The 57,671-nt window shown below is 32.4% G+C and carries 44 protein-coding genes (2 of these 44 cut by a window edge); 9 read left to right on the top strand and 35 right to left on the bottom strand.

The features are described from left to right. Positions 1 to 476: the final stretch of a DDE-type integrase/transposase/recombinase gene (locus RBH29_RS03635; protein WP_306695212.1), read on the top strand. Its footprint begins 592 nt before the window's first position; only the last 476 of its 1,068 coding nucleotides appear in the window; its start codon lies beyond the left edge, outside the window; its stop codon occupies positions 474 to 476. 391 nt (positions 477 to 867) lie between these two features. Here the strand turns inward: RBH29_RS03635 and RBH29_RS03630 are convergent, their stop codons facing one another. The 8 genes from RBH29_RS03630 to RBH29_RS03595 form a co-directional block, all read right to left on the bottom strand. Further along, positions 868 to 2,502, bottom strand: coding sequence for a response regulator (locus RBH29_RS03630; protein ID WP_306695210.1), 1,635 nt, complete (start codon positions 2,500 to 2,502; stop codon positions 868 to 870). A gap of 346 nt (positions 2,503 to 2,848) precedes the next feature. Beyond that, complete coding sequence (locus RBH29_RS03625; RefSeq protein ID WP_306695208.1) at positions 2,849 to 3,307, bottom strand: carbohydrate-binding protein; 459 nt, start codon at positions 3,305 to 3,307, stop codon at positions 2,849 to 2,851. A 588-nt stretch (positions 3,308 to 3,895) separates the two neighbouring features. After that, complete coding sequence (locus RBH29_RS03620; protein ID WP_306695206.1) at positions 3,896 to 5,062, bottom strand: class I SAM-dependent methyltransferase; 1,167 nt, start codon at positions 5,060 to 5,062, stop codon at positions 3,896 to 3,898. 26 nt (positions 5,063 to 5,088) lie between these two features. Further along, complete coding sequence (locus tag RBH29_RS03615; RefSeq protein WP_306695204.1) at positions 5,089 to 5,829, bottom strand: pseudouridine synthase; 741 nt, start codon at positions 5,827 to 5,829, stop codon at positions 5,089 to 5,091. 86 nt (positions 5,830 to 5,915) lie between these two features. Next, positions 5,916 to 7,280, bottom strand: coding sequence for an RsmF rRNA methyltransferase first C-terminal domain-containing protein (locus RBH29_RS03610; RefSeq protein WP_306695202.1), 1,365 nt, complete (start codon positions 7,278 to 7,280; stop codon positions 5,916 to 5,918). A 29-nt stretch (positions 7,281 to 7,309) separates the two neighbouring features. Next, a complete protein-coding gene (locus tag RBH29_RS03605) occupies positions 7,310 to 7,969 on the bottom strand; it encodes a GntR family transcriptional regulator (protein ID WP_306695200.1) in 660 nt (219 codons plus the stop codon). Positions 7,970 to 8,054: 85 nt separating this feature from the next. Continuing rightward, positions 8,055 to 9,983 carry an aconitate hydratase gene (locus tag RBH29_RS03600; RefSeq protein ID WP_306695198.1) on the bottom strand — a complete coding sequence of 643 codons (1,929 nt, stop codon included), beginning with the start codon at positions 9,981 to 9,983 and terminating at the stop codon, positions 8,055 to 8,057. A gap of 77 nt (positions 9,984 to 10,060) precedes the next feature. Next, positions 10,061 to 11,440, bottom strand: coding sequence for a 2-isopropylmalate synthase (locus RBH29_RS03595; RefSeq protein WP_306695196.1), 1,380 nt, complete (start codon positions 11,438 to 11,440; stop codon positions 10,061 to 10,063). A gap of 451 nt (positions 11,441 to 11,891) precedes the next feature. Between RBH29_RS03595 and RBH29_RS03590 the strand changes: the two genes are divergently transcribed. Continuing rightward, positions 11,892 to 13,160, top strand: a complete 1,269-nt coding sequence (locus RBH29_RS03590; RefSeq protein ID WP_306695194.1) for a methyl-accepting chemotaxis protein — start codon at positions 11,892 to 11,894, stop codon at positions 13,158 to 13,160. 94 nt (positions 13,161 to 13,254) lie between these two features. On the opposite strand, the gene cobC is transcribed toward RBH29_RS03590, so the two are convergent. The 10 genes from cobC to RBH29_RS03540 form a co-directional block, all read right to left on the bottom strand. Beyond that, a complete protein-coding gene (gene cobC, locus RBH29_RS03585) occupies positions 13,255 to 13,842 on the bottom strand; it encodes an alpha-ribazole phosphatase (RefSeq protein ID WP_306695193.1) in 588 nt (195 codons plus the stop codon). Between the two features lie 57 nt (positions 13,843 to 13,899). Continuing rightward, on the bottom strand, positions 13,900 to 14,661 hold the full coding sequence (gene cobS, locus RBH29_RS03580; RefSeq protein WP_306695191.1) for an adenosylcobinamide-GDP ribazoletransferase: 762 nt from the start codon (positions 14,659 to 14,661) through the stop codon (positions 13,900 to 13,902). 36 nt (positions 14,662 to 14,697) lie between these two features. Beyond that, positions 14,698 to 15,258 (bottom strand): bifunctional adenosylcobinamide kinase/adenosylcobinamide-phosphate guanylyltransferase, encoded by a 561-nt coding sequence (gene cobU / locus RBH29_RS03575; protein ID WP_306695189.1) that lies wholly within the window; start codon positions 15,256 to 15,258, stop codon positions 14,698 to 14,700. A 7-nt stretch (positions 15,259 to 15,265) separates the two neighbouring features. Beyond that, complete coding sequence (locus RBH29_RS03570; protein ID WP_306695188.1) at positions 15,266 to 16,357, bottom strand: pyridoxal phosphate-dependent aminotransferase; 1,092 nt, start codon at positions 16,355 to 16,357, stop codon at positions 15,266 to 15,268. 11 nt (positions 16,358 to 16,368) lie between these two features. Then, entirely contained in the window at positions 16,369 to 17,424 is a 1,056-nt protein-coding gene (gene cbiB / locus RBH29_RS03565; protein ID WP_306695186.1) for an adenosylcobinamide-phosphate synthase CbiB, read from the bottom strand. Between the two features lie 92 nt (positions 17,425 to 17,516). Then, positions 17,517 to 19,028, bottom strand: coding sequence for a cobyric acid synthase (locus RBH29_RS03560; RefSeq protein WP_306695184.1), 1,512 nt, complete (start codon positions 19,026 to 19,028; stop codon positions 17,517 to 17,519). Between the two features lie 17 nt (positions 19,029 to 19,045). Then, positions 19,046 to 20,392 (bottom strand): aspartate kinase, encoded by a 1,347-nt coding sequence (locus tag RBH29_RS03555; RefSeq protein WP_306695182.1) that lies wholly within the window; start codon positions 20,390 to 20,392, stop codon positions 19,046 to 19,048. A gap of 52 nt (positions 20,393 to 20,444) precedes the next feature. Then, positions 20,445 to 21,692 (bottom strand): homoserine dehydrogenase, encoded by a 1,248-nt coding sequence (locus tag RBH29_RS03550; protein WP_306695181.1) that lies wholly within the window; start codon positions 21,690 to 21,692, stop codon positions 20,445 to 20,447. A gap of 29 nt (positions 21,693 to 21,721) precedes the next feature. After that, entirely contained in the window at positions 21,722 to 22,165 is a 444-nt protein-coding gene (locus tag RBH29_RS03545) for an ACT domain-containing protein (protein ID WP_306695179.1), read from the bottom strand. A 284-nt stretch (positions 22,166 to 22,449) separates the two neighbouring features. Continuing rightward, positions 22,450 to 22,830, bottom strand: a complete 381-nt coding sequence (locus tag RBH29_RS03540; protein WP_306695178.1) for a zinc-ribbon domain-containing protein — start codon at positions 22,828 to 22,830, stop codon at positions 22,450 to 22,452. Positions 22,831 to 23,120: 290 nt separating this feature from the next. Between RBH29_RS03540 and RBH29_RS03535 the strand changes: the two genes are divergently transcribed. From RBH29_RS03535 to RBH29_RS03525, 3 genes are all read left to right on the top strand, one after another. Beyond that, positions 23,121 to 25,319: a glycoside hydrolase family 3 N-terminal domain-containing protein gene (locus RBH29_RS03535; RefSeq protein WP_306695177.1), complete on the top strand. Its 2,199-nt coding sequence runs from the start codon at positions 23,121 to 23,123 to the stop codon at positions 25,317 to 25,319. A 565-nt stretch (positions 25,320 to 25,884) separates the two neighbouring features. Next, positions 25,885 to 27,672 carry a cellulase family glycosylhydrolase gene (locus RBH29_RS03530; RefSeq protein WP_306695176.1) on the top strand — a complete coding sequence of 596 codons (1,788 nt, stop codon included), beginning with the start codon at positions 25,885 to 25,887 and terminating at the stop codon, positions 27,670 to 27,672. 235 nt (positions 27,673 to 27,907) lie between these two features. Continuing rightward, positions 27,908 to 29,803 (top strand): galactose-binding domain-containing protein, encoded by a 1,896-nt coding sequence (locus tag RBH29_RS03525; RefSeq protein WP_306695175.1) that lies wholly within the window; start codon positions 27,908 to 27,910, stop codon positions 29,801 to 29,803. Between the two features lie 191 nt (positions 29,804 to 29,994). Here the strand turns inward: RBH29_RS03525 and RBH29_RS03520 are convergent, their stop codons facing one another. The 9 genes from RBH29_RS03520 to RBH29_RS03480 all read right to left on the bottom strand — a co-directional run bounded on the left by RBH29_RS03520 (position 29,995) and on the right by RBH29_RS03480 (position 41,858). Continuing rightward, the gene (locus RBH29_RS03520; RefSeq protein WP_306695174.1) at positions 29,995 to 31,278 is read right to left on the bottom strand and encodes an amidohydrolase; all 1,284 of its coding nucleotides are present in this window, start codon (positions 31,276 to 31,278) and stop codon (positions 29,995 to 29,997) included. 17 nt (positions 31,279 to 31,295) lie between these two features. Next, positions 31,296 to 32,108, bottom strand: a complete 813-nt coding sequence (locus RBH29_RS03515; protein WP_306695173.1) for a methyltransferase domain-containing protein — start codon at positions 32,106 to 32,108, stop codon at positions 31,296 to 31,298. A 71-nt stretch (positions 32,109 to 32,179) separates the two neighbouring features. Then, the gene (locus RBH29_RS03510) at positions 32,180 to 33,421 is read right to left on the bottom strand and encodes an adenosylhomocysteinase (RefSeq protein ID WP_306695171.1); all 1,242 of its coding nucleotides are present in this window, start codon (positions 33,419 to 33,421) and stop codon (positions 32,180 to 32,182) included. Next, positions 33,421 to 34,251: a purine-nucleoside phosphorylase gene (locus tag RBH29_RS03505; RefSeq protein WP_306695170.1), complete on the bottom strand. Its 831-nt coding sequence runs from the start codon at positions 34,249 to 34,251 to the stop codon at positions 33,421 to 33,423. Before RBH29_RS03505 ends, RBH29_RS03510 begins: the two co-directional genes overlap by 1 nt. Before the next feature lie 211 nt (positions 34,252 to 34,462). Then, positions 34,463 to 35,626, bottom strand: coding sequence for an MFS transporter (locus RBH29_RS03500; protein WP_306695169.1), 1,164 nt, complete (start codon positions 35,624 to 35,626; stop codon positions 34,463 to 34,465). A 170-nt stretch (positions 35,627 to 35,796) separates the two neighbouring features. Further along, positions 35,797 to 37,143 carry a type I glutamate--ammonia ligase gene (gene glnA, locus RBH29_RS03495; protein WP_306695168.1) on the bottom strand — a complete coding sequence of 449 codons (1,347 nt, stop codon included), beginning with the start codon at positions 37,141 to 37,143 and terminating at the stop codon, positions 35,797 to 35,799. A gap of 85 nt (positions 37,144 to 37,228) precedes the next feature. Continuing rightward, on the bottom strand, positions 37,229 to 38,617 hold the full coding sequence (locus RBH29_RS03490) for a SpoVR family protein (RefSeq protein WP_306695166.1): 1,389 nt from the start codon (positions 38,615 to 38,617) through the stop codon (positions 37,229 to 37,231). Positions 38,618 to 38,629: 12 nt separating this feature from the next. Continuing rightward, on the bottom strand, positions 38,630 to 39,829 hold the full coding sequence (yhbH, locus tag RBH29_RS03485) for a sporulation protein YhbH (RefSeq protein ID WP_306695165.1): 1,200 nt from the start codon (positions 39,827 to 39,829) through the stop codon (positions 38,630 to 38,632). A gap of 100 nt (positions 39,830 to 39,929) precedes the next feature. Further along, complete coding sequence (locus tag RBH29_RS03480) at positions 39,930 to 41,858, bottom strand: PrkA family serine protein kinase (RefSeq protein WP_306695164.1); 1,929 nt, start codon at positions 41,856 to 41,858, stop codon at positions 39,930 to 39,932. Positions 41,859 to 42,277: 419 nt separating this feature from the next. Between RBH29_RS03480 and RBH29_RS03475 the strand changes: the two genes are divergently transcribed. Then, complete coding sequence (locus RBH29_RS03475) at positions 42,278 to 43,981, top strand: Ig-like domain-containing protein (protein WP_306695163.1); 1,704 nt, start codon at positions 42,278 to 42,280, stop codon at positions 43,979 to 43,981. A 77-nt stretch (positions 43,982 to 44,058) separates the two neighbouring features. On the opposite strand, the gene RBH29_RS03470 is transcribed toward RBH29_RS03475, so the two are convergent. Continuing rightward, entirely contained in the window at positions 44,059 to 45,423 is a 1,365-nt protein-coding gene (locus RBH29_RS03470) for a TrpB-like pyridoxal phosphate-dependent enzyme (RefSeq protein ID WP_306695161.1), read from the bottom strand. Positions 45,424 to 45,615: 192 nt separating this feature from the next. After that, the gene (locus tag RBH29_RS03465; RefSeq protein ID WP_306695159.1) at positions 45,616 to 46,560 is read right to left on the bottom strand and encodes a hypothetical protein; all 945 of its coding nucleotides are present in this window, start codon (positions 46,558 to 46,560) and stop codon (positions 45,616 to 45,618) included. Between the two features lie 281 nt (positions 46,561 to 46,841). Between RBH29_RS03465 and RBH29_RS03460 the strand changes: the two genes are divergently transcribed. Continuing rightward, positions 46,842 to 47,588, top strand: coding sequence for a hypothetical protein (locus RBH29_RS03460; protein ID WP_306695157.1), 747 nt, complete (start codon positions 46,842 to 46,844; stop codon positions 47,586 to 47,588). Positions 47,589 to 47,676: 88 nt separating this feature from the next. Here the strand turns inward: RBH29_RS03460 and RBH29_RS03455 are convergent, their stop codons facing one another. Further along, positions 47,677 to 48,078, bottom strand: coding sequence for a putative ABC transporter permease (locus RBH29_RS03455; RefSeq protein WP_306695156.1), 402 nt, complete (start codon positions 48,076 to 48,078; stop codon positions 47,677 to 47,679). Positions 48,079 to 48,347: 269 nt separating this feature from the next. Here RBH29_RS03455 and RBH29_RS03450 point away from each other — a divergent pair, with 269 nt between their 5' ends. Then, entirely contained in the window at positions 48,348 to 48,887 is a 540-nt protein-coding gene (locus RBH29_RS03450; protein ID WP_306695155.1) for a DUF3267 domain-containing protein, read from the top strand. Positions 48,888 to 49,241: 354 nt separating this feature from the next. Next, positions 49,242 to 51,809, top strand: coding sequence for an alpha-glucan family phosphorylase (glgP, locus tag RBH29_RS03445; protein WP_306695154.1), 2,568 nt, complete (start codon positions 49,242 to 49,244; stop codon positions 51,807 to 51,809). Positions 51,810 to 51,946: 137 nt separating this feature from the next. On the opposite strand, the gene RBH29_RS03440 is transcribed toward glgP, so the two are convergent. The 5 genes from RBH29_RS03440 to RBH29_RS03420 form a co-directional block, all read right to left on the bottom strand. Continuing rightward, on the bottom strand, positions 51,947 to 52,825 hold the full coding sequence (locus tag RBH29_RS03440) for a carbohydrate ABC transporter permease (protein WP_306695153.1): 879 nt from the start codon (positions 52,823 to 52,825) through the stop codon (positions 51,947 to 51,949). Positions 52,826 to 52,843: 18 nt separating this feature from the next. Continuing rightward, a complete protein-coding gene (locus RBH29_RS03435; protein ID WP_306695152.1) occupies positions 52,844 to 53,758 on the bottom strand; it encodes a carbohydrate ABC transporter permease in 915 nt (304 codons plus the stop codon). A gap of 109 nt (positions 53,759 to 53,867) precedes the next feature. After that, positions 53,868 to 55,250 (bottom strand): ABC transporter substrate-binding protein, encoded by a 1,383-nt coding sequence (locus RBH29_RS03430; RefSeq protein WP_306695151.1) that lies wholly within the window; start codon positions 55,248 to 55,250, stop codon positions 53,868 to 53,870. A gap of 434 nt (positions 55,251 to 55,684) precedes the next feature. Beyond that, positions 55,685 to 56,674: an acyl-CoA dehydratase activase gene (locus RBH29_RS03425; protein ID WP_306695150.1), complete on the bottom strand. Its 990-nt coding sequence runs from the start codon at positions 56,672 to 56,674 to the stop codon at positions 55,685 to 55,687. Beyond that, a protein-coding gene (locus tag RBH29_RS03420; protein WP_306695149.1) for a CoA protein activase crosses the window boundary here: on the bottom strand, positions 56,643 to 57,671 show its 3' portion. The gene runs 87 nt beyond the window's last position; 1,029 of the gene's 1,116 nt are visible here — the last part of the coding sequence; its start codon lies beyond the right edge, outside the window; the stop codon is at positions 56,643 to 56,645. Before RBH29_RS03420 ends, RBH29_RS03425 begins: the two co-directional genes overlap by 32 nt.

The following is a 57,671-nucleotide window of genomic DNA, read 5'->3' as shown; positions in this document are numbered from 1 at the left end:
GCCATGACCGAAGGAAGATTGAACATTTTGCAGTTACAACTAATCCTTCATCGGCATGGGTAGCACAACAAATAAGAGAAGCAACTCCTTTTGGTGAAACACCAAAGTATTTAATTCATGATAATGATCCTACTTTTACATCAAAGTTATTTCGAGATTTTTTATCTAATGCAAATATCAAAGCTAAAAGGACAGGGATAAAATCACCCAGACAAAATGGAATCTGCGAGAGAGCAGTAGGCATATTGAGAGCTGAGTTATTAAATCATATTATTCCATTTAATCAAAAACATTTGGAGTATTTACTCAAAAATTATTTAAAAGAGTATTACCATCCTGTCAGAACACATCAAGGACTTAATTGCCAAACTCCAATTTTATCGGAAAAACCTCCAGAAACTAAGGTGGAAGATACTAAATTAGTTTCAAAGCCAATTCTTGGAGGACTTTATCACAGCTACAAAAAAGTTGCCTAACAGTTACAGCTTTTTCAATAGCTTATTTTGTTATGCAAAAAAACAAGCACCTTGGTTTTAATTACCAAAGTGCTTGTTTTTTGATTAAGTTATTATTGTTTTAAAAGTATAAAATTGTATGTTACACTCGCTTTGCTTGTTAAATATTGGTGCGTAATTTAGCCAGATTGAATTTTTGCAACCGACAACAAAAAAATTGCCTAATTAATTGATAGCTTATTTTGTTATGCAAAAAAACAAGCATCTTAGTTTAAATCACCAGAATACTTGTTTTTTGATTAAGTTATTATTGTTTTAAAAGTATAAATTTATATGTAACGCTTGCTTTGCTTGTTAAATATTAATTCATGCTTTAACCCAGTTGAATTATTAAAGTACACCACGCTGTTACTTACTTTTGATTTTGAAAACTTTTTTTATATTCCGCTGGACTTTGATCTGTATATTTTCTAAAAAGTCTGCTAAAATAACTTGCTTCCCTATAACCTAACATTTCACTTACCTCATAAGTCTTATAGCTTCCCTCTTTTAGAAGCATTTTAGCCCACTCCATTTTAATTTTCGTCACATACTCCAAAAAATTGTATCCTGTTTCCTGTTTAAATAAGGAGCAAAAATAATTTTTGCTTATATTTAAATATTCAGCGATAGATAACAATGTTATATCTTGTTCTATATGACCTAAAACATATTCACAGGCTTTTTTTATTAGTGCATTACTTTGAGCAGGTTTGTATTCTTTAACAACTTCTAGAACACTTGTAACAAATTTGATAAAATAAACCTTTATCTCATCTTTAGTATCGAAATCAGACATATTGATATTAACAAATACACTAAAATCATATAGCTTATTTATAAATCCATAATGTATATCAATGAAGTGTGATATGTTAAATATTAATTGACCTGCAGTAAAAGCTATTCTCTTAAGGTTATCCTGATTTCCTGTTTCTATATCATCAAATATATTCTCTGCAAGCTTCAAAGCCTTATCATTTCCTGCCATTATATACTCTGCTAATAATTTTTCTCTTTCAACAGGGTAGAGAAGACTTTTGTTACCATTTTGATCAAATTGACTTATATTTATAACCCTGTTTCCACCTAAAATATACTTATGTCGCAACGCTGACTTTGCAGCCATATAACTTAAACTAATCTCATCTAGACTAGAAACTACACTTCCAATTCCTACAGTTACCCTTACATTATGATTTCTTTTGATTTCCTCAGCCACAGTCTCATAAAAATCATTTGACAAATCTTCAAATTCTTTGTCTTTAATTTCATTACAGGGTTGCAAAACCACACCAATAATACCTATGTCCATATCAATAGTATTGCATACTAAATTATCAAATCCTTTTACAACAATATGTATTATTTCTCTTATTTTCTTAATTAGCTCTCCAAACTCCCCACTTTTAATAAGTTCTTTAGAGCTAGCATCAAAACTTCCTATTTCAATAATGCCTATTAAAACTATTTTATCTGAAATATTAATATTATATTCTTCAACCAAACCATTTAATTTATAAAATGACTCCTTGCCCCTTAATAAATCATATAGTATTTTTTCTCTTGATATAGATAGATTCATTTCTAACTTTTCTTTTAATATTTGGTTTTTGTCTCTTTCTAAATGCCTTTTTTTTAAAATTTCATAAGCTTTTTTAAGTACATTAATTAATTTATCACTTTCTAAAGGCTTTAAAATATAATCATATGCACCTAATAGCAGACCTTGTTTTGCATAAGAAAAATCTTCATTTTCACTTAAATATATCAGCATAGAACTTTTATCATATTCTTTGATTGTATTTAACAACTCTATTCCATCCATTTTAGGCATACTAATTTCTGAAATCACAAGATCTATATCATGTTGATTTAATTTTTGTAAAGCGTCTATCCCATTATTTGCAACACAAACAAGTTTAAAGCCATATTCCTCCCATTTAATTTGGCTTTTAAACCATTCACGTAATATCAGATCATCTTCGACCACCATAACACAAAACAAACTAATGTCCTCCTTTGTCAAAACCATAGAGACAAATAATAAATTATGATTAAAACTGCAATTTGTCATCTATTATACAAATATATCCTTAAATTAAAGACAATTACAGTCATTTTCCACAATTATTAGACTTGCATTTATAAATTAATATTAATACTATATTTATTTATTGTCAAATGCTTTGTTTTTAAGGCAATACATAAGATGAATACATTATACTTTTTAATGAAGATACTGTTTATTATTTCTAAACTTAAAAATCATTAGTATAAAAACAAAAAAGAGGATTAATCCTCCTTTTTGTTTTTATACTAATGATTTTTATATACTTTTTGTCTAAAAAACCTTAGCTTTCTTTCTTTTTTGAAGTAGACTTTTTTGCTGTAGTCTTTTTTGTAGTTTTTCCTGCAGTGCTTTTTCCCGCAGTGCTTTTCTTGGTGCTGGTTGCTTTTTTCTCTGTACTACTTGATTTTTGTGAAGTTCTTGATGCTTTTTGAGTCACTTTAAAGGAGTAGTTTGAAAAAGAATTGTTATCCCAATTATCACTACTATCTTTAAAAGCAACGTTAAGGCTGTCAGGATGAGTCACTTTAATTTTAGTTTCAAAAACATCCTCATTTTTTTCCATAGGTATAAATTTTTTGTCTTCCCAGCTTTCCCCGTAACCAATGTGTGCATAAACTGATTCAGCACCACTTTGAGCCAACAGTCCATTATAGGACAGGGTAACTTCATCACCGACACGTATTGATGATTTCGATACTTCAACGCCATTACCTGCATACAACTGCTTTGTTCTTGCCATGATAATCACCTCTTATTTTGATTTTAGTAATTAAGCAATAACCAAATAATAAATTCCACACTTAGAATCATGCTTTATTATTGGCTTGTTTCTAAACGTACTAATTTCACATCTCTTTTAATGTAGCTAAATTTAGTATTAATTGATAAATTTACAAGCTTAATCAAAACCATTCCATCATATTAATCGGAGCTTTCTTTAAAAAAATTAACCAAAAGGTAGATTTTATTTTTGTTTTTATTAAATGGTGAATTAATTAGTTAATTATACATACTTTTAAAAAACATTGAATTTACATCTAAAACTATTTTATATAAAAAAGTATTGATAGTCAACCAATTAAAAATAAAATCCAAATTTTTTTAACACAAAAATATACAATATGTTTTTTATTAATTTTTAAAGTACTTCTTAAAATAATACCTGTTGTGCAAAAATAACAATACACTATTTAAATTAATATGTGTACACGATATATTTTTAATTCCCTTTTATCAGTTTTGCCGTAAGACACCTTAATTAAGGTAGTTGATAAGGCAAGGTTTCGTTAACTGATTTAGCATTAGCTAAACATCCCTAGGTTGAATTTTAGAATAAAATTAATTTCTCAAGGGTAGGTTCAATATTTAACATTTTCTTTAGGTTTTTGTAATCTTCTAAAATTTTATTGTTTTTATTTTGAATTTTATAACCTCTTATCATAAGATTTTTCGGTGTATCAACAGGAGATACGTACTCTACCACCGACACCTTATACCCCATAGCCTCTAGCAGAACAGCTCTTATGCCGTCAGTGAGCACATCTGCCATACGCATCTTTAAAACCCCGTGCTTTATTATGCTGTTAAAAGATTTAAAAGAATACTGACTGAGTATTTCCTGTTGACAGCAAGGTACTGCTGCTATTGCTTCAACATTATTATTAACTGCAAGGCCAATAGCTTCATCAGTTGCAGTATTACATGCATGTAGACTGATAAGGAGATGTACATTTCTTTTGGCTTTATAGTTTTTTATGTCTATAGCTTTAAATTCCATATTTTTATATCCTAAATTAGATGCTGTCTTTTTAGAAGCTTCAATAACCGATTCTGAATAGTCTAATCCTATAAAATAGCAGGGTTTTTTTAAAACTTCTCTAATGTAATAATTTAAGACAAATAAAAGATATGACTTACCACATCCACAGTCTAACACTGTTATAGATTCATGTTTTTCTAATAGTGCTTTTATTGTATCATCAATAAGCTCAACAAAATGATCAATTTGATTATACTTTCTTATCATATCATTTTTTACTTTATTATTAGCTCCTAAAATGCCTATCTCTTTTAAAAGTTCATCTGCCTGACCAACTTTTATATAATAATCCCTGTTAGATACTTTAGGAGTATCATGATGTTTTTTGCCCATATCAATTTCTTTTTTTGCATCTTTAGTCTTCATTTTCACATTTTTATGGTCAGCTTCTATAATGATAGTGCTGCCTCTTTCTTCATATGTAAGCTCTAAATTGTCATAATCTTTGGCATATTGAGATATTTTTTGCGATAATTGTTCTATATTAATTTTTTGAGTATCGGTATTAAATTTTAAATTCAATGTATTTTTATCTGCCAAAATATTTCCCGTAAATTCCTTATTCCCAGATTTAAATTTAAAACTTATCTTTTTAAAAAAATCTATATTATCTCTGTATCTTTGTTCAAGACCTGTTAAAAATAATTTTAACTTATTTATTACCTGTTTATTCATAATTTGTACCCCATTATTGCAAAATTTCAATTTACATTAGAATTATCTTTCATTCTAAGTAAAGTTACTTCGGCTTTAGAAAGTTCTCTGCACTCTCCCTTTAAAAGAGTAGTGTCTAACTTTAACTTCCCCATCTCAATTCTTTTTAAGTATTTAACTTTTTTGTTTACCGCTTCAAACATTCTTTTAACCTGATGAAATTTACCCTCATAAATTATAACTTCAACATTGGATACATCACCTGATTTTAGTATGTTTAAATCTGCTGGAAGGGTATTATATCCATCATCTAATACAACACCTTTTTTAAAGCACTGAACATCTTCTTCAGTAACTGTTCCTATAATAGAAGCATAGTATTTTTTAGGCACATGTCTTTTAGGAGACAAAATCTCATGAGCAAGCTGCCCATCATCTGTCATAATAAGAAGTCCTTCAGTATCTATATCCAGCCTTCCTACAGGAAAAAGATTAAAGCACTTGAATTCATCAGGTAAAATATCAACAACAGTCATATGTTTTTTATCATAAGTTGCAGATATTACTCCCTGGGGCTTATTCATCATAACATATAAATTTTCACGATATTTTAGTATTTCCCCACTCACTTCAATCAGACTGTCCACTGGGTTAATGTGCATACCACTATCTGTTACAATTTCCCCATCAACTTTTACAAAACCGCTTTTAATTAATTTTTTAATTTCTTTTCTGGTTCCAAAACCAGAATTTGATAATACTTTATCCACTCTTTGAGTATCTCCCAAAAACTGCCTCCTTTTAAATGAAATCTACCTTTAATTAAATTATCAGGCAGCATATGTATTCATTATAACAGAATTTAAATTATTATTCACGTCATTTTTCTCCATCCCTTTGGATAAAGATTTTTTAGCATAGAACCCGTCTGCTTTGCCCAACCAAGAGTATGTCCGTCTACTAAAACACCTGTATATCCTTTTTTGCCTTCAACAATCAACGTTTCACCCTTTAAATATTTAGATGCCTCTAAAGAATCCCAATTAAAGTTAATAGTATTTTTAATACTCTCTTTTTTAAGAGGCATAATAAATGAGTGATTAGGTTCAAATCTACCTCTTTTAAATTCTCCAAGATACCAACCAAATTTGGCTATTTTTAAACCTGAAAGGTCAGGTGATTTTACAGGCAAAAGATATAAGTGATTTTTCTTTATAGTAAAGAAGCCTTCTATTTGTTCATTTAAGTTTTCATTTGTAAACTTAAAAAAAGGCTCTAAATCTTCTTTTTTAATATGAGTTGTTTTTCCCTCATTTATACTTTTCTTGTCATCGGATTTTTTAATAAGTGCAGCAAAATGACCTTCTCCCTTTAGTTTATGAGGCCAAAGCCTTGCAGTTTTTGAAAGCTGATTATTTTTGTTCGCCCACTCAGGTCTGCCTCCCTCAATACCTTCCTCTTTAAAAATTTCAACAAGCTTACAGTCACTAAACCTGTCTAAAAATAAACTTATCATCATTTCATTTTCTTCTGGTGAAAAAGTACAAGTTGAATAAACTAAACTTCCTCCAGGCTTTAACATTTTGTAGGCATCTTCTAAAATATTTCTTTGCATGTCAGCACATATTTTAGAATTGAATTTTTCAATACTTTTTACTGCCTTTTCATCTTTTCTAATCATTCCTTCTCCTGAACAAGGTGCATCAACAAGTATTTTGTCAAAAAAGCCAGGGAATTTAGATGAAAGGTTTTCAGGCTTTTCATTTGTAACTATCGAATTTGTGACACCAAACAGTTCTATGTTTTTAATAAGTGTCTTTGTTCTCTCATAATTAATGTCATTTACTACCAATAGTCCTTTGCCTTTCATTCCTGCTGCCATCTGAACAGTTTTTCCCCCAGGAGCAGCACAAAGATCCAATATGTACTCTCCAGGTTTGGCATCAATTACAGCTCCTGGAAACATGGCACTGGGCTCTTGAATATAATAAAGACCTGCATGATAAAAAGGATGTTTGCCAGGTCTTTCCTCCTCTGAATAGTAAAACCCATCCTTTGTCCAGGGGATGGGTTTTAACTCAAACGGAGAAATCTTCAAAAAATCCTCAACACTTATTTTAAGAGTATTTATTCTAAGTCCATAATACCCTGAACTATCATAAGACTTTAAAAAATCCTCAAACTCTTTTTCTCCAAGCAGTTTTTTCATCTTTTTAAAAAATTCTTCTAAGGTATTCATTTCTTTACTCCACTTTGATAAATATAGCATCAATTCCTATATTCTCTAGCTGCATTCTTTATATGCTGTACAGCAAACTTTTCTGCTAAATCAGCATCTTTATTAATTATTGCCGTTAATATCGCTTTATGCTCTTCTAAAGCTTTTTGTGCTCTCAAAGGAGTCTTGTATGATGTAACTCTGGCTTTTTGAACATAGTGGTTAAATGTTTTCTGCAGATGTATAAGAGGATTGCTTTTACCAGCTTTAAATATCAGTTCATGAAATTTTAAATCAAACTTAATAAGATGTTCCTTATCATTTTTTGTGGTATAAAACTCCTCAAAATCAACAGTTTCTTTTAGTTCGTCCAGTTCCTCTTTTGTTATGTTCTCTGCTGCAAGTTTAGCTGCAAAACCTTCTATCATCATTCTTATAGTATATATTTCTTCAATGTCCTTAGTTGATATTCCCTTTACAACCACACCTTTATTGGGAACAGACTGAACAAGCCCCTCAAGTTCAAGCTGCATTATAGCTTCACGTATAGGAGTTCTGCTGACACCAAGATCCTCACATAACTTCTTTTCAGTAAGAGTATCACCGGGCTTGTATACTCCGTTTAAAATATCATTTTGAATATGATAAAACACCTTAGCCCTAAGTGAGTACATATAGTTTTCACCTTCAACCATATCAATTTTCACCACTTCTGTTCCCCCCTTTTATAGAGCACATTTTTATATCCATTACTAAATCACTAACAGCATTTGTTAAACTTTAGGCTGATTCTGTTTACTGATTTTGCTTTTTTGTGTAATTTATAAGTCCACCTGCTAAAATCATTTCCACCTGTCTTTCAGATAGCGTAACATTAACTGGTATATCTTTGTTTTTTGTTTTGTTCTTTACAGTTAGTCTACTTCCATTTTTAATCTGATTCACAATATTTTCAATAACAATGTCATCTCCCATATCTATCTCATCGTAATCCGCCTCATTTTCAAAAGTCATTGGAATAATACCAGAGTTTATTAAATTTGCCATATGAATTCTTGCAAATGACTTTGTTATAACTGCTTTTACCCCTAACTGAAGCGGAGCAAGTGCTGCATGCTCTCTACTAGACCCTTGACCATAATTGGATCCACCAATTATAAAGCCTCCACCATTTTCCTTTGCTCTTTTAGGAAAATCTGGGTCACATGGTGTTAGGCAATACTCTGCAAGATAAGGAATATTTGACCTGTATGGCAATAACTTTGCATTTGACGGCATGATGTGATCAGTAGTTATATTGTCTTCCACCTTTATAAGAGCTTTTCCTTCAAGTTTTTCACCTAACTCTTTATTTAAAGGAAATGGCTTAATATTAGGACCTCTCACAACTTCAACCTCTGCTCCTTCAGGTGCTGGCTCAACAACCATATTATCATCTGTAACAAATTCAGAAGGTATTTTAATTTCTGGAGCATCCCCTAAATCTTTTGGATTTGTCATAACACCAGTAATAGCACTAGCAGCTGCCACTTCTGGACTAACAAGATAAACTTGAGCTGACTTTGTGCCACTTCTTCCTTCAAAATTCCTATTAAATGTTCTAAGTGATACTGCATCAGTTTTAGGTGCCTGTCCCATACCTATACATGGTCCACATGCACTTTCTAAAATTCTAGCACCTGCTGCAACCATATCTGCCAAAGCACCATTTTGGGCAAGCATTGTAAGAACCTGTTTGGATCCTGGTGCTATTACAAGACTTACATCAGACTTTACTGTTTTACCTTTTAATATTTTTGCAACTTTCATCATATCCATGAAAGAAGAGTTTGTACAGCTTCCTATTGCAACCTGATCAACTTTGATTTTTCCTATTTCTTTTACCTTTTCAACATTATCCGGACTATGAGGTTTCGCTGCTAAAGGCTCTAAACTGTCTAAATCTATTTCTATTTCTTCATCATATGAGGCATCAGCATCAGGTTTTAATTCTATCCAATCTGATTCTCTTCCCTGTGCTTTTAAAAACTCTTTTGTCATCTCATCACTTGGGAAAATAGAAGTAGTTGCTCCAAGCTCTGCTCCCATATTTGTTATGGTGGCACGCTCTGGCACAGTTAGATTTTTAATTCCTTCTCCAGCATATTCAACTACTTTACCAACTCCGCCTTTTACAGATAAAACTCTTAAAACCTCTAAAATTATATCCTTTGCACTTACCCATGGCTTTAAATTGCCTTTTAAATTTACTTTGCTAACCTTTGGCATTGTAAGGTAATATGGACCTCCTCCCATTGCAACTGCAACGTCCAGTCCACCTGCTCCAATCGCAAGCATACCTATTCCTCCACCTGTAGGTGTGTGACTATCAGAACCTAAAAGCGTCATGCCTGGAACACCAAATCTCTCTAGTTGAACTTGGTGACAAATACCATTTCCAGGTCTAGAAAAATATACACCATGCTTTGATGCTACTGTCTGTATATATTTATGATCATCTGCATTTTCAAATCCTGCCTGAAGAGTGTTGTGATCAATGTATGCAACTGATTTTTTAGTCTTTACTCTTGGTATTCCCATAGCTTCAAATTGCAGATATGCCATTGTTCCTGTAGAATCCTGAGTTAGTGTTTGATCAATCTTTATAGATATCTCACTTCCCTCAGCCATCTCTCCAGTAATTAAGTGCTCTTTAATTATTTTTTGTGCTAGATTAAGTCCCATAATTTTCCCCCTCTTTGTATTTTTACTTATATACTATTATTTTTAAAAAGTCTCTCAATGACTCTTTTAATTACTTTTTATAACACCAAATCAAAAATTTCAGGTGCTACTTCTCTTATAACATCTTCTAGCTCACTGTCTCCTATAGCAGTAACTCTGCCATCTTTATACTGTTCATTCAGCCACTCTTTTATTTTTAAGACTCTCTCATCTTTTTTCTCAATTTTCTTTTTGCCATGAAGACCAAAATAGCTGTTAATCCAATGGGCAATACCTGCAAGTCCTGAAGTCTGATTTACTGAAACCCCTACAGGTCTGTTGAGTAGCTTGGTTGTATCAAAAATATTGTAAATTTCTTCATTTTTCAAAAGACCATCTGCATGTATACCTGCTCGCGTAATATTAAAATGCCTTCCTACAAATGGCGTTCTTGAAGGTATACGATACCCAATTTCTTTTTCATAATAATCTGCAATTTCTGTTATAACAGTTGTATCCATTCCATCAATAGTGCCCTTTAATTGAGCATACTCTATAACCATAGCTTCTAAAGGAGTATTTCCCGTTCTTTCTCCAATTCCAAGTAGTGAACAGTTTACACTTGAAGCTCCATATAACCATGCTGCCGCAGAATTACTAACCGCTTTATAAAAGTCATTATGCCCATGCCATTCAATTAATTCACTTGGAAAACCTGCATAATGATTCAATCCATAAATAATACCCGGAACACTTCGCGGCAAAGCTGTACCTGTATAGGATACCCCATAACCTAATGTGTCACAGGCTCTTATCTTTATCGGTACTTTACTCTCTTCCATAAGCTTTCTTAATTCCAATGCAAAAGGCACAATAAAACCGTAAAAATCTGCTCTTGTAATATCTTCAAAGTGACATCTAGGTCGTATACCAACATCTATTGCACTTTTTATAATACCAAGGTAATGATCCAGTGCCTGTCTTCTGGTCATATTAAGCTTTTTGAAAATATGATAGTCTGAACAGCTTACCAATATTCCACTTTCCTTCATTCCCATATCTTTTGCAAGCTTAAAATCATTCTTCGTAGCCCTTATCCAGCTTGTAACCTCAGGATATTTGTATCCTCTCTCCATGCATTTGTAGACTGCCTCTTTGTCTCTGTCACTGTAAAGAAAAAATTCACATTGACGAATTAAGCCCTTAGGTCCTCCTAACTTGTGCAAAAGGTCAAATAAATGAACCACTTGCTCCACAGTATAAGGTGCTCTAGACTGCTGTCCATCTCTAAATGTTGTGTCAGTTATCCATATTTCATCTGCTGGATGCATGGGAACCCTTCTATGATTAAATGTACACTTTGGCACCTCGTCATAATTAAATATTTCCCTGTAAAGATTAGGCTCTTTGACATCCTGTAGTGCATATTTGTATTGGGTTTGTTCAAGTGTATTGGTTTTTTTGTTAAACTCTATCATAAATCAACCCCCTTAGATAAACGTTTTAATTGTAATAAATACAACTTGTTGAGAATATATACTCTTTAAGAAAATTCGCTGTTGCTTGTGAATTTTCTTGTTTGCTAAAAACTCTATGGTTCCCTTCTACGGATGCTCTGTATTGTAAGCACCCTCTTTTAAAATATAATGATTAAATATGTATATTCGTATTCTCGTATAATTGTATACAATTATACAGGGTATGTCAACCATTTTTATATTTCATCTAAACCTCCAATGTTTAGCTTTTGCTAAACCAGTTCACTAATATACCACCCATATTCATTTGGTTAAATTTACAAAATGTAATATTGTCTAAAAGAAGGATTTTTTAAATTTTTATCGAAATATATAATTATGTAATGCTAATCTGTTTTACTATATGTAACTCTTAATTTCTGTTCTTTATATCTAAGCTGGAGGGAAAACTATGAAAAAATTTTTTAAACGCAAGCCAAAACAAGCATTTATATTGGCAATATTGATGATTTCTATATTGTCCAGTATTATTTCAGGACTTATTACAAGTAATTGGCACACATCAGTTATATTTTTTATTTCAAACATTATAACCATAACTGTCATACTGTTTGTATCTTATTCTCTATTTAGAAAACATATTAAACAGTTTCAAGATGAAGTAGCTTTTGCAAAACAAAATGATTTTTCCCACTCTTTTGATGATTCTCAAAACTTTATGTTAAAATCAGCTGCCATGTCCGTAAAAGAAGCATTTACAGACATAGGGTTACTTATTGATAATTTCAATGAAATGTCAAACTCTATTGTAAGTGCGACACAAACTGTAAGTACTAGTGCCGGGCAGGCCACATCAGCAATGAATGATATCGCTCAAACAATGGATGACATCGCTAAAGGAGCATCAGACCAAGCATCTCAAGCTCAACAAGGGGTTGAAATGGTAGATAACCTCTCTGAACAAATTGACTTTGTATATGAAAGCTATTCTGGAATTACAGAAGAGACAAAAAAGATGACAGAATTAAACAATGTAGGTCTGGACTCTGTCAACGTACTCAGAGATAAATCAAAAGAAAACTATGATACCTCTGAAAAAATATTTGCAGTTGTAGAAAAACTAACTGAAACAATTCAAGATATTGGACTTTTTGTTGAATCTATTGAAAATATTGCAGAACAAACAAACCTTTTAGCTCTAAACGCTGCAATTGAAGCTGCAAGAGCAGGCGAAGCCGGAAAGGGTTTTGCAGTTGTTGCCGAAGAAGTAAGGAAATTGGCAGATCAAAGTAGAAAATCAACAGAAGAGATTAGCCTTTTAATGCAGAGCATACAGGAAGAATCTCAACTGGCAATTAAGTCTATGGAAACAATGAAAAAAGTTTCACAGGAGCAAAACGGTGCAGTTAACAAAACAGATAATGCTTTTAACAATATAGCAAATGCAATAAACTATATTGTGGAAAAAATTAATGATGTTAATCAATCAGTTAGTAAAATGCAAAATGACAAACATCAAGTTAACTCTGCAATTGAAAATATTTCATCTGTTTCAGAAGAAACTGCCGCTGCAAGTCAGGAAGTTGCAGCAACTACCGAGCATGAACTTAAAGCTTTAGAAAGTATAAAAGAGTCCTCAAACAGCCTTGACCAATTAGTTCACCAACTTGACAATAAATTAAAAGACTATAAAAATAGTCAAAACAAGGAAGAGTCTTAGCAACATGAAAAGTAAACTAGATAAACCTTAACAAATGATTTAAAGTTAAAACAAGAGACTGTTTTTACCACTTTAAAACAGTCTCTTGTAATTATTATCCCAAGAAAGTTAACACTCCATATCCATCTATAATTTCAATTCTTACCATTTCACAATTGTCAAGCCTGAATCTCCAAGAACCTTCAATGTCCATACCAAGTAAATATGCAGTTATAAATCTAATTGTTCCTAGATGAGATACAATTAAAAATCTACCTCTATCAAAAGAATCAATTATATTTTTTGAAAAATCCATAGCTCTTTTATAAGACTTTAAAGCACTCTCTCCATCTTTAATGCAATAGTTTTTCCAGTCTTTTATCCATATGTTATACTGATTTTTGTAAAGTCTTTTTATTTCATCATTACTTAAATCATCCCATATGCCAAAATTCCTTTCCTTTAGGTTGTCAGTATATTCAATGTCAAGACAAAAATTCTCATTTATTATTTCAGCTGTCTTTTTAGCTCTCTTTAAAGGGCTTGAATATATTTTATCAACTGGCATATCTTTCAACTTTTCCTTTAATTTAAAAGCCTGTCTTTTTCCCTCTTCATTAAGTTCCACATCAGTCCATCCAACATAAGTTCTTTTTTTGTTACTGTCTGTTTGTCCATGCCTTATAAGTATTAGTTCCAACATTTTAATAACCTCTCATAAAGAAAATTTAGATATAACTTATATATTGTCTATATTTTTTTAATAAAAATAACATTTGCCCAAAAGCGTAATGAATATAAGAAAACAAGTTTGATTTATCTCACATAGAGCACCTAAAACATCTCCTGTCGCCCCCTGTATTTTCCTAGTCATTAGTTTTAAAAAAATATAGGAAGATATAATTGTCATAGCAGCTAAAATTAATCCTTTCAAACCAATTGCAATATAGAATATCAGCATATAAATTATAGACCCTATTATAATTTCTTTTAAACCACAAAAATCAATAAATGACTTTCCAAGCCCCTGTGTTTTTCTTGCATATTTAGATGCTCCCGCTCCTACTAAAGACGCTATCCTACCTGCAACAGGAAATAAGAGTAGGACTATTTTTGTACTCTGCAAGTCTAAAGATATGATTAATGTATAATTTAATAAAAGTAAACATACAACAGCCAATACCCCATTACTTCCAATCCTGCTGTCACGCATTATTTCCAGCATTCTTTCTTTTGGTCTGTTAGAAAACAATCCATCAAATGTATCAGCTAACCCATCAATATGAATACCTCCTGTTAAAAAAACATAGGCTATTATTATAAGTACAGATATCACCTCTAAAGAAAAAAAAGGCTCTAATCCACAGTATATAGCCAATAAAACAGCACCTATAATCAATCCAACCAGTGGAGCAAAAACAAGACCTTTCCCATAATCCTCTTTATTACAGTCTATATTAACTCTTATAGGTATTGTTGTTAAAAACTGAACCATCATAATAAATCTCTTAATGCTCTTCATACTATCCCTCTCAAAAATAATGTTTTATGCGAATTTTTAACCTTTAATTTTTATGGGAATGCCTGATACACAAAAATATACCCTGTCTGCTTTTTTAGAAAGCTTTTGATTAACTCTACCAGCAATATCCCCAAACATCCGGGATAATCTATTTGGTGGAATAATACCCATTCCCACTTCATTGGTAACTGCTATAAATGTAGAACCATTTTCTTTTATCACATCAAGTAATTTTTCCAACTGCTCCACTATCCTTTTTTCAATATTAATTGCTTCATTTTCATTTAAGCTTTCCCAGTCTAAATTTTCTTCAAGCATTATATTAGAAACCATAAGTGTTATACAGTCAATTAAAACAATTTCTTTTTTGTTTTTACTCTTTTTTAAATGTATATCCAAATCTTTATATGCTTCAAGGGTGTTCCAATGTGAAGGCCTTTGTATCCTGTGTTTTTTCACTCTTTCTTTCATTTCTTCATCAAAAGGTATAGATGTAGCAATATATAACACGTCATTTTTATATTTTTTTGCAATTGACTCAGCAAAAGAACTCTTACCACTCCTGCTTCCGCCAGTAACTAAAATAATCTCTCCCATAAAAAATTCACCTCATAACTTCTTTTAAATTTTTCAAAAAACTCTCATTGCTTTTTCTATCCTTTAATGCCACCCTTATATATCTATTATTTAAACCTCTAAAATTTTCTGCATCTCTGATTAAGATACCTTTTTCAGCCATTTTAGATTTCAATATCTTAGAATTAAATCTCTCATCCAGTATTTTAATTAAAATAAAATTGGTTTCAGGTTTGAAAATTTTAAATCCGGGTATTTTTTTTAGTTCCTCAAAAAACCATACCAATTCATTTGTTAACCATTTATCAGTTTTCTTTAAGTATTCTCTATCATTATTTAAAACAGATCCTGCCAATGAAGCAAAAGTATTAACCGACCAGCATGCTTTTCTTTTCCACATTTTTTGAATAATACTTTTACATCCTATTCCATATCCCAATCTCAAACCCGGTATGGAAAACAGTTTTGTAAATGCCCTTACAACAAAAACATTGTCATTCTCTTTTATGAATTTTACAATTGAATTTTCATTCCCTCCAGAAGTAAGTTCTATAAATGTTTCATCAATCATCACTCTAATATTTTTCTGTCCTGCCTCTTTTATTATTTTTTTTAAGTCCTTCTCTCTTATAAGAGTTGATGTTGGATTATTTGGATTACATAAAATTAATGCCTCTATTTCCTCTGTCATTTTTTTAGATATCAATTGATAACTAAATAAAAAACCGTTATCTTCAAAAGTCTCTATAAAGTCCACATCTATTTTTAGCATTTCAGCTATATTTTCATATTCAGAAAAAGTTGGTATCGGTAAGAGTATCTTTTTAGGCCTTATGGAAAAAAGATATAAAAAAATAACCTCTATAGCTCCATTTCCAACAATAATATGTTCTAAAGAAACATCTAGGTATTTGGATATTTCTTTTATTAGCTCACGACAATGGGCATCTGGGTACATTTTAAGTTTATCAATATTATTTTTTATTATATTTACTATTTCCTCAGGAATACCCAAGGGATTTATATTTGAGCTATAGTCTAAAATTTTATCTAAACTAATACCATGCTCTTTTTCTGTTTTATGTAAGTCTCCTCCGTGGATATACTTAAATTGTTCCATCTCCATCTTCCTTAAGCAAAAAATCCTTTAATAAAATATACTGCTATATAAATTAGACTTAGCGAAACTAAAGATAAAATAGATGTAATATACATAAGTGTTATTGCCTGTGTTATATTTCGAATATTCAACTCATTTACAGGATCCCCAATTATCGGTTTTTCAACTATATCTCCAAAATAAAGTCCACTGCCTCCTAGTCTCACTCCAAGAGCACCAGCAACAGCCGATTCTGGATAACCTGAGTTTGGACTGAAATGTTTTCTTCTATCTCTTCTCATAATTGTATAACTTGCTGAATAATCTTTTTGATTTATAAACGCACTTACCACTATAAGAAGTCCTGTCAATCTTGCAGGAATAAAGTTTAAAATATCGTCAAGTTTTGCAGAAGCCCATCCAAAGTTCTCATATTGGTCATTCTTATAACCAACCATTGAATCTAAAGTGCTAATAGCTTTAAATGCATATACAAAAGGGGCTGCCAATCCAAAAAAAGAACCTATAAATGTATAAAAAATAGGGGCTACCACTGCATCAGAGGTGTTTTCAGCAGTTGTTTCTACAGCTCCTTTTATTACTTCCTTTTCATCTAAATTCTCTGTCTGCCTTCCTACAATGGTGGAAAGAACTTTTCTCGCTCCAAAAATATCTCTTTCCTTTAAGGCATCAAACACCTTAAAACTTTCAGCTGCAAGGCCTTTAGCTGCAAAAGCTGAATAGATAAAATAAATATTTACAACGCTAGACAGTATAGGACTTACCCCAGAGGCTACTCTAACAATTGCATATACAGCAATAAATACAAAAGCTACGACAAATACCGCCAAGACAACACCTGCAAACTTTTCATTTCTGTTTTTCTTTTTAGAATTTCTAACAATATCGTCTCCTAAAGCTTTTACTTTTCTTTCTGAAGAAGCATTTGCGATATTTCTCACTAGCTTTTCCACAAGCTTGACAAACCATCCTATAAATCTAACTGGATGAGGGAGCCAGCGGGGGTCTCCTAACAAAATATCAAGTATAAATGCAATAGAAATTTCTAACAGCAGGTATAAACTCATCGGTACATCCCCCTATACTTTTTATCTAATGTATATACGCACTTCTTTTTAAACATACTAAATTTCTTTGTTTTTCTAACTTATTATAAATATCATATATTAAAATTCATTATTTTGTATAAAAAGGAAATATCCAAATTTGCTCTTAAAATTTCAGCTAATTTGTCATATTCTTGTTCTTTCATGTCTTTGTATTTTATAAAATTTTTATCAATATCAGCAAAACCTTTTTTGCTTCTTATTTTGTTTATTAGACTTATTGTAAAATCTACATTGTCAAATATACCATGTAAATATGTACCTAAAACATTTCCTTTTTTATTTCTTATCCCTAATGGCAGATTATCCTCAAGGGATTTTATGAAGGTTATACAATCTTTTGAATACTCAGTATTTCCCATATGTATTTCATAACCTTCAACGGTATCACTCAAAGCATCTCTTTTAAATGAACTTTCAGTAATCCTTGCCACAATTCTCTTAGTGCTTTTCTCTTGTTTAAAAACTGTTTTAAAATTTAAAATACCAAAGCCTTTAACATAGGAAATATCTGACTCTACACCATGCAAATCCAATATTTCTTCTCCTAGCATCTGGTATCCTCCACATATGCCAAAAATAACAGTTCCCTCTTTATTGAGATTTAAAATAACTTCCTCAAATCCATTTTTCCTTAAAAATAATAAATCTCCGATAGTATTTTTTGTTCCCGGTATTATTACCAAGTCAGGATTACCTATTTGGCATGAATCATCAACATATCTTACTTTTACACCTTCTATACTTTCAAAAACATTAAAATCAGTAAAGTTTGAAATATGGGGAAGTTTTATAACCACCACATCTATTTCATCTAACCCAGCTTTTTCTGATTTTAATAACCTCTCACCAAGACTGTCTTCATCATCAATAACATGATTAAAATAAGGTATGACACCAATAACAGGAACCTTCAATAGTTTCTCAAGAGTTTTTAATCCCGGCCTAAGCAGCTCAATGTCTCCTCTAAACTTATTAATTATTACTCCCTTAACTCTGTCTCTTTCGTTATCTGACAAGAGCATCATCGTGCCAACAAGGGAGGCAAAAACTCCTCCTTTATCTATGTCTCCTATTAAAACAACTGGGCTATCTGACATTTCAGCCATTCCCATGTTTACAATGTCCTTATCTCTTAAATTTATCTCAGCAGGGCTTCCAGCACCCTCTAATATTATTATGTCATTTTTAACGGCAAGTTCATTATATATATTTTTAACCAATTTTGCAAGCCCAGGTTTAAAATTATGGTACTCAATTGCAGACATATTTCCATAAACTTTGCCCTCAACGATAACCTGAGCTTTTCTTTCAGCAACAGGCTTTATCAAAACAGGATTCATTTTAACATCAGGTTCTACCTTGCAAGCTTCAGCTTGAACAACCTGAGCTCTTCCCATTTCCTTTCCATCTCGCGTAACAAAAGAATTTAAAGCCATGTTTTGAGACTTAAATGGTGCAACTTTATATCCATCCTGACTAAAAATACGACATAGACCGGCAGCTATAACACTCTTACCTACTGATGATGCTGTCCCCTGAATCATTATAGAATTAGCTGTCATTTAATCCTCCAAAAACATTAAAAAAATTCACTATACAAAGCTCTTACAGACTTTTCATTGTCAGATTGAAGAACACCAAACATCATACTAACTTCTGAAGAACCCTGGTTTATCATTTCTATATTTACACCAGCTTTTGAAAGAGCGTTAGTGGCCTTATCTGCTACACCTACTGTATCTCGCATCCCTTCTCCTACAACCATAACTAAAGCCAAGTCTCTCTCTACAGATACATCATCTACTTCTAATTCCTTTTTAATACGTTCTTTTAGACGCTGTTCTTTTTTATCATCAATTTGATTTTGTTCCAATATAATAGACATGTCATCTATTCCAGAAGGCGTATGCTCATATGACAGCCCTTCATCTTCAATAATAGCCAATATTTTTCTACCAAAACCTATTTCCCTGTTCATCATATACTTGGTAACATATATACTACAAAACCCTTCAGCACTTGCAATACCAATAACTGGTCTTCCTTTGGATTCTCTTACAGGAGTAATTAATGTACCATCAGAAGATGGATTATTAGTATTCTTTATGCAAACAGGAATTTTTTTTCTGTAAACAGGCTCCAATGTTTCTTCGTGTAAAACTGAAAAACCTGAATATGCAAGCTCTCTCATCTCTTTATATGTAAACACTGGTATCGGTTTGGGATTTTCAATTATTTTTGGATTCGCTGCAAAAACAGAATCCACATCGGTAAAATTTTCATACATTTCTGCATTAACTGCCGCCGCAAGTATTGATCCTGAAATGTCAGAACCTCCTCTAGAAAATGTAACAATATCCCCATTTTTTGAGCAACCAAAAAAACCTGGGAAAATCATTATTTCTTTTCTATCAGAAAGTAATTTCAAATTATCATAAGATTCAGGTAATATGCGACCATTTCCACATTCATCACTTAATAACATACCTGCATCTTTGGGGTTAACATACTTTGCGTCAACACCTGTACTTTTAAGATATTCTGCAACTACTTTAGCATTATTGTCTTCTCCCGCTGCCTTCATTGTATCCATAAATTTTTCCTTACCAGCATACTCACTTTTAAGACGCTGATTTAAGTCATCGTGCACAATTTTTACTATTTCTTCATCTAGCCCAAGACCTTTTGCTATTTCATCAAACCTATCAATAACTCTTTTTAACTCTTTATCTGCTTTTTTATCTTTATAATACTTTTCTCCAAGCTCTATCAACAAATCAGTCATCTTAACATCATCATCAAATCTTTTTCCTGGAGCAGAAACTATCACTAAACGTCTTTTAGAATCAGATAAAATAATATCACAAACTTTTTTTATCTGAGGAGCACTTGCAAGAGACGTTCCCCCAAACTTAACAACTTTCATAATAAATCCTCCAAATCTATCTCGCTAATTCAATTTCTTATTTAAATATCTATTAGTCAAATACTCTTACTGTATTTAAAACTTCACTTACTGAATCTAAATCATTCAGATTTTTTAGCATATCTTTAGCATCTTTTTCTAAAACAAGCTCAGTTATAAAAGCTAATTCTTCATTGTTATCAACTTCTAAAGGATTGAGCCATTCAATATTTTTATAAATCTTTTCTACCTCATCTACTGCTTTAGCTTCATCATCAACTTTTATTCTCACCAAAAATCTGGATTTAGTCTCCATAATATCAGCAACATTATTTTCTTCTTTAACTTCCCAGTTATATCCACCAAAACTTCCCCAATGTTTGACAACTTCAATTACATCTGCAACCACAGCACTTGCTGTAGGCAGTTTTCCTGCTCCACGTCCATAAAACATAGCCTCTCCTATGGCATCGCCCATTAGCAAAATGGCATTAAAAACATCCTCCACACCTGCTAAAGGATGCGTATTATCTACTATAAAAGGACTTACCTTTGTTGTAATCTTTTCACCTATTTTTTCACTCATTCCTATTAGTTTTATTGTAGAATTCATACTCTCCGCATACATTATATCAGTTGGTGTAATTTGAGTTATACCCTCAGTATAAACCTTCTTATAGTCAACAAATTCACCATATGCAATGGAAGATAGAATTGCAATTTTTCTACACGCATCATGTCCCTCTATATCAGCAGTAGGATCTGATTCAGCATATCCATTTTCCTGAGCTTCTTTTAAAGCCACATCAAAATCCTTACCCTCTTTTTTCATCTGACTTAAAACATAATTTGTAGTGCCGTTTAAAATCCCAACAATACCATCAATTTCATTTGCCGCTAAGCATCTGTTTAATGGTCTTATAATTGGAATCCCGCCTCCTACACTTGCCTCAAATAAATAATTTACACTGTTTTCACGAGCAAGCTTTAAAAGTTCAGGGCCATGTGTTGCAACAAGCTCTTTATTTGATGTAACTACATGTTTCCCCTGCATAAGAGCCTTTTTTGTAAATTCATATGCAACTGCTGTACCACCAATAGTCTCAACAATTATTTCTATATCAGAATCATTAAAAATATCATCAACATTTTTTGTTATAATATCCCTATCAGGACTATCAGGAAAATCTCTTATATCTAATATACGCTTTACTTTAATCTCTTTTGTTGCCTTCTTAGATATACTTAATGAGTTCTTTCTTATTATTTCAACAACTCCTGAACCAACTACTCCATAACCTAATACAGCTACATTAATCATATTACTACCTCCTTAGATTTTTAGCCAAATTACTCTCTTGAAAGAATCTCTTGACTTCTAACTCCTTTCACCTTGCTTATTTCTACCAAAAGATTCTTGATATCAGTTACCATCTCTCCTGTTTCAACTGTAATAGTAATGTAGGCGAACCCATTTATGGGTATGTTTTGGTTGATTGTAACTATACTTGCCCTTGAATCTGCTATTTTATTCATAATACCCGATAGTATACCCGGGCAGTCTTCAACGGTAAAAAAAAGCGTTATAACCTTACCTCTAGATGTTTCATAAAATGGAAACACAAAATCCTTATACTTGTAATATGCACTTCTACTTATGCCAATCCTTTTGACAGCTTCATTTACATTTTTAATTGCTCCACTTTCTAATATTCTTTTTACTTCTATGACCTTTGTGAAAACTTTAGGTAAAACAGAAGCATCAACAAGATAATATTTAGAAGCATTGTCCATATTTCTGTCCTCCACTCACGAACATTTGTGTTTCTCTTGTGTAATCTTAACATAAATTTCGTCTCTAATCAAGGTATTTTTACATTTTTCATTAATACTTTATCAAATTTTTTCAGGTGAGCTCGTAAACATCGAGACTTCAGATGGGGACTCAACTTCACCTGAAGATTTATAAAAACAACTCCACCTTGTAGAAGGTGGAGTCTTAGAATAAGATAAATTCTTAGGATATTTTTATAACAATAACTGATTTCTTTTTAAAACTCACCATGTCTAAAAGCAAACTACTCCTTTCTTTTAGACTCCATCTCTTTCATCTGTCTAATAAAGTTAATCTGTGTTTCGGTTCTAATAACTCCTCCCGCTTCTGTAACTATGTTATTAGTTTTTACTAAATCCTGTTCAGACATTCCACTATTTTTTTTATTTATTACGTTCTTTATCATTTCAAACTCTTCTTTTTCCAACTCTAAACAACACCTGCAAACAGGACATACTAATAAATAATCCATCCGATATGGTATTATAGGCATAAAAAAGAAGGTAAACCAACTAGTTAATTTCTGCAAATTCCAACTTGATTCATTTTTACAATTGCTACAGCTAACTTTACGAACTGGACCAAATTTTTTAACCGTCCTATGACCCCATCCAAAAATTATCATGTACTACCTCCTGATATTTAATTGATAACGATACATATACTCTACATATTTAAAATTAATAAAAGTGATATTTAAACGATTTATTATATGTGGATTTAGCACTTTTAAGAGATGAATCAAAACAGTCAATTAAAAAATCCTTATATTTATATTTTATTTCATAATTCGTAATTTTACAAGTCTCATTTATTTTATGGCTATATATATAAAAGTGAAGAAAAAGTCTTGTCTGAAAATGTAGTTAATGAGACAATGATTATAATATATAGTAACTACATGGAGGTTAAATAATGAATACTATCTATAATGACCCTTCTAAAAGTCCAAAAGAACGAACTAAAGATCTTATTTCTAAAATGACTTTAGAAGAAAAAATAGGACAAATGTGTCAAATTGACGGCAATGAGAATCCTGAACTCTGGCTAAAAGAAAGGAATATAGGATCCTTTTTACATGTTATAGGAGATGAAGCAATCCGTTTGCAAAAAATGGCTACAGAACAAACTAGACTGGGCATTCCTCTATTATTTGGAATTGATGCCATTCACGGTCATGCATTTCATAGCGGTGCTACTGCTTTCCCATCTCAACTAGCTCTTTCTTCTAGCTGGAATCCTCAATTAGTTGAAAAGGTTGGAAATATAACCGCTAAAGAAGTAAGTTTAACAGGATTACACTGGACTTTCTCACCAGTTCTTTGCCTTGCAAGGGATATAAGATGGGGAAGAGTTGATGAAACTTTTGGAGAAGACCCCTACCTTGCTGGCAGCCTCTCAGCCTCTATAATAAAAGGTTATCAGGGAAAAGACCTTTCTCATCCTGAAAGCATACTCGCATGTGCCAAACACTTCATAGCATACGGCGAAACACAAGGTGCACGGGACGCTTCTGAAAGTGATGTATCTGAAAGAAAACTCAGGTCAATTTTTTTACCCCCTTTTAAGGATGCAGTAGACGCTGGGTGTGCCACTTTTATGACTGCATATCAGGCAATTGATGGGATTCCATGCTCAGCAAATAAATGGCTTTTAAAAGATGTTCTTAAAAATGAATTAGGTTTTAGCGGTTTTGTAGTGACAGATTGGGACAATACAGGTCATATGCACAGACTGCAAAAAACTACTTCTACTATAAAAGAAGCCTGTGAAATTGCAATTAAATCTGGTAATGACATGATAATGGCTACGCCTGAATTCTTTGAAAATGCTGTTGAACTTGTTAGAGAAGACGTGGTATCAGAATCCCTTATTGATGAAGCCTGTTTTAGGATTCTTGAAACTAAATTCAGACTGGGATTATTTGACCACAAAAGGTATCCTGATACTAAAAAGTACAAAATATTTATGGGATGTGATGAGCATAGAAAAGCAGCATATGATGCTGCCCTTGAATCTATTGTTCTTCTTAAAAACAAAAATAATACTCTACCAATATCAAATAAGTTTAAAAAAATTGCAGTAATAGGGCCAAATGCAAATGACCCACAGGCTCAACTGGGCGACTGGTCTTTTGGACCAAGATACTACCCGGAACGCCCAACTCTTGAATATAATGATTATGATATTTCAAACATTGTAACCATTTTAGATGGAATAAAAAAACGTGCAAACTCAAGTTTTGAAGTGTTCTATGAAAAGGGCTGTGATGTAATTGATGAAAAAGATAAAAATATAAAGACTTCAATTGAAACAGCAGAAAAGTCTGATGTTATAGTAGCAGTTGTAGGCGATACCATTGTTTTAAATGGCGAAACTCGTGACAGAGTTAATTTAGACCTTACAGGTGCACAACTTGAACTGCTTAAAGCACTAAAAGATACTGGCAAGCCTCTTATTGTATTGCTTATCAATGGAAAACCTCTTACAATACCATGGATAAAAGAAAATGCTGACGCTATAGTTGAAGCTTGGAATCCTGGAATAGAAGGTGGAAATGCAGTCTCATCAATTTTATTTGGCGACTATAATCCCTGTGGAAAACTTTCTATTTCTTTTCCTAAATCAGTAGGCCAGCAACCTGTTTATTATGCTCAGCTCCCCGGCTGGCATGGTGGAAGTTACGCCGATATGGAACCTGAGCCGCTTTTTCATTTTGGATATGGACTTTCTTATACAAATTTTGAATACTCAAACCTTAAAACCTCAAAAAAAATAATTAACGATAGTGAAGATTTAATAGCATCTGTAGAAATTAAAAATACAGGACAGATAGCTGGTTCAGAAATAGCACAACTTTACACAAATGATATATATACTTCTGTAACTACTCCTTTAAAAGAGTTAAAAGAATTTAAAAAAGTTTTTCTAACTCCTGGAGAAACTAAAACTATTGAATTTAAGCTCCCACTTTTATCATTTTCTTTTGTAAACAGAAACTGCAAAAGATGTGTTGAGCCTGGCGAATTTGAAATACTGGTTGGTAGTTCGTCAAAAGATGGAAATTTACTAAAAACCATTGTAACATACGGAGGAAAGGTTCAGGAATTCTAAATTTAAAGTAAACTGGTTTAACTTAGCTAAACATCAAATCCTCAGGTGGAATGCTAGAATGAGATAAATTTTTTTCAAAAAAAATTAGCAAATTTATTAAACCAATGCTATAATGTTATTATGGGAACCTTGAAAATAAAATACTACTTCGTTTCAGTATTTAAATGTACATTTTGTACATCAACAATATAAGAAACACTTGCAAATACAAATTCCATTTTACATCATGTTAATTAATATGATGTAAAATGGGAATCTATATTTAATGATTTCTACCTTTAGGCCAAATAACATATCTAATAACATTTTATTAAAAAAATTAATTATATTTAGTACAAGTTTTATATTTTAATAAAATATTTAAATCCCTTAGTTATAAAAATATTTAGTAATAATTCTATAAATAAATACATTGTTTTTATTGTACTGTTTTTTATAATCCTAACATAAACAGTACTGTTTATAAATAAGTCTATAGAAGGGAGGATTTAACTTGTCTTAATTTACCAAAGCAAAGATGACAACAGTTTATTTTTTTATTATTTTTAATTTAGGAGGAGATAAAATGTTTTTTTTGAAAAGCAAAAAATCTTTTAAAGTACTTTCAGTAGCTCTGGCTTTAACTGTTATTTTCTCTGCATTTGCTATGTTTGGAGTTAGTAATAGTTATGCATCATCTGATTTTGTAGAAACACACGGTCAACTTCAGGTTATTGGAAATCAACTGTGCAATCAGCATGGACAACCTATTCAATTAAGAGGTATTAGCTCCCATGGACTTCAATGGTATCCTCAGTTTGTTAACTACGACAGCATCAAGTGGATGAGAGATGATTGGGGAATAACAGTCTTTCGTGCAGCTATGTATACTGATTCTCAAGGATATATTCATAATCCATCAGTTAAAGATAAAGTAATAGAAGCTGTGGAAGCATGTATTGATTTAGGTATATATGTAATTATAGATTGGCATATACTAGAAGATGGTGACCCAAATCAATACATAAATGAATCAAAGAGCTTTTTTGATGAAATGTCAAGAAGATTTGGTGATTATCCAAATGTTATTTATGAAATATGTAATGAGCCAAATGGACCAGTAAACTGGGACGGACAAATTAAACCATATGCTGAGGAAGTTATTCCAGTTATCCGTTCAAATGACCCCAATAACATAGTGTTAGTAGGTACTGGTACTTGGAGTCAGGATATTCATGACGCTGCTGACAATCCTTTAAGTTTTGACGATGTTATGTATACTCTTCACTTCTACGCAGGAACTCACGGACAGGAACTTAGAGATAGGATAGACTATGCAATGGACAGAGACGCCGCTATATTTGTAAGTGAATGGGGAACCAGTGACGCAACTGGAGACGGCGGTCCTTACATTCCACCATCACAGACATGGCTTGATTTCTTAAATCAAAGAGATATCAGCTGGGTAAACTGGTCACTTACTGATAAAGTTGAATCCTCTGCTGCACTTAATCCTGGTGCAAGTGCCTACGGTGGATGGACTGATGCTAACTTAACTGAATCAGGAAGGTTTGTAAAATCAGCTGTTGGAGAAAACTACAATCCACCATCACCACCTACAACAACACCTACTCCTACTCCTACTGACCCTCCTACTCCTACCGATCCTCCTACACCTACTGACCCTCCTACACCTACTGACCCTCCTACACCTACTGACCCTCCTACACCTACTGACCCTCCTACACCTACCGATCCGCCTCATCAACCGACAACCAAAACAATACCAGGTACAATTCAAGCAGAAAACTATGATGATATGAGCGGAATTGAAGTTGAAGATTGTGAAGAAGGAGGACAAAACGTAGGTTACATTGACGTTGGAGATTGGCTAGACTACAATGTAGATGTTGAAACAGCTGGAACTTACACTGTTGAATTTAGAGTGGCAAGCCAATCTGACGCTGGAAGATTCTCTTTAAGAAGTGATAACAACATTCTTGCCAATGTTTCAGTTCCTAATACCGGCGATTGGCAAAATTGGACTACCATATCAACTGATATAACTTTAAATGAAGGGCAACAGACATTAAGATTTTACGCTGATGGTGAACTATTTAATATTAACTGGATGAGTTTTGAACTGGAAGACTCACCTCCAACAGGTAGCTATACACTTGGAGATATTAATAACGATGGAAACATTGATTCAACAGATTATACTTTATTGACAAGATATATTTTAGAAATTAATGATTCGTTCGCTACACCAGAAGCCAGATTAGCAGCAGATATAAATGGCGACGGAGTAATTGACTCATCAGATGCAATATTATTAAGTCGTTACTTGCTTGATATTATAGATAGTCTTTAGTAAAGAAAACTTAGAAGTAAATAAAAGCAGCAGATTTAAATCTGCTGCTTTTATTTCTAAAATTTATAATATTTACATTACATATTGTGATATAATTTTACTTAGGAATGTCTTAGAAATAACGCCCTATTCTCAAGGACAAAATTCCGATGATTTAGCGGATTTTGAACGATGAGAATCAGATGTATTTTTTAGCCATTACCTAAGACAAAAAATTAATAAAGGGAGAACATGTATGAAAATTATTTCTAATTTCAAAAAAGCTATGTTTATGCTATTTTTTGTTTTAGCTCTTTTTTTGATTACTTCAAACTGGTTGTGGAATTCAGATGTTGCAATGGCATCTACTAATATAGCTTTGGATAAACCAGCTTTTAGCAGCTCTGAACAAACAAGTCAAAATAATCTGACTTCAAATGGAAATGACGGAAACATGAATACCCGCTGGTGTGCTGAAAATGGTGATGCAAACCACTGGTGGATGGTAGATTTAGAGGATACATATAATATTTCAGCAACGCAAGTTACATGGGAACAAGACAGCCTTTATCAATATATAATAGAAGTATCCCCTGATAACACAAACTGGTCTGTTGCCGTTGATAAATCAAACAATGCAAGTTCATCTCAAATTGCATATGATACTTTTACAGCCGAAAATGTACGATATGTAAGAATAACTATTACTGGACTTACAGATAGAACTTGGGCAAGTTTCCATGACTTTTCAGTATTTACTTCTTCTACAACATCAGATCTTATGTATGGAGACTTAAACGGAGATGGTGTTATTGATTCGTCAGACTATACGCTGCTTAAAAGATATATTTTAGATATAATAAACGACTTTCCTTATTCAAAAGGCTTACAAGCAGCCGATGTAAACGGTGACGGACTAATTGATTCAAGTGATGCCACCTTAATGAGACGCTTTCTTCTTGAAATAGTAGATGTATTTCCTGCTCAGGAAGCTGTTACTCCTGCTCCCGTACCTACACCCGTTATCACTCCAACACCTCCACCTGATACATCTAGTGCAGAGGTATCTCGTTCAGGAAATACGTGGACAGCAACTCTGCCTGATGGAAATACCGTTTATACAGGTTCAAGTATGGTTGAGGCAATTAATGCAGCATGTGGCAGAATGTCAGATGGAACAATTAATATACGAAATTCTGGAGATATTAGCGATAGAATAAGACCAGAAACTAATCAAACATTAGATTTTCACGGAAATACAATTAACAGTTCCACAGGTGCAATACCTCTATATGCTGAAAATGTAGATGGTATAACCGTTCGAAATATGAATATGACAGGAGCACCAAGATACGCAGTTTGGTTTAGGGGATGTTCAGATGTTCACTTTCACAATGTAGTTTTAGAATTAAGTCAAGCACCTGAAGTAGGCTTAGGAATAAGAGTTGATAATCATAGAGATAGACCTGTAAGAACAACCAATCTCACAGTAACTGGTGAAATGCGTGTGGAGGGAACCAGAAGTCATGGATTTGAAACTTACGGAATTGACGGTATAATAATTGAGGAAATTGTAACAAGAAATACTGGTGGATGCGGCCTGTTACTCAATGATTCAAGAAATGCCCAAATAGGAACAATAGATGCATACAGAGCAAATTATGGCGGTGGATATGCTGGCTTTAGAGTCGCAAATGGAAACGGACCTAATGTAACTGTTGAAAGTTTAACAGCAAGAGAATGTGGAAGAGGTTTTTTCAGCGTTTCCGGCAGTCATGGAACTACCATTGATTATGTCTATATATCAGGTTGTACCGGTCATGGAATGTTAATTCAAAATGCTCAGGATACAGTAATAGACGGTGGGGTGGTTTGGAATAACAATTGTGATGAAGCTGTTAGAATTGCAACTGATCCAAATTCAGGTGGAAGTGCAACACGAAACGTTACCATACAAAACTTAAGAGTATATGATGATAGAGGTGCTAGCCGTCAGCAAGTTTTTGGTATTAGGGAAACAGCTGGTGGCGGAACAGACTCAAACTTTATTTTAAACAATGATTTAAGAACAGCAGGCTCAAACAGATCAAGAGACCTTGTAATAGAAGGAGATAATACTGTAGCAGAAGGAAACAGATTGACTGGTGATTAAGCTTAAGCTTTAAAACAAATTAGTTAGCCTGAATTTTAACAAAAACACTGGCACATTTATTGACATCAAAATAATCAAAAATTATATACTTCTACCTTGTAGAAAATGGCTTTAAAACGCATCAGGTGAAATTTCACGTCACCTGATGCTTAACTTTTTTTCTCTCTGCCTAAAACTCAACGTTTGGAAAATCAAATAATTCTTTTTGCTGTTTTATTTACCTGAAATTTAACCCTCTCTTCATCAATGGTTTTAAGCTCTCCTTTTTCCATTACTATATTTCCATCAATAATTACAGTATCTACATCAGAACCTTGAGCTGAATATACAACTGCTGAGACTGGATCATTTACAGGACATATATGAGGTTTGTCCATATCAATTAATATAACATCTGCTTTCATTCCCTGTTTTATAAGTCCTGTCTCTTTTTCAAAATCTAAAGCTTTTGAACCATTAACAGTTGACATCTTTAAAACATCATATGCCTTAACACATGTTGGATCCATTTTGACTCCTTTGTGAATCAGTGCAGCTAAATGCATTTCTTCCATCATGTTAAGATTGTTGTTGCTAGCTGCTCCATCAGTTCCCAATGATACATTTACTTCTGATTTTAAAAGTTCAGGCACTTTTGCTATGCCACTTCCAAGCTTTAAATTACTGCTGGGGTTATGAACCACATCCACCCCTTTTTCTTTTATTATATCAAAATCATTTTGAGATAAATGTATACAGTGAGCTGCCGTTACAGGCACATCTAAAATTCCTGTTTTAAGGGCTATTTCCACTGGACTCATTTTATACATTTTTAGGCTGTCTTTTCTTTCACGTTCAGTCTCAAGTATATGTATATTTATTCTTGTACCCAGCTCTTTTGCACATTTTGCAGATTGGGTTAATGATTCCTCATTAAAAAGGTATACAGAATGCACTTCAAAAGATGTTTTAATCCTTCCATTTTCTGCATTGTGCCATTTTTTAAAAAAACTATAATCTTCTTTTGTTATTTTTCCATTTTCATCAAAATCTAATGGGTTTTTTGAAAGATTAGCTCTAATTCCAGCATCACATACTGCTTTTGCAACCTGATTCATGTGCAGGTACATATCCAAAAAAGTAGTTGTGCCAGTTTTAATCATCTCGGTAATCCCCAATAAAGTACCCCAATATATATCTTCTGGTGAAAGCTTTTCTTCTGTAGGAAGAATATTATTAAAAAGCCAATCTTCCAACTTAAGATCATTTGCATAATTTCTTAAAATGGTCATTCCACAATGGGTATGAGCATTAATTAATCCTGGCATTAAAACTTTATTTTTTCCATCAATAATCCTGTCAGGTTTAAAATCCTCTTTTTGATTTTTGCCAATATACTCTATATATCCATTTTTAATTGTTACAAATGCATCCTTGATTACTTTTTCTGAATCATCACATGTAATTATATCAACATTTTTAATTAATATCTTCACAAAAATTCTCCTTGTAACTATTGTTTTTTAACCGCTGTAAGTGCAAATATTTTTGCCTTTGAAGTTTTGGCATTCTCTTTTTCATTTTGCCTCACTGTAGTAATCTCTATATCAACAAATCCACAGTCAGAGAACCATTTTTTTATTTTTCCACTGCTAAACCCAAGCCATATATCATGCATTTTTTCTTTAAGTTCCATATCCCTATGTTCATAAAAATCAGATAAAAAAACAATACCATCTGGCTTTAGCACTCTTTTTATTTCTTTAATTGCAAATTCTGGCTCGTCTTTATGATGAAGAAACATATTTGCACAAACCATATCAACTGCCTCGTCTTCTACAGGAATATCTATACTATTACTCTCTATAGTGTCAATGTTCTTGATACCATTTATTTTTGCATTTTTCTTTAGTTCTTTTATCATTTCTTTAGATATATCAACAGCTATAACTTTTTTCACATGCTTTGCCACAGCTGTTGATATATATCCATTCCCAGAACCTAAATCAATAACAGTTTTATCTTTTTTAAGTATTCCTAAGTTAAGAAGATGATTTTTAATTGATTCATCATAATAATTTTTGCGAATTTCTTCCCATTTAGGGGCAATTTGATTATAGTATTCTTTTGTATCCCCCTCACTAGCTGAATAAGACTGAGAGTCCCCTATTGAAAGCCATTCTATAAGAGCTTTTCTGCTAAATCTCCACTCTCTTCCTATTTTTCTTGCAGGTACTCTTTCTTCTTTAAGAAGTTTAATAAATGTCTTTACACTTACCCCAAAAAGCTCTGCTGCCTCTTCTAAAGTAAGAATTTCTTTTTCCATCACATACACCTCGTTATGCTATCATTCAAAAAAGGAAGCATAAGAAATCTCTTATCTTTTCCTTTGTGCTTTTAGCACCAGCTTTCCAAATACTTTTTTTGCTCATCTGTCAATTGGTCTATTTCTATTCCCCAAGATTTTAGCTTCATTTGTGCAACTCTTTTATCAATTTCATCTGGAACATCCACTACTTTGTTGCCAAGCTGGCTATAGTTTTCCACAACATATTTAGCACTAAGTGCCTGAAGAGCAAAGCTCATATCCATTATTTCAGCTGGATGTCCATCACCTGCTGCAAGATTAACCAGCCTTCCTTCTGCTAAAATATTAATCCATCTTCCATCTTCCATTTTATATCCCATTATATTTTTTCTCTGCTCTTTTTTCTCACAAGCCATTTCTTCTAGTTCCGGTACAGAAACTTCAACATCAAAGTGTCCTGCATTACAAAGTATAGCTCCATCTTTCATATTCTTATAATGCTCACCATGTATAACTTTGCTGCATCCTGTAACTGTTACAAATACATCACCTATAGACGAGGCTTTTTCCATAGTCATAACTTTAAATCCATCCATAACTGCTTCTGCCGCTTTTATAGGATCAATTTCACATACAATAACCGATGCCCCAAGCCCTTTAGCTCTCATTGCTATACCTTTACCACACCAGCCATATCCTACAACAACAACATCTTTTCCCCCTACAATAAGGTTTGTAGTTCTGTTTATTCCATCCCAGACAGACTGACCAGTTCCGTATCTGTTATCAAAAAGATACTTACAGTAGGCATTATTTACAGCAACCATCGGAAACTGCAATACACCTTCCTTTTCCATTGCCTTTAATCTTAAAATCCCTGTAGTAGTCTCTTCTGAGCCACCCATAACATGTGGCAAAAGTTCTTTCTTTTTAGTATGAAGAAGATTTACAAGATCTCCTCCATCATCAATTATAATATTTGGTTTATCTCCTAATACAAGATTTAAGTGCTCTTTGTATTCTTCTTCTGTAGCATTATACCATGCATATACCATAAGACCATATTTAGCTAATGCAGCTGCTACATCATCTTGTGTAGATAAAGGATTACTTCCTGTTACCGATACTTCTGCTCCACCCATAGCCAAAACTTTTGAAAGATATGCAGTTTTAGCTTCTAAGTGAACTGATACTGATACTCGTAATCCTTTAAATGGCTTTGTCTTTGAAAACTCCTCCTCAAGACTTCTTAAAAGAGGCATATTTTTTCTTACCCATTCTATTTTTTTCTCTCCTGACTCTGCCATATCAATATTTTTTATTTTATTCATTACTGTACCTCCCAATCAGTTATTAACCTTTTAACTAAAGATATAAAATTCTTTTCAGCAACTTTTGCTGTCTGCATAACTTCTTTGTGATTTAAAGGTTGATCCAGTATTCCCGCTGCCATATTTGTTATACATGAAATCCCCAAAATATCCATGCCAGCGTGCTTTGCAACAATAACCTCTGGGACGGTAGACATTCCAACTGCATCAGCGCCTAAAACACTCAGTGCTTTTATTTCTGAAGGTGTCTCATACATAGGACCTTTTGCAAAAATATATACTCCTTCTTTTACATTTACCCCTTCTTTTGAAGCAGCATTTTTGCAAAGTTCTATAAGTTTTGGATTGTACACTTTGCTCATATCAGGAAATCTCACTCCAAATTCACCAATATTTTCTCCTCTTAAAGGGGATGGTGCAAAAAATCCAATATGATCTTTAATTATCATCAAATCTCCTGGATTAAAATCTTTATTTATTCCCCCGGCAGCATTTGTAACAATCAGATTATTTATTCCCATAATTTTAAAAACTCTTGTGGCAAATACCACCCTAGAAATATCATGACCTTCATAGTAATGAAAGCGTCCTTTCATCGCAAGTATGTATTTATCCCCAAGCTTACCAAATACCAGCTTCCCATCATGACCTTCAACAGTTGTTACAGGAAATCCTGGAATATCATTATAATCTATCTCAACTGTATCTTTAATTTCATTTACTAAAGGCCCTAATCCAGATCCCAAAATAATTGCAATTTGAGGTTCCCTACCTATTTTTTTCTTTATATATTCTCCAGCTTCTCTTATATTGCTTATTATATCCGCCATTATTTGCCTCCTTTTTTATTGTTGTTTTTTACAGAGCAAAAATCTCCTTTTTATAGGGTAAACTAAATTTAAAATCTTATCCACATGTAAATTATATAATAGTTATTTAAAATTATCAACGTCCATTTACACCTATATTCATTATTTTTGCATCTAACTACAATCTATTTTTCATACTCTTTATAATGCTAAGTGTGGTGATTTTTAAAAATTAGGTTTTTTGTAAATTGCTATACTTAAATATAAGTTTAAAAATGCAAAGGGATAAAAAAATAATCAGAGAAGCATATAAGAAAACCTGTTTCACTCCTACAAAATCACTAAATATTCCCCCTCCTATGCTTCCTATTATTCTAGACAGTCCTAAACATATAACTGCATTTAAAGTTTGTCCTGATGCTCTTAATTCCTTAGGAACTTCGTTATTAATATAGGTAGCCATAGAATAAGCAAGTACAATGAATGTAAAGCCATGAAGTACTTGAGACAGCATTATTATATAGATATTATTTGAAAGCCCCAATACTCCCCACCTTATTGCACAAATTAGTCCAGCTCCCAATAAAGTTGACTTTATACCCAGCTTATCTATTACTCTGTCTCCCCATAAAAGAAAAAACACTTCGCTTACTGATGCGATAAAAATAGCCCATCCTAAAAGTGAACTATCAGCTCCTATACCTGTATAATATATACCAAAAAAAGTATTATAAAATGCAAGGGTTGAATGAATTGCAACGGTAAAACCCATAAATATCATTAATTCTTTGTTTTTAAATAATTCAATTATTGATATTTTTCGCCCTGTTGCTTGATGACCTTTTACTTTTGGTATTTTAAATACTGATGAAAATGTTACCAAGCCAAGCAAAAAAGAAATAAAAAATATTCCACTAATATTTTTATCTATGATAGCCCCTGCTATTACAGCCATCAAAGCATACCCCATGGTTCCGGCAAGTCTAATTGGTCCAAACTTCCACCTAGTTGGAGCCATATATTCAAGAGTAATTGCATCGCTAATAGGGAAAACAGGTGTTTGAAAAAAAGAAAGTATAACTAATATAAAAAACAAATAATAAAAGCTTTCAGAAAGATAAAATAAAAGCATTATAAAACTGGTCATTATCAATAAAAGTTTTATAACGCTATTTTTTGTTTTAGCCCTGTCACAGGCAATTCCCCAAAAGGGCTGTGAAAATATGGCGACAAAAGAGCCTATTGCAAGCAATATACCTATCTGTGTACCACTATACTCTAAACTATCAAGGTAAACAGGTAAAAAAACGCTAAACACAGCCAGAGCCATATATATTAAAACATAAAAAGCTGGAAATATAAAAGGATAATTTTTCATGTGTTGAGTATTTTTCAAATTATCTTTCTCCTTACATATACAAAAGTGATAATATACTTATTGTACACTTCTATTTTCACAATGTCCATAAATGCAAGGGAATTGGGATGTATATATTAAGCAACTCCACCTTATGGAAGGTGGAGCCTTAGAAGAAAATCTATTTAACTTAAATTTATATGTTTATTTTAATAGCTTCTGAAATATTTTTTAATTTCCCAAGGGTGAACTTCCTGTTCGAATTCCCTCCATTCGGCACGCTTTGAGCGTATAAATGTACGATATGCATGTTTTCCCAACGTCTCTTTAATAAGTGGATCTTTTTCCATCTCATCTAAAGCTTCTTCCAAATCATTTGGGTAATTGGCTATGTTATTATCGCATAAAACTTCTTTAGGAATGTCACCCACGTTTTCCTTTATATCTTCTGGAGGATCTATTTTATTTATAATACCATCTAAACCTGCACTAAGCATTACTGCAAAAACAAGATATGGATTTGCTGTTGGATCAGGAGTCCTCAATTCCAATCGTGTTCTTTCACCTCTTGACAATGGAATTCTGATAAAAGTAGAACGATTACAACAAGACCAAGATATATTAGTTGGTGCTTCGTAGCCCGGAACCAGCCTTTTATAAGAGTTTACTGTTGGATTGCATATAGCTGCAATGCCCTTACCATGTTTTATAAGTCCTCCAATGTAATATTTTGCAATTTGGCTTAACCCTAATGGATCATCTGGGTCATGAAAGCCGTTATCGCCATTTATTTTTAATGATTGATTACAATGCATAGCATTTGCATTTTCACCTGAAAAAGGTTTCGGAATAAAGGATGCATATAAACCATGATTGTTAGCAATACTTTTAACAATCTGTTTAAAAATTATCCACTGGTCAGCAGCCTTTAAAGCTTCGTCATATTTAAAATCAATTTCATGCTGACCTGGAGCCACCTCATGGTGAGATGTCTCAATTGAAAACCCAAGTTTTTTCATGGTTACAATCATATCTCGCCTTGCATCTTCTCCTCGATCAACAGGAGAAAGGTCAAAGTAGCCTGCATCATCATGAGTATTAAATACAGGTTGCTCCTTTTTATCTAAAGGAAATAAAAAGAATTCCCCTTCTGGACCTACATTAAACTCATACCCTAATTCTTTTGCTTTTGCTAAAGATCGTTTCAATATGTTTCTTGGACATCCAATAAAAGGCTTTTTATCTGGACCATATACATTACAAATGATATGAGCTACTCCGGTCTTTTCAGGATTCCATGAAAAGGGAGCAAAAGTTTCTAAATCTGGTACTAAATACATATCAGATTCTTCTATTCGACCATAGCCATCTACAGAAGAACCATCAAACATAAGCTCTCCATCAAGAGCACTGTCCAGTTCATCAGGAGTAATAGATACATTTTTGGCAAACCCAAATATATCTATAAATTGCAGTCTAATTAGTTCAACTCCTCTTTTAGCGATATCTTTTCTTATAAGTTCCTTTTTACAATTATGAGCTTCTTCGTCACACATAACAACATTGATACTTCCTTTCTTATTTTTATTATTTATTACATAAAAAATATTACCACAAGCATACTAAACATTCAAGTTAGTATTATCCATCTGTCAATCTAACTCTTTTTTGTTCGTCACAGGTAATAAATTTCCTTCTATTATCAAGTTTTGTAACAAGCATAACTTTCCCTTCCCATAGGTCACTTATATGCTTTAATGTTTCATATGCAAAACTAAGCTCTAGTTCTCTTCCATCATACTGATGTTCTAGTATAAGCATATTGTCTTTTTGAACCCATTCTAAGACTTTTATAACAGGTACACCAGCTAAACCTGTATTACTTGCAATTGCATCTCTTATAGTCTTCCATCCCTCTTGATCTGCTACCTCGGTTACAACGTAATTTTTACCCAGTTTCATATATTCAAAAAGATTCATTTCTTCACAGAGTTCTTTTGTTAAATATCTTCTAATAAATGATTGATCTCTTTCAACTTCTCTTACTTCAAATATTTTTTTTGGATTATCTGCATATTTGCTTTTAATGTTTTCAATTATTTTAAATCCCATGTAATAAGGATTAATTTGACCTAAGTGAGGTTTTATAACCTGATTATGCCTTTTTAAGAATTCTAGATGTAGCTCCTGACTAAGATTAAGCTTTTTTAATATGTTATAGTGCCAGTAACTTGCCCATCCCTCATTCATTATTTTGGTTTCAATCTGAGGAATAAAATATATGGTTTCTTCTCTCACAATGTTTAAAATGTCTTTTTCCCAATCTAAAAGCTTTCCATAGTCCATAATAAATAGTAAAATATCTTCCTGTGGCTCTATAGGTATTTTCTTGAAATCCGGTGGTGTTTCTTCCTTGACAGGTTTTGGCTCAAGTATAGGATACTCACTTTTAGGTTTTCTAAACCTCTCTAAAAGAGCATTTTTCTTTTGCTCTTCAGAAAGTAATTTTTCACCTATATTTCTATATATGTGAAACTTAATAGCATGGGCTGCATTTAATATTTTTTCAACCTTTGAATATCCTATTCCAGGATCTTGAATATATTCACGTATTCTATTTGCATGATTTTTAAACATCTCTACCGTATCTTTAGCTCTGGTTGCCTGCTTGAATAATCTATTGTTTTTAAAAAAGTCATTGTGACCATAGACATGAGCAATCGTCAAAATCTGTAAAAGCAATGTGTTATCTTTCATTAAATATGCTATACATGGATCTGAATTAATCACCATTTCATACGGAAGCCCTGTTAAATTGTATCTGTGGAGAGTTTTCTTTCTTTCATACTGTTTTCCATAGCTCCAATGAGGATAATGAGAAGGCATCCCCACATACGTCTCATAACCTATCATATCCTCATAACTGCATATTTCAAACTCCTGTTCATAGCAGTTAAGTCCTTCTTCAAAAACTATATTTTCAATTTTTTCATTCCACTCTAAAAGTTCTTTTATGCTGTATTCGGACATACACCCACCCCCTTACTCCCCTTCTTTTTCTAAAAGTTTCTTTAATCCAGGTAAAATATCATCTTTTTTTGTCATTGTAATAATTGAGAAATTCTTTTTGCTGACATTTTTCTTGTACTCTTCCTTCATTGTGCTGTATGATGAATAGTAACCTGGAACTATTTCTCCATATCCAAAAAGATTGCATACTTCACAGAGTTTATTGGCCGTATCCACTGCTCTTTTATTGTCCTCTGACCAGTTATCGCCATCACTGCAATGAAAAGCATAGATATTCCAGCTAGATGGGTTATATCTTTGTTCAATAATTTCAAGAGCCTTTTCATATCCACTGCTTATATAGGTTCCACCTGATTGACCTTTGTGAAAAAACTCATCTTCATTAACTTCTTTAGCAACAGTTGTATGAGCTACAAATATAACTTCAACATTGGAATATTTAAGCCTTATAAACTGATATAGCAAAAAGTAAAAACTTCTTGCCATATACTTCTTAGTTTGATCCATAGAACCTGATACATCCATAATACATATTACCACTGCATTGAAATCTTTCTTATAATCTTCTCTAACCCTTCTATATCTTAAATCATCTTCCATAAAAGGAAATCTCTTTTTTCCCTTTTCCTGTTCATCAATATTATTCTCTTCTTTTAAGTTATCAATATCTCCGTTATTTCTTTTATATCCCTGCTTTCTCTTTATTTTTTCAATAACAGATCTTTTTTTTGCCAATCTTGGCGGAATACCTTTTCGTTTATAACCAAGGTTCTTTATACTTCTAATAGATTCTACATCAGCAAGCTTTTTTCTGTCTATGTCTGGAAGATTTAGATCATCAAATAAATACTTTATAAGTTCTTCGATTGTAACCTCTGTCTCATAAATGTCTTCTCCTTCTTGATTTCCTGCTTGGCCATCCCCTTGCCCGATTTTTTTAGCTTTTTCCTCACCTATTTTATCGCCTCTTTTTTCATTTCCATCTCCTGAACCCGCCTGTGGTCCATTATTTCCATATATAAACCTATATTCTTTAATTCCTTTTATAGGAATTTTAATTTTTTTATCCTTATTTTGACCTATAATACTTTCCTCGGCAATAATATTACCTATATTTTTTTTAATAGATTTTTCTACAAGCTCTTTATGTCTCCTTCTATCTTCAGCCGACCGATCTTTCCCACTGTTTACATATTCACGAAATATCGCCATCTCTATCACCCCCTGGCAGTATATTATTCGTTCACTTCAATATATTGAATAACGTACAGTTTATGCATTCAATATCCCGGGGTATAACCTAGACTAATGCTTAGTCTTTCCATAAGTTGTTTGATGCATATTTTAATATAACATTACAGCAATGGTCACAATAACCATTTTTCTTCATTTCTTCTACCATAGTGTCAAACTTGCTGCTCTGTTCCTTATCTCTAACTTTTGCCTGTGTAATAACTCTGCTAAGTTCTTTTACAGATGCAGTAAGTTTTTTCTCAATTGCTTCCTTTAAAGGTTCATAACTATTAAAGTCAAGCTTACCACCGTTTCTTAAAACATAAAACATATAGGCTGTCACATCTGAACGAAATCCCTTAGCTGCAGTATCTGTAATTCCAATCTGTTCTTCGATTGACCTTAAGAATTTTTCATCAGGCTCTAATTCTTCACCTGTATTTCTGTCTTTTATTTTTGTTTTATTAACACAGGCTTCTGCATGGTCTAAATAATTGTTGAAAAGACTCTCTGCCTGTTCTCTATATCCATGAATAAAAGCCTTTGTTATTTCTTTTTCCAATATTTTATTATACTCTTTTCTCACACTGTCTTGAATAAACCTTAGATATCTCTCTTTTTCTTCTCCTCCAATAGAAAGTTCTTTTACAGATTTAACCAAAGTTTCCATTACAGAAATAGGATTTATACAGTTATGATCTGATTCTGACAGAGTAATATCAAGTACCTTCATTACAAACCTTGTAGATATGCCTGTCATACCTTCTCTTTGTGCTTCATCACGCAGTTCAAAAACATCTACTTTTTTAGTCATTCCTTTTTCAACCACTTCTTCTCCGTTATAAATCTTAAGTTTTGTCATAGAATCAACTTTATTTGATGGTGCTAATCTTGTAAGAATAGCAAACATTGATGCAATTTTAATTGTGTGCGGTGATATATGAGCCTTAAAATTGCTTTTCTTAAGTATTTTCTCATATATCTTAATTTCTTCATCAAGTTCTAAGCAATATGGAACTTCGATTTTTACAATTCTATCTAGTATAGCTTCATTTGTATGATCAGATTTAAATTTATTCCATTCTGCCTCATTTGAATGTGCTAAAATTATTCCATCAAAATAAACCATTGAGCCTTTTCCTGGAGAAGGAACTGACTTTTCCTGAGTAGCAGTAATCATTGTATGCAAATATTCCGTTTCATTTTTAAACACCTCTATAAATTCAACAATACCTCTATTTCCTACATTAAAAGCCCCATTTAAAGATAAAACCCTAGGGTCATCTTCAGGGTATAAATCAATCTTGGAAATATCAACACTTCCAATTAAAACAGAAGTATCCTGATTATTTGGATCAACTGGAGGTACAACACCTATTCCTTTTCTTGACCTTATAGAAAAATCCACTGTTTCAACAGGGAATTTTTCATATTCACCATTTAACTCATTTTTTAACCTGTACCTGCAAACTGGACATAAATCTCCTTCAATTTTAACACCTAATATTTCTTCAAACTCTTTTCGCAAATGTTTTGGTACCAGATGAAGCGGTTCTTCTCTAATTGGACATCCCTTTAATGCATAAACAGGTGGACTTGTTTCTAAAGCTCTCTTCATAACTTCCATTAAAGAAGATTTCCCTGCACCAACAGGCCCAACTAGATAAAGCACCTGTCTTGATTCTTCGCCTGCCATTGCAGCTGAATGAAAATATCTTACAATTTTCATTATGGTTCTGTCAATTCCAAAAAATTCACTGTCAAAGAATTTATATTTCTTTATTGTATCATTACCATATATCCTACGAAGTCTTGGATTTTCATCTGTCTTAATCACTTCAATCCCTGGCTCTGTCATAAGCTTATACATTCTATGATGAGAAAGCATGGTGATTTCAGGATCCCCTTTAACAATGTCAAGATATTCTAAAAAAGTACCTTCAAACTTCTTAGCTTTATTCACCTCTCTGTCTTTTTGAATAATGCTTGAAAAATCACATTTTCCCATTAATTATGCCCCCTCACTTTCTTAAAATAATTGTTTTGTTTGTGGATACCATTAATTGTTAATAACTTTAAATTGCGAACAAGTAAAGTATATATATAAATACCAAAATTATGCAAAAGCATATACAAAGTTTTTTAATTTTCCCTAAGGTATTATAAGTTTTATATTTTCATAATATTACTGAACCAAGTAAAAATACTTACAATGATAAATTTTGATAATCAAACTAACGTATTGAAAAAGCTTTTTTATTAAGCTGATAGAATTGCTGTTAACATTATAATTAATATTATAACATATTTTAAACTAAAAAACTATAATATTTCTTCCTCCATATTTTCCCTAAGACTTTTAGAGTTATTTAATGCTATAATATATATAAGACTCATATACCCCTAACTTTTTTTAGGAGGCTATTTATGCATACTTTCTCTTATTATATTAAAAATATATCTAATGTACTTACATCTATAATTTCCGGATTTCTTTTATTTTTAGCAGTGTTAGCACTAATTTTAATAAACACTGTTATGACTTCGGATTTTCATAAAAATATGTTTGAAAAAAATGAAATTTATGTTGAGACACAAAAAATAATTGATGACTCCCGAGAAGATGTTGTAAGCCTTATAAAAGGACAATCTTCTGAATTAAGTCAGCAACAAAAAGAAATTATTTATATTTTGGAAAACTCAACCTCTCCCGAAATGGTTAGAACAAATTTAGATAAAATTAACCAAGATATTTTTCAATATTTTAATGGAAAAAGAAGATTTTTGCCTGATATTTATGTAGATATGAAACCACCTAATTTCGATAAAATTGAAACAACTGATTCAAACTACGTCTCAAGTAAAATAACAAGAGTAAATTTAAATGCTCTTATAATGTCTTTCAATCGGGGGGATATTTTAGATGTATTTTTATTGATAAGGTTTCTATTCTTTTGCATAAATTCAATGCCAGCACTTTTTCTTCTAGCAGTGCTATTCATGCTTTTAATTCAAATTATTATTATGAAAAAACCTTCTAACGTCCTCGGGTGGATTTTGAATGTCTGTTTTTTTTCCAGCATTCTTTTTGTTATTTTGGGTGTTAGTATTTTTATTTATTCTAAAAACTTACTCCCAGTTCAACTTAATGAAATTATGTGGCCTATCCCCATAAATCTAAACGCTCTGTTATCTTACATACAAGACTCTACATCTCTTTTGTCACTATTGAGTATTTTATCTGGTATATCTTTATTCCTTTTAGCCTATATAATTATACTCTTTAAAAAAACTTTTTTAAAATTTATTGCCAATAAGAATCTGTTTAAATTAACTTTTATAAAAAACTATAAAAATCTGTTTAAACATATCATATGTACTTTTTTATTTATAAGTATTCTTTTAGGACTAGGATATAATGTTTATTCTTTCAGAAAGGATTTTAACTCCAATAATTTTTCAAATATCATATCTAAATATACCAATTCCAGCTCTGTTACAGAAGTTGTGTCAGCAAAAAATGAAAACATTTATACATTACAGATAAACCTTGTTGACTCTGACACAAATGCACCTGTTGAAAATGTTGAAATAAATGTAGATGGTAAAGCAGAAGTCAGCAATAAACATTATAATCTGACAGAAACCACTGATAACACCGGAATAGCTAAGTTTCATCTTAGAAAAGGTACTTTCCATATTGATTTTTTATCTGCTTCACCATTGGATAATTATATTTTACCATCACCTTTTTACTTTGATTTAATATCTGTAGGAACCACTGTCATTACAATTAACTTAGATAAGCACAGTGAATCAGAAAGTTATGGTGTGATTGAAATAGAAATATTAGACCATAATAATGAACCTTTTGAAGAAATAGAACTTTTAATTGAAAATTCTAAAACACACAAAAAAGATATTTTAGAATCGAATGATACGCCTGATAAATACTACTCAATAACAAACCCTGATGGCATCGCTGTATTTAAAAAAGAAAAAGGAACTTATATTGCAAAATTTTCAGAAAGTAAATTTCCTAAAGAGTATATTATCCCTGAACCTTTTGAAATTAACATTTTGCCTGGCATTGTCTCAAGGTACACGATTAAGCTTACAAAAAGTGAGTAAAGATAATCTCCACTAAAAAGAAATCTACCACAAAGGCAGATTTCTTTTTTAAAATAAAAAATAACAATTCATAACTTTTATTTAATATCCGGCAAATTTTTCATACTTTCTTTTATTGAATCATCTGAATAATCAACATCAACAAGCTTTCCTCTTAAATAATTGTCATAAGCCGCCATATCAAAATAGCCATGTCCACTTAAACTAAAAAGAATAACCTTTGACTCACCTGATTCTTTACACTTTAAAGCTTCATTAATTGTACCCCTGATAGCATGTGCTGACTCTGGAGCGGGTATTATACCCTCTGTTTGAGCAAATTGAAGTGCTGCTTCAAAAATTTCTTTTTGAGCAACAGCCTGTGCTTCTATAATACCATCATGGTAAAGTTGACTTACAATTGGAGATTGTCCATGATATCTAAGCCCTCCTGCGTGAATACCAGCTGGAACAAAATCATGTCCTAAAGTATACATTTTAGCTATCGGTCCAACTTTTCCAGTATCTCCGTAATCATATGCAAAAACACCTTTAGTAAGTGTAGGACAAGCTGTAGGCTCTACGGCAACCAATCTGATATTGGTTCCATTTAATTTATCACTGATAAATGGAAAAGCAATTCCTGCAAAATTACTTCCTCCACCACAACACGCATAAACAACATCTGGATATTCATCTAACGTTTCCAGTTGTTTTTTAGATTCAAGTCCAATAACAGTCTGATGCAAAGCTACATGGTTTAAAACACTTCCCAATGCATAATTTGTATCATCATTAGTCGCTGCAACTTCAACAGCTTCACTTATCGCCATACCTAAACTACCTGTGGAATCCGGATCTTTTTCCAAAATAGTTCTCCCACATTTAGTCAAATTGCTTGGACTAGGTATTACATCAGCACCAAATGTTTGCATAAATGATCTTCTGTAAGGTTTTTGTTGATAACTGACTTTAACCATATAAACTGAACAATCTAAATCAAAGTGATTACATGCAAGGCTTAATGCACTTCCCCACTGACCAGCACCGGTTTCAGTTGAAAGCTTTTTTATACCTGCCATCTTATTGTAGTAAGCCTGTGGAATAGCAGTATTAAGCTTATGACTTCCAGTAGCATTTATCCCCTCATACTTATAGTAGATTCTTGCCGGTGTATCAAGCAACTTTTCCAGCCCTTCAGCCCTATATAATGGACTTGGTCTCCACTGACGATACATTTCTCTAACTTCATCAGGAATATCTATCCATCTCTCGCTAGAATTTTCCTGTTTAATTAATTCCTTTGGAAAAATAGCCTGAAGTTCATCTGGGGTGGCAATTTTATTTGTCATTGAACTAACATATGGGTCAGGTTTATTAGGCATGTCCGCAAGTATGTTATACCATTTTTTAGGAATCTCATTCTCCTCTAAAATCACTTTTCTCACATCTTTTTTACTCATCTCTCTCATCTCTCCTCACCAAAAATAGCTTTACTTATATTTTACTAAAAAGAAAAGCAACATTCAACAGCAATCTTTGAAGTATATATACTAGCAGTACGAAGTCCTTCTCTTTGTTCCAAAACTTTGCATAAAATTTGGCAAGGAATTCCTCCTTGCCAAGCATAACATAAAAATCAGCTAGACTTTATCTTAAATTTTTACTCTCATAACACAAATTTTATTAGATCCTATATCCTGCCAATACTCTATGTAATTGCCAGACTGCTTAAAGTTTTCAAAAGCATACCCTTTTGAAATAATATATTCAACAATATCTTTTGAAAAAAGCAACGCCATTGCAGTTTCACTTAACTCAGGTATCTTTTTTATAACAAGTTCCTTCTCCAGTGTTTTAAACTCATCGAATAAAAGCACTTTATAATCACCATTATCATTTTTATAAATTGTATACCTAGAACGTATTTTAAAAATATCATCTATTTCGATTTTTCTTTCAGTTATTAATAAATTATTTAACTTTTTATCCACATATAACATTTTATATTTTTCAATATAACTTAAAACATCTTTTTCCTTAAGACCTTTAACTTCCTTTAAGTTTATGTTTAAAAAGTCTGGAGTCTCATCGTCAAAAAGAACAACTGTAACGTCATTTTTATTCCTATACCAAATTTCTTTTTCATTAATAAATACAATCTCTCCATTTATTTTCTTTTCGCTAAATGGAGGAAATAAATATGGACGATTCTTGAAAAACTTAACTGTCCTTAACTCAACTTTATTAGAATCCTTTATCGTTACAGTAGAAGGATCACCCCATATATCTTTTTCCACAATTATCATTTTGCCTGACTCATTATTGTATATGAAATTTTTTTTGTTAGATGCCATAAGATCCTTTTTGTCAACCTTCAAAAGCCTTTCTAAATTTCTTATTTTATCTTTCTTCAATGAATTGATAAAATCTGCTGCTCTTTCTGATTTGTCAGAAATACTACCTTTTAAATTTTTAGACAAACTAGAAAACAGCTCTTTCCCTTGGCTTTGGCCTGATGAAACTTTAGATGAAATAATATCGACTAAACCCTTCATTCCTTCACTAGCTGAGTTTAGTGCTTCTTTTTTATTATCCATGACATCACCCCTTTTAAATTACGAAAGATAGATATGACGAGGTGCTACATCGAAGGGCTTCGAAGAATTATTATATATATAATAGATTTATTAGATTTATCTCTTATTATACCTTAAATTATCAAAAAATCCAAGCCTAAATTCAAAAATTAATAAATCTTTCCTGTCTTTCTAAACTTCACTTTTTCTTCTCTTGCCTGTTTTAATACATTTTGTTACAATCATATGTGACATGCTTTTGATGCAAAATTTTTATACTTAAAAAAAGTGAGGTATTAAGAATGACTAATATGAAAAATAGAAAACTTGTAATTATGTTTACAGTTTGCTTAGCTATGTCTCTTATGTTTTCGGCATGCAATACTGACAATTCTAATCATGAAACAACATCTGAAAATGAAGCTACAAATAATGGTGAGTCTACATCAGATAGCACTGCCATCAATTATGAGGAAAAAATAGAAAAGGAAGGACTTTCTGACGACGAAATTGAATCTTTTGAAGCATATGTTAATAGAATTGTATTTCAACTAAATGAAATACAAACCTTTAATAGTATCAGCACTCAATCTGACCTAAATACAACTGACGATTCTATAAAATACTCTGAGCTTTTATCAAAAATAGATACTCAAAAAGCAGTATATTTTTTAATTAAGTTGAAAGATGACTTTAACAACATGGAAGAAATATTTAATGAATACTTGCTATCGTTGCAGCTGAATCTAGATATTTATACTTATCTAGATAGTAAAAATAAATACATTGAAAAAAAAGATGAAATGCTTTCAGAAATTGAAGAAGACATAATTATAACTGTAAGTAAAATAGAAGAAAAAGCATTTGAAAACCTTCAAAAACTCAATGAAGAAAATAAAAATATTAATTCATATTTTGAAGACGAAATAAACAACTCACCTGGAAATATCGAACCTGATGACCCATCAACTAATTTACCAGAAGTTGACGTTCCTGTGCCAGCTGATCCAACAGAAGATTTAAAAAATAATCTGCCTGGTATAAATTAATACACTGATGCACGTGGGTGTATGTTATTTATGTGAATGAAAGGATAAATTAAGGACAGTACCGCCATTTGTATAAAATGGCGGCTTTTTATGCAATATTGTACATATCTAAAGTGTGGTGGATACGTTCAAAAATTAATCCTGCTACAAACCAAGCTGGTCCATAATCAATTCTAACTAGATTATCTATAGCAAATGTGCCTGAGTAGTACCATGGATATTCTCCTAATAAATTAAGGAGAATTGTTCCACTGGCATACTCTATTCCCCATATTATAATGACCCACAAAAATCCTCTGACTGGCCACCTCCATTCCTTCATGATATCATGTAAGGGTTCAAGAAAAACTGCACATCCATATATAAAAAACATCCATAAATTTGTATATGCCTGCATTACTATATCTCCAAAAAGAAGAGAATGCAAACCTGTCCATATTATTTCTATGCTCCATCCAATTAGTCCATAAATTATAAATCTTTTTAACATATTTATATTTTAAACATGATAAAACTTTTTAACAGTTGTAATTTATTGTTCAATTAGATTTAATTGCTATTTAAAACTTTAAAAAAATAATCTATTTAGACTAAATGTAAACATTTTGACTCTAGATAAAGTCTTTAGATAGCATAAAAACTTCTAAATTTAAACTCTTGTAGATTAAACTTAATATTTTTAATTATTATTTACGAATATATTTGGTTTCTTTTGAGAATTATAAACCTTAGATTTGATTACTAAAACGGGGTGTTGATTTGACTAAAATTGGAGAATTTAAACTGAATAAACTAAATTCATTTGTAATAAATTCAATATCTTTATTGGTTTTTGTTGTAGCAATAGCTATGTTTTTTAAAATATACCATCTAAATTTATACGATGTTTATTTAAAATATTTTTCAAACATTGGTTCTATATCTTTAATGTTCTTTTTTCTTGTAATTATAATAGCACTACATGAACTTATACACGGTATCGGCTATAAAATTTTTGGTGCTAGGCTTAAATTTGGTTTTAAGCATCTCAATATATACACAATGGATATTTCGGGAAATTCATATAGAGTTATAGAAATGTTTGTGATTATGCTTTTACCTCTATTGTCTTTAACTATTTTTTTGTCAGTTTTATCTTATATATTTAAAGATTATTACTTTTATTTTATATTGGGCACAATATTCAACATATCAAGTTCTGTAGGCGATATTATTCTTTTTAGTTATATGCTTATTAAAGGTAGTGAATGTAAAATAAAAGACACAAGTTATGGCTTTTTAATGTACAAAAAACTTTAGCTTAAATTAGTAGCTTTTTAAACGATACATGATTTTGTTAAATAATGCTTTAAAAGTTCAACTATTCTATTTTGCCTTTGTATTGGGGTTTTAGAGATATGATTGAAATAAAAAAGTTTTATTTTTTTTAAAAACCCCCTACCATATTTTTAAAAGATATGATAATATAATTAGTAAGTATTCAGGTAATCTTTTCTATTATTAGTTTTATTTCTTGAGGAGATCACATTGTTATAAAGTTTTAAGCATAATTTTAATATTCTGTTTAAAAATATAATATATTTAAAAATTATATGTTATTTATTATTGGAAAAAGGATAATAATATATCATAAACTAAAAATGGAGGGTGCCTATGTATCTTTTTGGAAAAATAACTGTAACTGCTGTTATACCTAATGAACTATCTAAATTAAAAGACATTGCCTTTAACTTATGGTGGTCTTGGAATTCCGATGCAATCGACCTTTACAGAGAAATTGACCTTGCTCTTTGGGAAAAACTTGGAAAGAATCCAGTTAGATTTCTCAAAGAAGTTAGTCAGAAAAAGCTAGAAGCAAAAGTTAACGATCCTGATTATATGCAAAAATATGAGGATGTGGTAAAAAAATATGAGTCCTATATGGAAGAAACCGATACATGGTTTAACAGAAACTTTCCAGATAAAAAGGACCACATGGTTGCATACTTTTCCGCTGAATACGGCTTAAATGAGGTTCTTCCTGTTTATTCAGGTGGACTGGGAGTTCTATCAGGAGATCACTGTAAGTCTGCTAGTGACCTAGGAATACCTTTTACTGCAATTGGTCTTTTTTACAAGCAAGGGTATTTCAGCCAACATATTAACGGAGATGGATGGCAGGAAACGATATTTACTGACCTTAATACATCTAATCTGCCAGTTAAACCAACTTTAGACCAGGATGGCAACCAGCTTACTATAGAAGTAGAGTTGCCTGGAAGGATAGTCTTCGCTAGGGTATGGCATGTACAAATTGGTCGAATAAAACTATATTTAATGGACACAGATCATGAACACAATAGCCATCACGATAGAGCACTTACTTCAAGATTGTATGGTGGAGATCAGGAAACCAGAATTCAACAAGAAATCTTTCTTGGTATTGGTGGTTCTAGAGTTCTTGACGCTTTAGGAATTAAACCTACTGTTTTCCATATGAATGAAGGTCATTCATCCTTTTTAGGTCTTGAACTTATAAGAAAACTTGTGCAAAATGAGAAACTGCCATTTAATCAAGCTAAAGAGGTTATTGCATCTTCAGTTGTATTCACTACCCATACACCTGTACCTGCAGGAAATGACGTTTTCCCACTAGATATGATTGACAGATATTTTAGTCATTATTGGCCTTCACTTGGCGTAAGTAGACATGAGTTTTTGGATTTAGGATTAAAAATTGGCGACCATCAAAACTTTAACATGACAGTTTTAGCTCTGAGTCTATCAGGTCAGAAGAATGGAGTAAGTGAGCTTCACGGTGCAGTATCTAGAAATATTTTTAAAAATGTGTGGCCTGGAATTCCTGAAAAAGAAATTCCTATTGGGCACGTTACAAACGGTATCCATACTCTCACTTGGCTGTCACCAACAATTAAGTATTTGTACGATAAGCACCTTGACAATGATTGGCAGGAAAAGCTTTATGACAGAAATACATGGGATAAGGTGGATGATATTCCTGATGAAGACTTGTGGAAATCCCATTGTGTATTAAAAACAAAAATGATTGGATTTCTTCGTGAAAAAATCAAAGAACAAAGAATTGCCAATAATGAATCAATTGAGAAAGTTAAAGAAGTTGATACTCTACTTGATTCTAATGCCCTGACAATTGGTTTTGCTAGAAGATTTGCAACCTATAAAAGAGCAAATTTAATATTCAGAGATGTAGCTAGAATTCAAAAAATACTTAATAATCCACAAAGACCTGTTCAAATTATATTTGCAGGAAAAGCTCATCCTGCTGATGGACCTGCACATGAAATAATCAAACACATCAATGATATATCAAAACAGGAAGGATTTCACGGAAAAGTTATTTTAATCGAAAACTACAATATGACAATTGCCCGAAATCTAGTACAGGGAGTGGATATATGGCTTAATAACCCACGTCGTCCTCTTGAAGCTAGTGGCACAAGTGGTCAAAAAGTTTGCATTAATGGAATTATCAATTTCAGTGTCTTAGATGGCTGGTGGTGTGAAGGCTATAACAGAAAGAATGGATGGGCTATTGGTGATGAAACTTTATATGACAATGAATACCATCAGGATAATGCAGACAGCGAATCAATCTACAACACACTTGAAAAACAAATTGTTCCCGCTTTCTTTGAGCGAAATGACAAGGGAATCCCTGAAAAATGGGTTGAAATTATGAAGGAATCTATAAAATCAAATACAGGCTTGTTTAGCACTCATAGAATGGTTCAAGATTACACAAACAAGTATTATATTACTTCTATGAACAGAGTTGAAAAACAAATTTCAAGCAATTTCAAATATGCATCCGAGTTATCTAACTGGAAACAACATGTTGAAAAGGAATGGCCGCAGGTGGATATCATTCCAGACAAAGAAGTAACTCAATTAAACAACAAGAACTTTATATCAGGAGAAACAATACCTATACACGCAACAGTAAAACTAGGTAGTTTAGAACCATCAAATATAAAGGTTCAGGTTTATTATGGTGATATAGGAAATGAAAATGCCATAGAAAATCCACATATAGTCGATATGCAATTAGAAGAAAAAATATCTGACAATACTTACAGGTATACTGCCAAAATAACTCTATACGAAGGAGGAGAATATGGTTATACATTCAGGGTAATACCAAGTCATCCTGATTTAATGAGTCCATTTGATCTCCCACTAATAAGATGGGCAGTACAGTAAATGTATTAAATTTTAACAACGATAAAGCTCAACACATACATGTGTTGAGCTTTATTTTATTGTTTTTAACTTTTTATTTGACCATTTTAAAATTTTTACATCTATTTTTATAAATAGTTTATATTCTTTAAAGTAAATTAACCCTTAACAGCTCCTGCTGTAAGCCCTCCAATTATATGCTTAGAAAAGAATAAAAATACAATTATTAGAGGTATTACCGAAAGAGAAACAGCCATATATGCAGGAGCAAAATCTGTACGGTATATTCCCCTTGCATTTGCGACTAAAATTGGAACAGTTCTAAGATTACTACTTCTTAAAACTACCTGCGGAATCAAAAGCTGATTCCATTGAAAGATAAAAGCAAACATTCCCATTGTTGCAATTGCGGGAGTAGATAAAGGTAATACTATTTTATTAAATATTCTAACTTCAGATGCTCCGTCTATCCTTGCAGACTCAAGTATAGACTTAGGTAAAGTTGAATCCATATACTGTTTAACAAAAAATACAAACTGAGCATTTGCCATCATTGGTAATATTAATGCCAAAAAGTTATCCAGTAAACCCAACTTAAAAACTACATCGTAAAAACCAATAACACCTAACTGAGGTGGTACCATCATTGTACTTAATATTACCCAAAATAATGCTTTGCTTCCTGGAAATTTAAATTTTGAAAAACCATATGCAGTTGCAGTACCAAAATAGGCTAACAAAGCAGTACCTGAACACGTAATAATAATACTATTTAAAAAACCTCTCCATATGTTAATCCTCTCACTCATTGTCTGGTAGTTTATCCAGGCTCTGGTGCCAGGCAATAAGTTAAGATTCCGTGCAATATCTGCATTACTATGAGTTGCATTAATCATCATAAAGTAAAATGGCAAAAAGCAAAGCACAGCCAACAAGAAAAGTCCTATATAGATTAATATCTTAGGAATATCAACTTTAGAAGTTGTATTAACTTTTTTAATATTTGTGTTTTTATCAGTAGATAAATTACTTTTCATTCCTTTCCCCCCTTTCTTTTAATCATTCTCCTGCGGTTTTAAAATTTTAATGGCGATAAATACAAGTATAAATATGTGAATAAATAATCCAATGGCAGTTGTTGACGCATATCCAAACTGATAATTTCTAAAAGCCTGCCTGTAGACGTTCATAACCATTGTAGTGGCTGCCCCCCCAGGCCCACCAGTTCCCTGTGTAAGAACAAAAGGCAAGTCGTACATGCTAAGACCACCAATTATTGATGTAACAACCTGATACATCATTATAGGCCTAAGTAACGGAAGCGTTATGTTGACAAATGCCTTCCATTTGCTTGCTCCATCAACTCTTGCAGCTTCAAAATATTCTTCAGGTATAGCTTTTATTCCAGCCATAAAAATTATCATTGTATATCCAAACCACATCCACGTCAATGCAAAAGATACTGTTATCCTAGTTGCCCAAACGTTTTGAAGAAAATGAAACGGCTCATCTCTAACATTTAAGTCAAGTAATAAATTGTTAACCACTCCACCTGGATATTCAAGTAGAAATAAAAACAACGCCCCCACTGATGCCATAGTTATAAGATTTGGCAAATAAAAAATTGCCCTAAAAACTGCTTTTCCCTTAAAGTTTTTGCTTGTTAGTAACACAGCCAATGCTAACGCCCCTATAAACTGAGGTATCACATTCATTATCCACATTATCCAAGTGTTTCCCACACTTCTTATAAAAGCTCCTCCAGACATAATATCTTCTAGTAAACGTCTATAGTTATCCAAACCTACAAACTCTGCAGGAACTCTTGATCCATCCCAGCTGGTAAAGCTTAAAATAAGTGTATTCACTATTGGATATAACAAGAATATAGCCATTACCACGAAAAAAGGAAAAATGAATATATATCCCCAATGGGCGTATTTATCAGCCTTTAATGCATTTTTAAACAAAGGATACACCCTCCTATACTCAAAATCTTTGCCCTACTACCCACATTGGGCAATAGGGCAATGTACTAATAAAATACTATTTAACAAATTCCATATTAATAACCGAAAATTAGTCAACTTCTAAATCATGAAAAGCCTCTCTAACGTCTCTCTTAAACTGGTCAATCATTTCATCTCTTGTAAGACTACCTTCTAAGAATGAATCCATTGCAGATGTAAAAGCATCTTCAATAGTACCATCATACTCAGTTATAATATCACCACTGATCTCGTCTATCATTGGCTCATAGAAAGCATATGGATTTTGACCAATTAACTCATGTTCAAATTCATCATCATTAGCAAGCTTTTCTATTACTGCTATATTACTTGTAAAGTCTCCACTTTCTCTTGCATGTGCCTCAGCCTGTTCTTCGTCAAGAGTTAGGAACTTAATGAATTCCCAAGCAAGTTCTTTGTCCTCACTGTCTTGGGACATACCAATCCATGTTCCACCCCATGAAAATGGTGTAGCAGCATGTGCTAATCCCCATTCACCTGCTGAAGCCATAGGATTGTCTAATTCATCTTCCATTGAAGAAATAATTATCCATCTCAATCCCCATGTAGGAATTGCCCATGCAAAGTTTTCTTCGTCTTCAATAGCTGCTGTCCATTGAGAAGACCAAGCTCTCATTTCTCCGTCATATCCGCTATCTCTTAATTCTTTTGCAATGTCAATCATTTCATGTACTTTATCGTCAATTACAAGTTTATTGTCTACAACCCAGCCCTGGTCACGTGAACCTAGGTATATTCTCATTAGTTCATCCCATGCTGGGAAAATATTTACACCTGCTTGACCTAATGTCTCTGCTGTTTCAAGTATTTTTTCTTTACTTGAAAACATCTCTGATATTTCATCTGGGTCGTCAGTTCCAAGATGCTCACGTGCAAGAGTTCTCTTGTATCCAATAGCACCTGGAGTTCCCTGATGAGACAATGCTCTTATTTTACCATCATCACATGTTCCAACCTCAAGCGTATAAGGAAGTAACTTGTCATCTAACTGATCTGCATTGTAAGGCGGTTGTGATAAATCCTCATATCCACCTTCAAGGTTAACAAGTCTCTTAACAAAAGCCACCTCTGCTGCAAATACATCTGGAACATTTCCTCCTGACCTAATGTCTTGTGTAATTGCATTAAGATAAGCATCCTCTTCGTCAGTTACAATTTCAACTTCCACACTCACACCTGGATGTTTAGCCTCAAATGCTTCTGCTAGTGCAGGACCTTCATTTGGATTAAAGTGCATAAATGTAAGCTCTCCAGATAACTCCTTGTCATCATCACCAACATCATCACCAACATCACCATTTTCGTCCTCTACTGGCGTTGGATCAGCCGGTTCTGGAGGAGTGTCCTCTCCACCACAACCAACTAAAAGCGAAGCTGTCATAATTGCACTAAGTATAACTGCTACACCTTTCTTAATATACTGTTTGTTCATTTCGGTTCCCCCTTGTTTAATGTTTTTTTATATTAAACGTACTACATAATCGGAATTGTGTACGTTTAACGCATACTTAATATACCCTCTCACAAATACATACTTTCCAAAATGTATTTTCATACTATATATGTATTCTTTAAAACTCAATCACAATACTCTTTATTTTTGTACAACTCATTTTATTTTTGTGCAACTTAACTAAAACTAAGTGTATTTTATTATTATTTTTGTTCTTTGTCAATAACCCATTAAATTATAAGTTAAATTATACGTGTAATCTTTAAATATGTCAAGGTGTCTAAAACGCCGTATAATATAGGTTTTCTGCCAAAAACACATCATCATTGAGATTATACATAATTAATTATGAATTTATGAACGAAAATGTAAATGAATTTCGAATATTATCTTTTTAGTGTTTTTATCAAATTTTATCCAGCATCTTCACTTTGTTTTTTAATATTTGACCATTTCCCACATCGATCCCCCCACCTAGCTAAAACTTCACCATTTGAAGAAATTTCAATTATCTCACAAAGATTTGAACAATCGTTACATTCTATGCTTTTGGCCTTGTATTCATTTTTTATCATTTCAAATCCATAAAAATTAGTGTTTTTAGTTGCTGACTTCATCTTATCTTTTGCTATTAGTGCTGCTCCATATGCCCCCATAACATCATAATACGAAGGTATTATAATCTTTTTACCAATTGCTTTTTCAAAAGCAGATACAATTCCAATATTTGCAGCAACTCCTCCCTGAAATACAACTGGGGCTTCTATCTCCTTACCTTTTGCAAGATTATTTAAATAGTTTCTTACCAGTGCTTCACACAATCCGTTTACAATATCCTCCACGCTATGACCTGTCTGTTGTTTGTGTATCATATCCGATTCGGCAAATACTGCACATCTTCCGGCAATTCTAACAGAAGATTTTGATTTTAACGCCAAAGAGCCAAATTCGCCAATTGATATTTCAAGTCTCGCTGCCTGCCTGTCTAAAAAAGACCCTGTACCAGCAGCACAAACTGTATTCATTGCAAAATCACATACAATTCCATTTCTCAATAATATTATTTTTGAATCCTGTCCACCTATTTCTAAAATTGTCTTTACACCTGGCACAAGCTTTTGAGCAGCAACAGCATGTGTAGTGATTTCATTTTTTACGATATCTGCACCTGTTATGACATTTGCCAGCTGTCGCCCACTCCCAGTTGTTCCAACTCCTTTTATTATTATATCTTTCCCAAACTTTTCTTTTAATGATTCCATACCCTTTCTTAACGCATTAATTGGCTGACCTCCTGTCCTTAAATATAAATTCTCCACTACCTCATCACTTTCATTTACAACTACAAGATTTGTACTAACTGATCCAACATCAATTCCCAGATAAAATGAATTTATCTCCAATTTCTGCTCTCTCCCTTCTCTTTTCAAGTAAGTCTATAAAAGCCTCTAGTCTGGTCATATATCCAGCTTCCCCTGTAAGCTCATCAATAATTAAAGTTAATACAGGAATATCTAAATCTCTTTCCACAGACGGAAGTATACTCTCTGAAACTATTTCTGGCATACATGTAAGTGGATAAATTTGAATTACTCCATCATAACCTTTTTCAGCATATATTACTGTGTTTCCTATTGTTTCCTGAGCGTGACCGCCAATCATTGCACCTAAATAAGGCTTTGCAGCTGTTTTATAACAATCATCTTTTTTAATTGGCAAAACTGCTTTTAATATATGCTCAACAATCCAATCACTTATTGTTATTGACCTGTCAACTTCAATTCCCATATTACCTAATATTTTTTCAACATTAAAACTAGTAAAGGAATCTATTGTGGTATATATTTCACCTACTATTCCAATTTTTATAGGCTTGGCTTTTTTATCTATTTTTAATTTTAAAATTTTGTTTTTTGTTTCTTCTGTTAATCTTAAAATTTCTTTAGAACCATTTGATTTTAAAATTTTATTTTGAAACTCTTTATATATTTTGTCCACAGAACCTTTTTCAACCTCTATAGGACGAAATTTAAATGTTAATCTCTCTAATTCATCTACTTTTTTTGATACAAAAACGGTGTCTTTTAAAACTTTTATAATTTTGAATATATTTAATCCACCTGTAAGCTTTTTTATTCTTTTTATAAACCCTTTTATATTTCCATTTGGTAATTCTAAAGTCAATATATCCATATTATAACCATTGTCCTGTAAGATTTCTCTACTCATTTCACAATAATAACCAAATCTACAAGGCCCGCATCCCCCCATAATCAATATTGTATCTGCTCCCTTTTTGCTGGCCTCTATATAATTACCTAGATTCATTTTTAATGGCAGGCATGCCATTTCAGGTGCATATTTTGTACCTGTTTCCAACGCTTTTTTATTGTTAAAAGG

This window comes from Herbivorax alkaliphila (genome assembly GCF_030848475.1).
Taxonomy (GTDB): Bacteria; Bacillota; Clostridia; order Acetivibrionales; family Acetivibrionaceae; genus Herbivorax.
The sequence above is the reverse complement of the archived record's forward strand: the minus strand, read 5'-3'. Positions and strand labels throughout refer to the sequence as shown.

What these genes read in the sequence shown, in the direction of transcription:
- glnA (WP_306695168.1), bottom strand. Translation starts at nt 37,143, where the DNA reads ATGTGTGACGAAGAAGCTCATAATTGTAAAAAGGAACTTATAAGAAAA.
- RBH29_RS03560 (WP_306695184.1), bottom strand. Translation starts at nt 19,028, where the DNA reads ATGACAGCTAATTCTATAATGATTCAGGGGACAGCATCATCAGTAGGT.
- RBH29_RS03430 (WP_306695151.1), bottom strand. Translation starts at nt 55,250, where the DNA reads ATGAACAAACAGTATATTAAGAAAGGTGTAGCAGTTATACTTAGTGCA.
- RBH29_RS03455 (WP_306695156.1), bottom strand. Translation starts at nt 48,078, where the DNA reads ATGTTAAAAAGATTTATAATTTATGGACTAATTGGATGGAGCATAGAA.
- RBH29_RS03530 (WP_306695176.1), top strand. Translation starts at nt 25,885, where the DNA reads ATGTTTTTTTTGAAAAGCAAAAAATCTTTTAAAGTACTTTCAGTAGCT.
- RBH29_RS03505 (WP_306695170.1), bottom strand. Translation starts at nt 34,251, where the DNA reads ATGGCGGATATAATAAGCAATATAAGAGAAGCTGGAGAATATATAAAG.
- RBH29_RS03515 (WP_306695173.1), bottom strand. Translation starts at nt 32,108, where the DNA reads ATGGAAAAAGAAATTCTTACTTTAGAAGAGGCAGCAGAGCTTTTTGGG.
- cobU (WP_306695189.1), bottom strand. Translation starts at nt 15,258, where the DNA reads ATGGGAGAGATTATTTTAGTTACTGGCGGAAGCAGGAGTGGTAAGAGT.
- RBH29_RS03545 (WP_306695179.1), bottom strand. Translation starts at nt 22,165, where the DNA reads ATGGACAATGCTTCTAAATATTATCTTGTTGATGCTTCTGTTTTACCT.
- yhbH (WP_306695165.1), bottom strand. Translation starts at nt 39,829, where the DNA reads ATGGCGATATTTCGTGAATATGTAAACAGTGGGAAAGATCGGTCGGCT.
- RBH29_RS03590 (WP_306695194.1), top strand. Translation starts at nt 11,892, where the DNA reads ATGAAAAAATTTTTTAAACGCAAGCCAAAACAAGCATTTATATTGGCA.
- RBH29_RS03475 (WP_306695163.1), top strand. Translation starts at nt 42,278, where the DNA reads ATGCATACTTTCTCTTATTATATTAAAAATATATCTAATGTACTTACA.
- cbiB (WP_306695186.1), bottom strand. Translation starts at nt 17,424, where the DNA reads ATGAGTTTATACCTGCTGTTAGAAATTTCTATTGCATTTATACTTGAT.
- cobC (WP_306695193.1), bottom strand. Translation starts at nt 13,842, where the DNA reads ATGTTGGAACTAATACTTATAAGGCATGGACAAACAGACAGTAACAAA.
- RBH29_RS03555 (WP_306695182.1), bottom strand. Translation starts at nt 20,392, where the DNA reads ATGAAAGTTGTTAAGTTTGGGGGAACGTCTCTTGCAAGTGCTCCTCAG.
- RBH29_RS03510 (WP_306695171.1), bottom strand. Translation starts at nt 33,421, where the DNA reads ATGAATAAAATAAAAAATATTGATATGGCAGAGTCAGGAGAGAAAAAA.
- RBH29_RS03610 (WP_306695202.1), bottom strand. Translation starts at nt 7,280, where the DNA reads ATGAATACCTTAGAAGAATTTTTTAAAAAGATGAAAAAACTGCTTGGA.
- RBH29_RS03490 (WP_306695166.1), bottom strand. Translation starts at nt 38,617, where the DNA reads ATGTCCGAATACAGCATAAAAGAACTTTTAGAGTGGAATGAAAAAATT.
- RBH29_RS03465 (WP_306695159.1), bottom strand. Translation starts at nt 46,560, where the DNA reads ATGGATAATAAAAAAGAAGCACTAAACTCAGCTAGTGAAGGAATGAAG.
- RBH29_RS03480 (WP_306695164.1), bottom strand. Translation starts at nt 41,858, where the DNA reads ATGGGAAAATGTGATTTTTCAAGCATTATTCAAAAAGACAGAGAGGTG.
- RBH29_RS03535 (WP_306695177.1), top strand. Translation starts at nt 23,121, where the DNA reads ATGAATACTATCTATAATGACCCTTCTAAAAGTCCAAAAGAACGAACT.
- RBH29_RS03460 (WP_306695157.1), top strand. Translation starts at nt 46,842, where the DNA reads ATGACTAATATGAAAAATAGAAAACTTGTAATTATGTTTACAGTTTGC.
- RBH29_RS03570 (WP_306695188.1), bottom strand. Translation starts at nt 16,357, where the DNA reads ATGGAACAATTTAAGTATATCCACGGAGGAGACTTACATAAAACAGAA.
- glgP (WP_306695154.1), top strand. Translation starts at nt 49,242, where the DNA reads ATGTATCTTTTTGGAAAAATAACTGTAACTGCTGTTATACCTAATGAA.
- cobS (WP_306695191.1), bottom strand. Translation starts at nt 14,661, where the DNA reads ATGAAGAGCATTAAGAGATTTATTATGATGGTTCAGTTTTTAACAACA.
- RBH29_RS03525 (WP_306695175.1), top strand. Translation starts at nt 27,908, where the DNA reads ATGAAAATTATTTCTAATTTCAAAAAAGCTATGTTTATGCTATTTTTT.
- RBH29_RS03470 (WP_306695161.1), bottom strand. Translation starts at nt 45,423, where the DNA reads ATGAGTAAAAAAGATGTGAGAAAAGTGATTTTAGAGGAGAATGAGATT.
- RBH29_RS03540 (WP_306695178.1), bottom strand. Translation starts at nt 22,830, where the DNA reads ATGATAATTTTTGGATGGGGTCATAGGACGGTTAAAAAATTTGGTCCA.
- RBH29_RS03595 (WP_306695196.1), bottom strand. Translation starts at nt 11,440, where the DNA reads ATGATAGAGTTTAACAAAAAAACCAATACACTTGAACAAACCCAATAC.
- RBH29_RS03620 (WP_306695206.1), bottom strand. Translation starts at nt 5,062, where the DNA reads ATGAATAAACAGGTAATAAATAAGTTAAAATTATTTTTAACAGGTCTT.
- RBH29_RS03625 (WP_306695208.1), bottom strand. Translation starts at nt 3,307, where the DNA reads ATGGCAAGAACAAAGCAGTTGTATGCAGGTAATGGCGTTGAAGTATCG.
- RBH29_RS03440 (WP_306695153.1), bottom strand. Translation starts at nt 52,825, where the DNA reads ATGAAAAGTAATTTATCTACTGATAAAAACACAAATATTAAAAAAGTT.
- RBH29_RS03550 (WP_306695181.1), bottom strand. Translation starts at nt 21,692, where the DNA reads ATGATTAATGTAGCTGTATTAGGTTATGGAGTAGTTGGTTCAGGAGTT.
- RBH29_RS03600 (WP_306695198.1), bottom strand. Translation starts at nt 9,983, where the DNA reads ATGGGACTTAATCTAGCACAAAAAATAATTAAAGAGCACTTAATTACT.